This window comes from Mesorhizobium sp. M1348 (assembly GCF_040317925.1).
In the GTDB taxonomy this organism is placed as follows: Bacteria; Pseudomonadota; Alphaproteobacteria; order Rhizobiales; family Rhizobiaceae; genus Mesorhizobium.
Genome location: NZ_JAMYLH010000001.1, coordinates 1 through 57,045 on the forward strand (window position 1 = coordinate 1; position 57,045 = coordinate 57,045).

A 57,045-nucleotide genomic window follows, 5' to 3' on the forward strand; every position below is an offset into this window, starting at 1 on the left:
CCGTGTCGCTACACGGTACGACAAACTGGCAGCCAACTTCCTCGCCATGATCCAACTCGCCTCAATGCGACTGTGGCTTCGCGCTTATGAGTCTACGGCCTAGACGCGAAATAACATCGGCAATTCCAGCGCCCGTCACCAAAAAAGCCCTGGGCGGAAAACTCGGTCAGTAACCGTCGCAGTTTTCGGCGATCGCGGCTTGCGAACTGGCGGTGATCTGGTCGTTGGCGACCGCAAAGGTCTCCTGCATCAGCATGTCGTTGCTGGGAAAATCATAGCAGGCGATCACAGTGGTGACGCCGCCTTCCGATTTCTCGATCCGATGGCGGATTTCGGCCCCGGCGACGGCGCCTTGCCACTCGGCGATCGAGGCGATGAATTCCTGCTTGCTTTGCACGACGCCGAGGTCATCGAGCTTGATGCGGACGTTGTCGGCGAGCAGGTCCGACAATTCGCTGCGGTCGGCGACGAGCAGTGCCGAATACCAGCGGTCGATGATCGCGCTGTCGTCGGCACGGGCGAAATCTGCCGAGCAGAGCAGTGCCGCAGCCGCGAACGCGTCCCGAAGTCGCACCATGCCCAGCCTCCTACTCCGTGTCGGGCCGCTCGAAATCGCCGGTGTCCTTGTTCATCACCCAAAGCTCGCCGGTCGAGATGTCGAACCAGGCGCCGTGCAGCGACAGCCGCCCCTTGCCTTCGAGGATCGAGACGCAAGGGAAGGTGCGCAGATTGGCGATGGAATAGCGGATCGAGATGCGCTCCAGCGCCGTCTGGCGCTCGGTCGCGGTCATGAAGGTGCTCGACGATACGGTCTCGGCCGCCGGCGCGATCAGGCTCATCCATTTGCCGATGAAATCACCCGGCGACAACGGCGCGGCCGTGGTGTCGAGTGCTGCGCGGATGCCGCCGCAGCGGCCGTGACCCATCACCACGATGTTCTTGACCTTGAGGCTCTGCACGGCAAATTCGAGCGCCGCCGATGTCGAGTGGAACTGATCGTCGGGCGCATAGGGCGGCACCAGATTGCCGACATTGCGCAGCACGAACAACTCGCCTGGCCCGGCATCGAAGATCGCTTCAGGCGCGGCGCGGGAATCGCAACAGGCGACGATCATCGTTTCCGGTGCCTGGCCCTCCCGCGCCAGCGCGCGATAACGCCCGCTTTCGGTGAGATACCGACCGCTCATGAAACTGCGATAGCCGGTGAGAAGATGCTCGGGAAGGTGGGGCATGGGCAGCGGCGGGAGCCTTTCCGGGTTAAAGGCACGGTTCAATCCCGAAAGGCTCTAGCGCATCGGCCCGAAAATCGGAACCGATTTTCGGAAGGCGGGATGGCGTGGTTTCGACGTGCCAGCCCGTACTTTGCATACAGGTGAACGAACGGCGCCATTAATCGGCCTCAGAACCGCAGATTGGCGCCGGCGCGCAGCAGAAGCCAGTAGAACAGGGCGGTCGCGCCGACCGCGAGCAGCATCGCCAGGAAGAAGCCGCTGGGGCTCTCGGTGAATGGCAGCCCGCCAGTGTTCATGCCGAAAATGCCGACGATCAGCGTTCCCGGCAAAAGCAGCGCGCTCATCACCGCCAGCGCCTTGAGGCTGCGGTTCGATTCGTCGGCAAGCTCAGCCGCAAGCTCCTCCTGCAGCAGCCTTGCCCGGTCGTTGATCATGACGACCTCGCGGTCGAGCCGTTCAAGGCGCGCAGCAAGCCGGCGCAGAACTTCATGTGCGCCGGCGGAAAGGTTCCACGCGGAACGGTCTTCATCCTGGAAAAGCGCTGCCAGGGCCGAGATCGGCCGATGCAGGGATACGGCAAGGCGGCGCACATCCTTCAGCTGCCGTCTTTCGTCTGCAAGCCGCTCGGTCACGAGATGATCCTCGACTGCGTCCAGGCGCTTCGTCGCCGCGGCGAGCCGCAGGCTGGTGGTCTTGCAAAAAGCCATGACCAGCGTTTCGAACAGCTCGAATGCCGTGGCCGGCCGCAGCCCCGCGGCAAGGGCAGTGTGCACTTCCTCCACCGCCGCCAGCGGATGCCGGCGGCCGGTGACCAGCAGCCGCTCCGAGACCGCAAAATGCAATCTGCCGATGGTCGTCGACTGATGGGCGATCTCGCCATGCAGGTCGGCCGAAATGCCGTGAACGACGCCATTCTCATGCGCCAGCACCAGGCTGTCCTCATGTCCTTCGAGGATCGCATGAGCCGACGCCGGCAGCGCGCAGGCGTGGCTGACCCAGGAATGGGCGCGCCGGTCGACTAGGTCGACATGCAGCCAGACCCAGCCGTCCGCTGAGGCCAGCGCGGGTTCTATGTCTCGGGGCGCCAGCGGTTCGGGAGCTTTGCCGGGAGCGGCATGATAGGCCCAGACCAGCCCAGGAGTATGGTGCTGATCGTCCGCGGCGAGCAATGTCAGATGCGATGCGTCATTCATGGCCGGCCGAAACGATGCACGTTCAGATGATCCGGGCGGCGCCGCGACATTCTGGTCAAACCCTGCCCCCGCTCAGAATACCTGGCGGAAGATGACGAACAGCACGAAGGCAAGACAGATGGAGGCCGGAAGGGTCAGTATCCAGGCCATCAGCATGTTGCGCACCGTCGACCATTGCAGGCCCGAACCATTCGCCGCCATGGTGCCGGCAACGCCCGACGACAGCACATGGGTGGTTGAGACCGGCAGGCCGAGATAGTCGGCCGATGCGATCGTCGCCATCGCGACAAGCTCGGCGGACGCGCCCTGGCCGTAGGTCAGATGGCTTTTGCCGATCTTCTCGCCGACGGTGACGACGATGCGCTTCCAGCCGACCATGGTGCCGAGGCCGAGCGCCAGCGCGATGGCGACCTTGACCCAGAGCGGGATGAACTTCGTCGCGTTGTCGACGGCCTTATGATAGGTCGTCACCGCCTTCAGGTCGTCTGCCTGCATCGGCAGCAGCTTCCTCTTGTCGATCAGCTTCAGCGCTTCACCGGTAAGATAGATGTTGTTGCGGGCGTTGCTGACCAGCGTTGTCGGCAGCTTTTCCACGGACGGATAGGGCGACAACATGGCGCTGGTGTCGTGGATGAAGCTCTGCAGGGCAGGCGTGGTCTCGTCCTTCCAGGTCTTGGTGCGAACGGCGTCGCCGACCACGGTCGCCGCGTCGGTCACAGCGACGCCGGGCTTGACGTATTTGCCGAGTACCGTTTCGACCTGGGTCGCCGCGGATTTGTAAGCTTCGAGATAGTTCACGTCCGGTGTGCGGTTGAGCGCGAAGGCGGTCGGCACCACGCCGATCAGGATGAGCATGATGAGGCCCATGCCCTTTTGCCCGTCATTGGAGCCGTGGGCAAAGCTCACGCCGGTGCAGGTGAAGATAAGCAGCGCGCGAATCCACAGTGGCGGCGGAGCGCTCGACTTGGGCGCCTCGTAGAGCTCGCGGTTCCTGACCAGCAGCTTCATCACCAGAAGCAGCAGCGCGGCCAGGCCGAATCCGACCAGCGGCGAGATCAGAAGCGACAGGCCGACATTGGATGCCTGTGACCAGTCGACGCCGCTAGTGACGGAGCCGGCCGGGGCCATGAACTGGTTGGCGAGACCGACGCCGATGATCGAACCGATCAGCGTGTGCGAGCTCGAGGCAGGCAGGCCGAGATACCAGGTTCCGAGGTTCCACATGATCGCTGCGACCAGCAGCGCGAAAACCATGGCTAGCCCCGCGCTCGAGCCGACCTGAAGGATCAGCTCGACCGGCAGCAGCGATATGATGCCGAAGGCGACCGCTCCGCTGGCGGTAAGCACGCCGAGGAAGTTGAAGAAGCCGGACCACATCACCGCAAGCTCGGCCGGCATGGAATGCGTGTAGATCACGGTTGCCACCGCATTGGCGGTGTCGTGAAAACCGTTGACGAATTCGAAGCCGAGCGCGATCAGCAGCGCCAGGCCAAGCAGGATCCACGGCACCGCGACGGTGCTGGTCAGGTCCTGGCTGAGCGCGTAGCCGACATAGGCAAGGCCGCCCAGAACAATGACGGCAAAGGCCGGCAGAAACCATTTGCCGGTGCCGCTTGGCCGGTCGAGCGGATGCTCCGGCCTTGGAATTCCTGCCTCGCTTGAAACAATATCGACCATACCCACTCCTCCTGCGTTGCAGCAAAGAATGGGAGGACGCTATGTCGGCACAATGAAGCCTGTGTGACGGCAGGCACTTTGGGTCGACGCAAACGGGCGATCGAAGCGACCGAGGCAACTGAACCCGGCCGGCGCATTCCTGGACTATTCCGCGATCTCCAGCAGCGTCGATATCAGCAGCCGGCGCTCTTCGGCGGAGAGAATGTCCGAACCGAACAGGTTCATGCTGCGAAGCCCTTCGATGGCGAGATAGCAGACCAGCAGCGCCCTGAGGTTAGGAGTCTCCCCCTTCAGCCGCTGGAACAGCTGCCGCCTGAACGATTTTATCGGCGTCAGGAAATCGGGATCCTCGGCAATCGCCGAAAATATCCAGGACGCAGACGGTTTCGACTCCTCCGCATGCTCGGCCGAAAGCCTGATATAGGCCGCAAGCGGGCTCTCACCGCTGACACCGTTGGTGCGGGCGGCCTCAAGCGCCTGTTGGAACGCACTGAGGTAATCCTCCACCAGCGCCTGCATCAATTTCGCCTTGGTCGGGAAATTGTAGAGAAGACCACCTTTCGACACGCCGGCACGGCTGGCGACCGCATCCAGCGAAAGGCTGCCAGGACCCGTCTCGCGCGCCACGTCGGCGGCGGCGGCGAGAATCTTCTCGCGCGAATTTGCTCTGCGGGCCTTCATCAAGCGTTCCCCATTCATTAGCTTAGGCGGAATTGACAAGACCGTCCAGACGGTACAGTAAGATCGCCGTCATTTGAAATTGGGACCAGTCACAGGTATGTGTTCCGGTCGTCCGACCGTTATGCTGGGCCATGGCCGAGGGGACTGTTCGTGATCAAGCGCTTCATCATCGCCTTCATTCTGCTCGTGCTGGTGTGCGGCGGCATCGTCGGCTTCAACCTGTTCCGCGACAATGCAATCAAACAGTTCTTCGCCACCATGAAGCCGCCAGCCGCGACCGTGTCGACGGTCATTGTCAAACCTATGTCCTGGACGCCCGGCATCGAGGCGATCGGCACTGTCAGTGCCGTACGCGGTGTCGACCTCACGGTCGAAACTGCCGGCATCGTCAAGGACATCCTGTTCCATGCCAATCAGAAGGTCGCCGCCAACGCCGTGCTGCTGCAGCTCGACGATGCCGTCGAGCGAGCCGATCTCGTTGCGTCGAAGGCGCAAGCCACATCCGACCAGACGACGCTGATGCGCGCTCTTGAGTTGCAGAAGCGCGGGGTCGGCACCGACGCTACGCTCGACACGGCGCAGGCAGCAGCATCGGTCTCCGCCGCGCAGGTAAACAAGCTGCAAGCGGTGCTCGACCAAAAGCAGTTGACGGCCCCCTTCAAGGGTACCGTCGGTATTCCGAAAATCGACCTTGGGCAGTATCTCACACCCGGCACCGCTGTGGTGACCTTGCAGGACATGGATACGATGCGTGTCGATTTCACCGTGCCGGAGCAGCAGCTTCCGCAGCTGAAGATCGGACAGACGGTGCGGCTGGGCGTCGGCGGCGGCGACATGCCGTTCGCCGGTAGCATCCGCGGTATCGATCCGAAGATCGACCCGACGAGCCGGCTGGTGACGGTGAGGGCGGAGGTTGGCAATCCGGAAGGCAAGCTGACGCCGGGCCAGTTCGTCCAGGTGCGCATCGAACTGCCCGAGGAGAACAACGTGCTGGCGCTGCCGCAGACGGCACTGACTTCCAGCCTGTACGGCGACTTCGTCTTCGTGGTGCGCGCGGCGAAATCCGCCGAAGCCAACGGGGCGGCTCCCGAGGCGAAGCCGGAGGAAAAGCCGGCTGCAGATGCTGCCAAGCCCGCAGCCGAAGCACCCGCGGCAAAACCCGAAGAAAAGCCGGCCGCTACCCCAGCCAAACCGGCAGCGGAAGCCAAACCGGCAGCGGAAGAACAGAAGCCACAGCTCGTGCTCGCCCAGGTGTTCGTCAAGCCAGGCCGCCACAACGCCGGCCTGGTCGAGATCCTGGAAGGCATCCAGCCCGGCGACGAAGTCGTTACCGCCGGCCAGAACCGGCTCTCGAACGGCATGTCCGTTGCCGTCGACAACACGATCGATCCGAGCAAGCCAGGGAACCAGCAGGCAGCCCAGCAATGAGCTTTTCCGACCTCTTCATCCGCCGCCCGGTCCTTTCGACCGTGCTTGCCTGCATGATCCTGCTTCTGGGTTTTCAGGGCATTTTCAACCTTTCGATCCGGCAGTATCCAGAGGTTGAAGAAACGGCCATCACGATCACCACGGCCTATCCCGGCGCCAGCGCCGACCTAATCCAGGGGTTCATTTCCGCGCCGATCGCGCGTGCCGTCGCTTCGACCGAAAACATCGATTATGTCACGTCGTCGAGCCGGCCGTCCTCCAGCACCGTGACAGTGCAGATGAAGCTCGGCTCCGACCCCGACGTCGCGCTGAACGAAGTCTTGTCGAAGGTTCAGAGCGTTCGCGGCGATCTGCCGGACGAAACCAAAGACCCGGTGATCGTCAAGGGCACCGGCCAGCAGTTCGCGATGATGTACATCTCGATGCAGAACCCGAACATGACGCCGGAACAGCTCACCGAATATATCGAGCGTGTCGTGCGGCCGCGTATCTCGACGGTCGAAGGTGTCGCCGACGTGCAGATTTTCGGCGCCGCCGAATATTCGATGCGTGTCTGGATCGACCCGATCAAACTGGCGGCGCGCGGCGTGACGGCGGCGGAAGTGCTGACGGCCATCAACGAATCGAATTTCCTCTCTGCGCCCGGCGATACCGAAAACAAATATGTGGCTTCCTCGATCACGGTTCGCTCGACCCTGCAGACGCCGGAGGCTTTCGCTGCCCTTCCGCTCCGCTCGAAAGACGGCAATGTGGTGAGACTGCGCGACGTGGCCCGCGTCGAGCTCGCCGCGGTGAGCACCGACACCAGGGTCACCTTCAACGGCAAGCCCGGCATCTTTCTCGCCATCTTTCCGACGCCGGCCGCCAATCCGCTGACCACCGCGGCGGCGATCCACAAGATTGTGCCGACCATCCAGGAGACGCTGCCGCTCGGCATGACGATCGAGATCGTCTATGATTCGACCGAGCAGATCAGCGCGTCGATCGAGGAGGTGTTCAAGACCATCGGCGAGGCGGTCGCCATCGTCATCGTCGTCATCCTGCTCTTCCTCGGCTCGTTCCGCTCGGTGCTGATGCCGATCGTGACCATTCCGCTGTCGCTGATCGGCGTCTGTTTCCTGCTGTTTTCTTTGGGTTATTCGATCAACCTATTGTCGTTGCTGGCCATGGTGCTGGCGATCGGACTGGTTGTTGACGATGCTATCGTGGTGGTGGAAAACATCCACCGCCACATGGAGGAAGACGGCTTGTCGCCGATGCAGGCGGCCTTCAACGGCATGCGGGAGATCTCGTCCGCCGTCGTCGCCATGACGATAACCCTGGCCGCGGTGTTCGCGCCGCTGGCCTTCACCGGCGGTCTGACAGGCGCACTGTTTCGCGAATTCGCGGTGACGCTTGCCGGCTCGGTGGTGCTTTCGGGTGTCGTCGCCCTCACCATCACGCCGATGATGTCGGCACGTATCCTGAGGTCCGGCTCGCACAGCCGCTTCCAGCGCATTGTCGACAATACGTTCGGGCGCGTCGAACACGTCTATGAGCGGCTGGTCACCGGTTCGTTGAACTATCGCCCGGTGACGCTGATGATCGTCCTCGCGCTGGTCGCCACCACCGGTTTCATGTTCACCAAGACCTCGAGCGAACTGGCGCCGGAAGAAGACCAGGGCTTCTTGCTGTCTATTGTGAACGCGCCGCGCTATGCGACGTCGGACTACACCGAGACCTATGTGAACCAGATTCTCGGGCTGGTGAATGATATCCCCGAAACCAGGGCGCGGTTCTCCGCCGTCGCGTTCCAAGGCCCGACGAACAGCGCTTTCGTCGGCTTTGCGTTCAAGGACTGGGCCGAGCGCGCGCGCAGCTCGAAGGAACTTCAGGAAGACATCACTGCCCGCCTTGCCAAGGTGGCAGGCGTCGAGGCTTTCGTCTTCGCGCCGCCGACGCTGCCCGGCTCCGGCGGCGGCCTGCCAATCACAATGGTGGTGCGCTCGACCGGCGAGGCCTCCCAGGTGTACGAGGCGGCCGAGAACATCAAGAACAAGGCGCAGGCCTCCGGTCGCTTCCTCGCCGTGCAGAATTCGATGTCCTACGACGCGCCGGAAGTGACGGTGACGATCGACCGCGATCGCGCCGCCGCGCTCAACCTGCCGATCGCCGACATCGGCCGGACGCTGACCCTGTTGGTCGGTGGCGCCGAGGTGGCGCAATTCGACCGCGAATCCAACAGCTACGACATCATCCCGCAGGTACCGCAGCAATTCCGCGACAATCCCGAAAAGCTGGGGGAGTATTTCGTGCGCAGCGTGTCGGGCGAGATGGTGCCGCTCTCGGCGGTGGTGAAGATCTCGACCAACGCGTCGCCGGCCGCCATCGAGCAGTTCAACCAGTTGAACTCCGCCACGATTTCCGCTCTGCCATTGCCCACCGTCACCACCGGTGACGGGCTGAAGACCATCGAGGACATCGCCAGGGAAAGTCTGCCCGACACGTTCTTCATCGACTATACCGGCCAGTCGAGGCAGGAGAAGCAACAGGGCTACACGATCATCATCGCCTTCGCGGCGGCTGTGCTCGTCATCTACCTGGTGCTGGCGGCGCAGTTCGAAAGCTTCCGCGATCCGTTGATCATTATGATGGCGGTGCCGCTCTCGATCTTTGGCGCGATCGTGCCGCTTAATATCGGGCTCGGCACGCTCAACATCTACACCCAGGTCGGCTTGATCACGCTGATCGGCCTGATCACCAAGCACGGCATCCTTCTGGTCGAGTTCGCCAACCAGCAGCGTGAAATGCACGGCATGCGGCGGCGTGATGCGATCATCGCCTCGGCCAAGGTGCGGCTGCGGCCGATCCTGATGACGACGGCGGCGATGGCGCTCGGCGTGGTGCCGCTGATCATCTCCAGCGGCGCGGGTGCCGCGGCACGCTATTCGATGGGCCTGGTGATCTTCACCGGCATCCTGGTCGGAACCATGTTCACGCTGTTCGTGGTGCCGATGTTCTACACCTTTATCGCCAGCAAGGACCTGCCGCATCACGCCGAAAAGCCGGATCCGAAGCTGATGCCGGTAATGCCGAATTAGACTGCGCTAATAAAGAAAGGCCGGATTTCCGGCCTTTTCCTGGGAGCGACGAGAAGCATCGCTCATTTGACGATGACGATGCTGGTGTTGGCCGGGCCGAAGACCTCCACGAGCTGGTAGAAATCGGCGGCGTTGTCCGGATGCAGACGCACGCAGCCATGCGAGGCTGGCTGGCCGAGGCGCTTGATGGCGCTTGTCGCATGTACGGCGTAGCCGCCGCTGAAGAACACCGAATGCGGCATCGGGGCGTTGTCGTATTTCTTCGAATACCACATTTCATGCATGCGGGTCGGCTTGAACGAACCGGTCGGCGTGACGTGCGTCCTGTCGCCGGTCGAGACCTTCCAGGCGAATGTCGGCCGGCCGTCGACCAGGATTTCCATGGTCTGCTGCGATAGCGACACACGCGCGACGATCTTGTTGGCGGCGGCGTGGGCTGCACTGTTGCCGGCACTGACAAGCAAGGCAGCACCGGTGATGACGGCGGCGGCGATGTTGATGAGCTTGGCGGAAATGGCAGTGTACATGATGTCTCCCCTATTCTGCCGGTCGGGACCGGCTCAATTCGATGACCGGCTTATCGGGGCGTCATGTTTCAAGCCGATTTCGTTGGATGCTCGTTTCTGTTTCGATTCTGTTTCCCCTGGTTAACAGAAAAAGGTCCGTGCAAAGCGGCTTGCAGTTGCGCGACGTTGTCATGACGGTGGCGTGTTTGCCTAAGCAGATCGGCCAAACCGCGGCACGAATACGCGATTGCCTTTCGTTTGAGAGGAATTCACCTGACTCCGAAACCGAGCTGCAACAAAGCGCGGCCTTGGCGGCATGATCCGGATACAGCGAACAGGCAAAGTTGACCTAACGAAAACAGCCGGCAACGAACGATCGGAAGCCTACACTGTTTTCGCTACGGTCTGGATTGGTCTGGACAGTTTCCAGCCTGCGCGTCGACCGGCTCAAGCCCCTCTGGCGGGGGCGGCTTAGAGCCGTTGAGGATGCGCGGCGCCTCCGGCAACTTGCAGCCGAGAGGACCGAAGGCCCGCGCCGCAACGGGGGGCTCCGCTGGCGGCGCGGGCGCTTCGGGGGGTCCCCTGAAGTGCCCGCAAATTCCAATTTTGAGGAACGAACAGGATGAAAACGAAATTCGCCGCTTCCGTGCTTTCTGCCTTGCTCTACGTGCAGGGCCTGCTCGGCATTGCCGGCCTCGCCACCGTGCTGCTGAAGGAACGTGCCCATGCCGGCGAGGTCAGCTCGAACAATGACATGCCGTCCGGCCCGTCGCTTCTCGTGGTGCGCTGAAGAGCATCGGACCCCAAAGTGGAAACCGGTTTTGGGAAAACCCGATGCTCAAAACAAAAGGGTGGGTGCCCTGCATTCAATCGGCGAATTGCGTAGGCGGATCGAACCGGTAACCCGCACCTCGTATGGTGGTGATGGTTTCGGTATCGAGCTTGCGGCGCAACCGCACGATGCGCGAATCGATCGACCGGTCGAAGGCTTCGGCATTTTCGGCGGGTGCGGCGGCGATGATGTCGTCCCGCGTCAGCACCTTGCGCGGGCTGGCCAGGAACAGCCTGAGCAGCGCCACCTGCCCCGGGGACAGCTGTTCTTCCGTGCCCGAGCGGTGCATGACGATGGCCGATCTAAGATCGACGGTCGCGTTCTCCAGCACGATCAGTTCCCCGGCGCTCCTGCCGCGCCGAGCCAGAAGGCCGCCGACGCGAGCGGCAAGCTCCCTGACATTGAGCGGGCTTTCGACGACGTCGGCGGCGCCGAGTTCGAGCGCGAGAACCTTGTCGACCAGATCGGCCGGTCGGCAGATCAGGATGAAATCCGGTCCACCTTCGCCGCCATGTCGCCTGAGCAGGTCGCGCCCCTCCGCCTGGCTGACGCTGTCGCCGACAACCACGACGTCGATGCCCTTTTCCGAAAGCAGCGATTCGGCTTCCCACGGCTGTCGCGCCGCACGGACGTCATGACCGCGCCGCTCGAGATGATCGGCGAGATCGGTCGCAATTACTTCAGCGACGGAAACAAGCGCGATGACGGATCGTGCAGCCATGTTTTTCTACCCCGCAAACGGCAACCCAAGAAGAGTGCTGGACATCATGTTTATACCCAATCTACTTTCCGCTGAAAGCGGGAGCGAAAGCATCGTGCGGGCACGAATTGTCATTGTCGAGGACGAGCCAGACCTGAGGGATGCGGTCGCCGAATATCTCGGCGCCAGCGGCTATGATGTGGCCACGGCCGAAAGTGCGGCGGCGGCGCGGGACCTTTTGGAAACGCAGTCCTTCCATCTGGCCATTCTCGACATCGCCATGCCGGGCGAGGACGGCCTGTCGCTCGGCCGTTGGATGCGGTCGAAAATGCCGATCGGCATCATCTATGCGACGGCCGCCGGTACCGCGCTCGACCGCATCGTCGGATTGGAGCTCGGCGCTGACGATTACATCGTCAAGCCTTACGAATTGCGCGAAGTGCTAGCCAGGGTGCGCAGCGTGCTGCGTCGCGTTCCGGAGCCGACCGAGCCACAAAAGGCCAAGGCTGAAACATCCGGCGGCCGCCGGTCCGTGAGCTTCGGACCCTTTCACGCCGATCTTGACGGCAGGCTCGTCACCGGCGCCAACGGCGCGGTCATCGACATGGCCAAGAGCGAGTTCGACGTGCTGGAGGTGTTCCTGACGCGCGCCAACCGGCTGTTGACGCGGGCGGCGATCTCCGAGGCGATCGGTTTCGTCGAGGACCCGGAATCATCCCGCGCCGTCGACATCCGCATCATGCGGCTGAGAAAGAAGATCGAGGCGGATCCGGCCAATCCGAAATTCCTGCGCACGGTGCGCGGCGAAGGCTATATCTTCTCGCTGCCAGCCGGTGAAAACAACTAAGGCGCGGCGGCTTGAGCAAGCCACGGCCAGGAAATGACCATGACGGCTGAAACAGCACGCGCGGACACGCAGGGCGCCAGGCAGGGCGCGGCGATGGCGGCCGTGCATGTGGTTCGCCGGCTGCGCGAAGCCGGCGACTGGCAGCGCGAGATGGAGGGCATCCTCCAGACGCTTTGCGAAGCCATGGATTGTCACCGCGGCATCCTGTTTCGCCTGCGCGAACTGCCCGGCCAGGGCTTCGCCCAGTCGGTCGCCGCTTATTGGATCGCCTCCCGGTTTGGCGGCGAACTGGCGTCACCGACCGTCATCATGCAGTCGGTCGTCGATTCGGACCCATTGCTGGAACAGCTGGCGGAGGACGAGCGCCAAGGCAAGATATTCGCCGGGCACACACGCGATCTCGAAGGCTTTCTGCGGACCGATTTCGAAAAGCAGAACATCAAGTCGTTCCTGTCGGTGTCGGTCTTTTCGCACGGTAATTTGTGGGGCACGCTGGCGGTCAACGACTGCGTTAACGAACGCGAATGGACCGACCAGGAAGAGGCGGCGCTGCACATGGTGGCACTCGCCATCGGCGATGCCATCGAACGGTCGCCCTCCGACGCGCATGCCAGCGACGTCATTCGCCGCACCATGCTGCAGGCCTCGCTCGACGCCATCATCGTCATCGACGAGACCGGCTCGATCATCGAATTCAATCCGGCCGCCGAGAAGATGTTCGGCTATCGACGCAGCGATATCCTCGGCAAGGACCTGCTCGACACGGTCGTGCCGGAATATTACCGCAAGGGCTATGCGTCGGGCGCCGAGTACATGTCGGGCCGCGGCGCGCCGATGGTCGGCCAGCGGCTCGAAACGGTCACCCAGAATGCCGCCGGCGAGGTTTTTCCGATCGAGCTGACGGCAACCGAGATGCGCGTCGCCGATCGCCAGCTGATTTTCGGCTCCATCCGCGACCTGCGCGATAAGTTGCGGGCTGAGGAGGAAATCAACCGCCAGCGCGAAAAACTGCACCAGAACGAGAAGATGGCGGCGATGGGCTCGCTGCTTGCCGGCGTTTCGCACGAGCTCAACAATCCGCTGGCCGTGGTTGTCGCCCAGTCGACGCTGCTGCACGAATTCGCCGCCGATCCGCAGACCAAGGTGCGCGCCGAAAAGGTACGCGCCGCCGCCGAGCGCTGCGGCCGTATCGTCAAGAGCTTCCTGTCGATGGTCCGCCTGCACCCGGCCGCGCAGGCCGAAACCGACCTCAACCAGGTGATCCGCGCCGCACTCGAAGTGACCGCCTATGGCGCACGGTCGAGCGGCATCATCATCGACACCGATTTCGCCAGCGGCCCGCTGCTGGCGATGGCCGATGCCGACCACGTGACGCAGGTGGCCGCCAACTTCCTCATCAACAGCCAGCACGCCTTGGCCGGCATTGCCGGCGACCGGCGGATCAAGGTCCGGACGTTTCGCAGCGACCGCGGCAATCCCGGATTCTCGGTCGAGGACAACGGCCCAGGCGTGCCGGAAGCGATACGTTCACGCATATTCGAGTCCTATTTCACCACCAAGCCGGTCGGTGTCGGTACCGGCATGGGCCTGTCGATCTCGAAATCGATCATCGAGCGGCACAATGGCAATATCTGGTTCGAGGAGGTTTCGCCGAGAGGTGTGCGTTTTGTCGTGCAGCTGCCGGCTATCGCGGCCGTCGCCGCCGCCGCCGGCGAAGCTCCGTCACGGTCGAGCGGCTTGCGTCACGCCCTGATCATAGACGATGAGCCGGATGTCGCGGCGTCGCTGTCCGACATTCTGGAGTTGATGGGCATCAAGTCGCGGATCGTGCCGGCCTGGGTCTCGGCCGACGCGACGCTGAGCGGCCATGTGCCGCCGGACATCGTGTTTTCCGATTTGCGCATGCCCGGCACCAGCGGCATAGCCGCCTATCGCGAGCTACTCGCCGAACTGCCGGGTCTGGCGCGGCGCTTCGTGCTTGTCACCGGCGATCTGATCGGCGCGAAAGGCGAGATCGAAGCGCTGCCGGCGCAGCAGCGACCGCCAATCCTCGAAAAACCGTTCAGCACGCTGGATGTGCGCGGCGTGCTCTCGGCCATTGCCGAGCAGGTCGCTCTGGGCGGCTAGACTCCGCGATCTCTCCCCGGGAGAAAAAAGGCTCCCGGCCGACATTGCGGCGGGAGCCTGACTGGAGTGCTGGAGGGCGCTCGCAAAAAATCAAAAAACGTTCGGCGTATCAGCCAGCGGGGCGGCATTGGCGATCATGCGGACCGGTCGTGCCTTGCCCGACTGGGCAGCGATGACGCGCAGGCAATCCAGGCTCTCGGCGCCCCAGGCCTGCCCCTTGCAGGCAAAATCGATCTCCGGCATCGGCAGGCGCGCCGTCTTGGTGGTGGTTGTCGCGCCATCGATGAGGTTGGCCGGCGGGTTCAGTGAGGCGAAGGCCGGACCGACGGTTGGCGTCAGCGCCATGCCGGCAAATGCGGCAGCCGCCAGCAGCATGAACATCGCCATTGGATGATCACTGGCGCGCTGGCGCAGCGCCAGCTTCGGGCGCCGGTCGTTACGCTGGGGACCCTGCTGGCGAAGGTCGGTATCGGTGATCTGGATTTTCGTACGCATCGTCGTTTCCTTCGGTCTTCTTCTTTTCCCTGTTGAAACGAACTTAATCGCACCTTGTAACCGGCCAACGATGATGGATTAACGATTGTGTAACCGGCATGAAACCAAGCCCGGGGCCATTCCTGGGCAAACCGATCAGGCGTAGCTGGCAGCACCGGTGGCATTCTGTGCTCGCTTTCCGCTATCCACGGCACCAGATCCACGTCGCCTTTCCAGGCCCACAGAGCGTCGGGCGTTTAACACGCGTGAGGGGATTAACGTCTGGAATTCCCGGGATTTTCCCGGCTTCGATCGTTCGGACTCGGCTCTCAAATCCCGCTCGATTTCCCGTCAAGAATTCGCCCCATTTTCACAAGCCATTGCATTTCAACGGAAAATATGCTTTTATTGAACGATCATTCAATAAATAAAGAGCTTTTTATGAACCCGCATCTGCGTGACGTGGCAATCCCCAACGATTGGGATCGGCGGGGCCTGCCGGGCTGGAGCTATCATTCCGACGCCCTGCTCGAGCTCGAGAAAGAGCACGTCTTCCGCAACCATTGGCAGATCGCCGGCCATGTCTGCGACGTGCCGAACGCCGGTGACTATCTGACGATGGATGTGGTCGGCGAACGGGCGCTGATCGTGCGCGGCAAGGATGGCGTGGTGCGCGCCTTCAACAATATGTGCCGCCACCGCGGCAGTCGCGTCGTTGCCGACAGCCAGGGCACTTGCAAGAATGCGCTGGTCTGCCCTTTCCATGGCTGGGTCTACAATCTCGACGGCACGCTGCGCGGTGCTGCCCGCCCGCGTTCCTTCCCCGACCTCGACAAGACCGAATTCGGCCTGATGCCGCTCGAGCTCGAAATCTGGATGGGCTTCATCTTCATCCGCTTCCGCAAGGGTGGGCCGCAGCCATCTGTGGCCGAGCTGTTGAAGCCGATCGAAGCCGAGATTGCTCATTACGGCGTGGCCGAGATGGTGCCGTCCTGGGGCATGTGGACCCAAAAGACGCCGGTCAACTGGAAGTCGGTGCGCGATGTCGACAATGAAGGCTACCACGTCGCCATGGCGCATCCGGCGCTGCAGGATCTTTACGGTGCGACCTATTTCGACGAGCCGTTCGTCAACGGCGTGTCGCGCTCGTTCGCCACTTACAATCCGCATGCCGGACGGCGCTGGAGCGTCGCGCAATACATCAAGCTCGCACCCGAGGCGAAGCACTTGCCGGAGTACCTGCGCAAGGCCTGGATCTACTACGGCATCTTCCCGAACAACGCGCTGTCGATCATGCCGGAATCGGTGCAGTTCTATCAGGAATTCCCGCTGTCGACGGGTGAGACGCTGCTGCGCGGCGCCATCTACCGCTATCGCGACGAGCCCAGGGAGCAGGCGGCTGCCCGTTACCTATCCTACCGCATCGACCGCGACACGCTGGCTGAGGATGTACAGCTTTCGATATGGTCCAACGAATCCATGCTGTCCGAAGCCTTCGGAGGTTTTTACTTTTCCGATCTCGAATATGGGGTGCGCACCCACCACGACCATTTGCGCAAGCAAATTCCCGTGCTCGGATTGGAGACCGCGCCCGAGGAGAAGGATATGTGGTCGCTCAATGAGGCGCTCAGATCACGCTCCTGACGCATGCTGCCCAAAATGTTAGCCTTGGTCCTCAGGCCCAGATGGCGACGGGAATGCCGTAACGATCGGCGACCGGCGGATCCGGAAACGGCATTGCCTCGCCTCTGGCGATGCGTCCGGCAATCAGCATCATCGCCGCGGCGTCGAGGAAATCGTCGGCGCCCGCGCCGCGCGGCGGCCTCTGGTCGAGAAAATCCTGGCTATAACCATGCTGGGCAAGCAGCGCCTTGCGTTCGGCCATGCCGGCCGGATTGATGTTGCCCCTGATCTTCTTTGGCAGGCGCATCGCCCGGTTGCCGTTCAGTTTGCAGAAGGCAACTTCCGGATGCGATTCGAAGACGCGGCTGCGCAGTTCGGGGCGCGCGATCAGCAGCGAATCGATCTCGCGGATCTTGGCGAAGATGCCGAAGGCCTGGATCGAGACGCCGCGCGGCGGATCTGATGTCGTCTTGGCCACCTCACTTGCCTTGCGATGTGCGGCGTACCAGGCGTCGACCGTGGTGAAGGCCTCGATCTCCGCGTAGAGCGCGGCGCGGGAGGGGATGGCAAAGACACTGGACTGCCGGGCCCCAAGCAGCCGCCGCACCAGTGCCTCCGGGCCGCGGCCGCCTCTTTGGGAGAAATCGGGCAGGCCGATTGGCATATCGACCGCCACGATCGCATTGACGGGCAGTCGGTCGAGCAACGCCGCGAAGCTTGGGAAAACGGCTGTCGACGGTGCCGCACCGGGATCGCGGCGGACGGCTATCCAGCCGGCCTTGCAACCGTCGACGCCGACAAGCACCACACCCCTGGGCACAACACCCCTGGGCGCAACATCCCCAGGCACAACATGATCGGGCACAACATCCTTGGGCGCATCATCCTGGGGCGCACCGTCTTCGGCCTGCCTCACGCCCGGCGGTCCCGTTCCGGATGCAGGAGATGGCGAAGCTGCACCATCGCCATCGGGTGCGACAGGCTCTGGGCATCGGTCTCGAGCTGCAATTCGTCGCCGCCGCGCTTGGCGGTGCGCGCCAGGATCTCGTAGACCGCTGCCGTGGTCGATTGCAGCGCCTTGGCGGCCGGCTGGCCGGACAGGATCCGCGCCAGGTAGACGGCCGCCGTCAGGTCGCCGAGCCCATTCGGCGGCTTGTCGATGAGCCGGTGTTCGGCAAGCAGTGCCTCTCTGCCGGTGAGCAGTAAATTGCCCGTGCCGCCGGCCATCATCGCTGGTGCCGAAGTGACCAGCATTGCCGGTGGGCCGGCTTGCAGGGCTGCAGCCATTGCCGATTTCAAGTCGGGCAGCGGCGCTCCGGCCATCCATTCCAGCTCGTAGCGGTTGGGCGTGGCAATATCGGCGATCGGCATCAGCCGGTCGCGCATGGCGATTGCGGTCGGCTCAGGTACGTAGAGCCCGCCCGAATCGCCCATCACCGGGTCGCAGATATAGAGGGCGTCCGGCGTCTTCGCCTTGACCGCACCGACCAGCGAAGCGACGACTTCGGCCTGGCCAGCCTCGCCGAGATAGCCGGACAGCACGGCGCCGACCTCGCCCAGCCACGGCGCGCGCTCGAGGTCGGTCATCAGCGCCTTGAACTGGTCCAGCGGCGGCACGATGCGGGTGGCCCGGCCATGCCCCGGATGCCAGGGCAGAATGACGGTCGGCACCGCCCAAACCGGAAAGCCGAGCGTCTCCAGCGCAAAGACGGCGGCACGGTTGCCGACCGAGCCACGTGCGACATGGCTGGAGACGACGATGACCGCGCGCGGCGCGTCGGCTTTTTCGGCACTCATTGATTTTTCCTAACTGCCCCTGGTGACGAAAAGCACGAGCCAGATCAACAGGCCGATGGCAATAAGCAAGCCCGCTGCGCGACCGATGCGGGTGCCCCAATATTCGATCGGGTCCGACCGGTCGGCATCGGCCGCGGTGACGTGGTCGCGCGCGCCTTTAGTGGTTCGTGCAAGGAACGAGGTGCCGCCCGGGTCGGTCTCGCGTGCCACCCGTTCGATGATGCGGCGCGATTCCGCGTCGCTGTCGTGGCGTTTCGCCATGGTGATGTCCCGTTTTATGCCGAGCTTAACCCGTTCGCCTCGTCTGTCACAGGGCCCGACGGCGAATGGTAGAAAACCAGTAACACTTCTCGGCCGAAGTCATTTTCTTGCGCAAGGATTGTGCTAATGCTTCCCGTGCCAATGCTATCGAGGGGACCTTATCATGCTTGTCCAGCGCCTTTCTTCACCGCCAATCTTCCGTAATTTAGCTGCGTTCCTGGTCATGGCCGTCATGCTGCCGCTGCTTGCCGGCTGCGGCTACAACACCATCCCGACGGCTGAGGAAAACGCCAAGGCAGCATGGAGCGAGGTGTTGAATCAATACCAGCGCCGCGCCGATCTCATCCCCAATCTGGTCAACACGGTCAAGGGCTACGCCGCGCACGAGAAGGACACGCTCGATGCCGTCGTCGAAGCGCGCGCCAAGGCGACGCAGGTGACCGTGACGCCGGAAACGCTGAACAATCCGGAAGCCTTCAAGAAATTCCAGGACAGCCAGGCCGGCCTGACCAGCGCACTGTCGCGCCTGCTGGCGGTGGTGGAGAACTACCCCGATCTCAAGGCCAACCAGAACTTTCTGGCACTGCAAGCACAACTCGAAGGCACCGAGAACCGCATCACGGTCGCCCGCCGCGACTATATCCAGGCAGTGAGAGAGTACAATCTGACGCTGAGGACCTTCCCCTCGGTGATCTGGGCGACCTTGTGGTTCCGCGGCAACCAGCCGTTTGCGAATTTCACCATCGAGGAGGATAAGATGCAGCCGCCGAAGGTCGATTTCGGCACGCAGCAGGGCGGGTGAAGAACACCTGGTGAGCGCGGTCTCCGCTGGCCTTGCACTCCGTCGCGCCCCCTCTGTCCCGCCGGACATCTCCCCCGCAAGTGGGGAGATTGGCAGTCTTCTGCGTCCTGTCCACTCCTGCAACATTCAAAGCTAGCGAAAGCCAGCGCCGTAGTCGATCTCCCCGCAAGTGGGGGAGATGCCAAGTTTTGGCAAAGAGGGCAGGACAGAGAGGGGCGCGAAGGAACGCCAGCCTGGCATCACTGCGGATCATCTTTCTTTGCCTTAGCCTCTTTCTCCCGCTTACCGCTCTTGCCGCCGAACTGCCGGCGCTGACCGGACGAGTCGTCGACAACGCCGGCATCATCGATGCCGCGGCCAAGGCGGCGCTGACGCAGAAGCTTGCCGATTTCGAGACCAAGGGGTCCGACCAGATCGTCGTCGCGACCATTCCCAGCCTCGACGGCGAGGAGATCGAGCCTTACGCCAACCGGCTGTTTCGCGCCTGGAAACTCGGCCAGGCGAAGGAGAACAACGGCGTGCTTTTGCTGGTGGCGCCGAACGACCGCAAGATGCGCATCGAGGTCGGCTATGGGCTTGAAGGCACGCTGACCGACCTGCACACCAAGCTGATCATCGAAAACGACATGGTACCGGCCTTCCGCGCCGGCGATTTCTCCGGCGGCATCAGCAAGGCCGTCGACGACATGATCATGGTGCTGGAAGGCAATCCCGAAGAGCTGGAGGCGCGCGGCGAACGCAACCAGCAGCCGCCGTTCAACAGCGACGATCTGTTCTTCACGATCTTCATAGCCATCTGGGCAATCATCTTTTTCGGCGGCCTCGCAGCCTCCATCCTGCCGCCGATCTTCGGCCAGAAGATCGGTCCCGGCCGCTATCGCTGGCTGGGCATGACCTTCGAGCCAAGCCGGCGGTCGTCCGGCGGCTGGTCGGGAGGTTCCGGCGGGGGATGGTCGTCGGGTTCAAGCGGTGGCGGGTTTTCCGGCGGCGGCGGTTCGTCCGGCGGCGGCGGCTCCTCGGGGAGCTGGTGACGAGATGACAAGACACGCCATCAGCCCGGTGGAATCCGGCCGTTTCATAAAAATGATCGGCACCGCGCTTATGGCCATGGCGGTGCTGCTGGTCGGCTTCGCGGCCTTCGCCGCCGAACTGCCGGCGCTGACCGGACGGGTCGTCGACAATGCCGGCATCATCGATACCGCGACCAAGGCGGCGCTGACGCAGAAGCTTGCCGATTTCGAGACCAAGGGGTCCGACCAGATCGTCGTCGCGACCATCCCCAGCCTCGACGGCGAGGAGATCGAGCCTTACGCCAACCGGCTGTTTCGCGCCTGGAAACTCGGCCAGGCGAAGGAGAACAACGGCGTGCTTTTGCTGGTGGCGCCGAACGACCGCAAGATGCGCATCGAGGTCGGCTATGGGCTGGAAGGCACGCTGACCGATCTGCACACCAAGCTGATCATCGAAAACGACATGGTGCCGGCTTTTCCGTGCCGGCGATTTCTCAGGCGGCATCAGCAAGGCCGTCGACGACATGATCATGGTGCTGGAAGGCAATCCCGAAGAACTGGAGGCGCGCGGCAAGCGCAATCCGGCGAATGACAACCCTGTCGATCCCATCTTCGTGCTGTTCATCGTCCTGTGGGCGACGATGTTCTTCGGCGGCTTGGCAATGGCGTTCCTGCCGCCGATCTTCGGCACGAAACTGTCGCCGGGCGTGTACAAATGGCTGGGCATGACGTTCCGCTACGGCCGTGGGCCAGGTTCGTCACCCTCCGGTGGCGGGGGCTGGACGTCGGGGACCTCGTCCGGCAGTGGCTGGTCGTCTGGAAGTTCCGGCAGCGGTTGGTCGTCCGGAAGTTCCGGCGGCGGGTTTTCAGGCGGCGGCGGTTCGTCCGGCGGCGGCGGTTCTTCAGGAAGCTGGTGAGACATCAATCATGGCAACACGACCGATCAGCCCCGAGGATCATGAGCGCATCGCCGATGCGATCCGCGCTGCCGAATCAAAGACCGACGGCGAGATCTACTGCGTCGTGGCGCACGCCAGCGACGGCTATTTCTTCCCGGCCGCTTTCATGGCGATGCTCGGCATGCTCGTCGTCAGTCTCGGCGTCGGTTACGGGCTGGAAGCCTGGTGGCTGTCGATCCGCTTGCCGCATTTCGTCATCGCCGAGCTTCTGGCGCTTGCCAGTGTGCTCATCCTGTTGTGGGCACTGCCCGCATTGCGCATCCATTTGGTGCCGAGGCGTCTGCGCTACCAGGCCGCCCACGCCAATGCGATGAAGCAGTTCCTCGCTCGCAACGTCCACCGCACCACGGCGCGCACCGGCGTGCTGGTGTTCGTCTCGATTGCGGAGCGCTATGCCGAGGTGGTCGCCGACAGCGGGATCGATTCTCGTGTCGGCCAGCATGTCTGGGACGGTGTCGTCCGCGACCTTACGGCGCATGCCGGCGACGATCGGCTTGCCGAGGGGTTCGTCAAGGCGATCCAAGCGGTCGGTGCGGTACTGGCCGAGCATTTTCCGGTCTCGACCGGCGACAGCAACGAACTGGACGACCATCTGGTCGAGATTTGATCTCGCCAAAAGCGGTTTTGCAGCGTCTCAAGGACGCACCGTCCGGCTGTGTGAAAGCATCGCGGCGGCTGACCGGACTCTTGCAATCGGGCGCAGCGGGTTTATGGTTAACCAATCATGAATACGCTGAGCATCGACATCAGGAAAGCCGAACCGCGCGATGCAGCCGCCATCGCCGACGTGCATCTCGAGGCCTGGCGCGGCGCCTATTCGGGCATCATCCCGCACCGCACGCTGACATCGATGATCAACCGCCGCGGCGCCGACTGGTGGGCGAATGCCATTCGCCGCGCTGCCACCGTCCTGGTCGTCGAAATCGGCGGCAAAATTGCCGGCTATGCGACGATCGGCAAGAACCGCGCCCGCGAACTCAGGCAGCAGGGCGAGATCTACGAACTTTACCTGCGGCCGGAATATCAAGGCATCGGGCTCGGCAGCCGGCTGTTCTCGGCCGCACGGGCACGGCTGGCCGACCATGGCCTGAAAGGCATGGTGGTCTGGGCGCTGGAAGACAATCAGAACGCACTTGCCTTCTATGCCGGCGCCGGTGGCCGCGATGTTGCCGAGGGCGTCGAGATATTCGAGCAGAAAGCGCTGAAGAAGGTCGCTTTCGTCTGGGAATGACGGCCAGCGCATGATCCGGCCGGTTTTCGGTTCGGACGATCTCCCCGTACCATTCGCCGCATTGCACCATTCGCCGTCGCCCGCTATCGATCTCCAATCGAGAGAGGGATAAAGCGATGCGTATCGAAGCGATTGCCAGCGGAAAGAACCCGCCCGAGGACGTCAACGTCATCATCGAGGTGCCGATCGGCGGCGAGCCGATCAAGTACGAGATGGACAAGGAGGCCGGCACGCTGTTCGTCGACCGCTTCCTGCACACGTCGATGCGTTATCCCGGTAATTACGGTTTCGTGCCGCACACGCTGTCGGGCGACGGCGACCCGATCGACGTGCTGGTCTGCAACACACGCGCGCTGGTGCCGGGCTGTGTCATCAATGTGCGGCCGATCGGCGTGCTGGTGATGGAGGACAATGCCGGCCAGGACGAGAAGGTCATCGCGGTGCCTTCGCCCAAGCTGACCTTGCGCTATGAGGACGTTCACGAATACACGCAATTGCCCGACATTACCCGCCAGCAAGTGCAGCACTTCTTCGAGCACTACAAGGATCTCGAACCCGGCAAATGGGTCAAGATCGAGGGCTGGTACGACGCCGCCTATGCCAAGAAGATGATCGTCGAGGCAATCGAGCGGGCCAAGCGCAAGTAATTAACGGGCGCAAATAATCAGTTATCGACGCGGCCGAAATCGGGCGTGTTGCCGATCACCACACGCTTGTCCTTGCCACAGGCGAAGGTGCGGGCCTTCTCGTCGGCAAGCTTGCGCGCCTGATCGTTGGCGGCGGGATTGCCGGTGGCGAGCACAAGGGCGATCGTGCAGCCTTCGTGGGCGTCAGGCTGGGCAACCTTGGCGACGATCAGGACTTCCGTCGACTTGTTCTCGCCCTCGCTATCGCTGATCGAGCGACGATGGATGACCGCGAAAGGGACGACAGTTTTGCCGTTGGTTTCGATCCGCCACTCGACTTTGGGTCCAGCCGAATTGAGACCGGAAAAGCTTTCCCAGACCGTGGTCATATCGCCAGGTGGAAAGCCGTAGAACAGCGATTCCCGCGCATCGTCGTAGGAAACCATCACCGGGTAGCCGCCATAGCCCGAACAGGCGAGGTCGGCCCAGTCGCCGTCGCCTTCCTCCGCCTGGGCATAGGTCACGCAGTCCTTCTCCCAGACGAGATCGCTATAGACGCTGGATATGTCGCCAGCCCGGGCGGCATTGCAGAAGCCAGCGAAGGCAAATGGGATCAAAAGAGCGCGCATGGCGGACAACTCCGTTTGGGCTGCCGCAGCGTACCGTCAAATTTAGCGGCAGCCTAGACGAACTCAGGCTGCTCACAGTGATCTGGTAAACGGAACGCTATTTCTTCAAGCTTGCTTCGATCAGAAGGTCGGCGTTGCGGGCCACGGACTTCGCCGGTCCGCCGGCACCGAACAGCTGCCCGCTGATATAGGCACCCTCGATCAGAAGCAGCAGCCCGTCGCCCAGCGTGTCGGCGTCGCGGGCACCCATTGCCGCCGCCATGGCGCGCAGGCGTCGGCGCAATTCCTGCTTGTTGGCCTCGCTCACCACGCGGGCCGGGTGGCCATGTTCGGGATACTCGACGGCCGCATTGGTCATGCCGCAGCCGCGATAGTCGGGCCTTTGCGTGCGCTTGCCGACACGCGTCAGGAAGGCGACGATCTGGGCGCGCGGATCGCCGGGATGGGCATTCACCGCCACGTCGAAGCGTTCCCAGAATTCGAGGTCATAGTGCCGGAGGTAGGATGCGGCCAGCTCATCCTTGGACGGAAAGCTGCGGTAGAGGCTGGGTTTGGTGACGCCGGCACGCCGCACGATCTCATCGACGCCTATTGCCCTGATGCCTTGCCTATAGAACAGATCGCGCGCCACCTGGAGGATCCGTTCGGCGGCGCGAGGCGGCGGTGCGTCATTGGCTTTGATCGTTGGTTCAATGTTTTTCATGCCTGGTCTGCCGATTGCCTGGTTGACAATGTTACCGGTCGGTACGTATGTTTCGCGCTCCTGCAACGTACCGGTCAGTAACATGATAGCTCAATCCCGTCCGTTTGGCCAGCGCTACGCTTTCGTCGTGGTCGCCGTCATCTTCCTCTGCCTGCTCATCGCGGCGGGCCTGCGTTCGGCGCCGGCAGTCATGATGCTGCCGCTGGAGAACAGTTTCGGCTGGCGGCGCGACGTCGTCTCGCTGGCGGCGGCCACCGGCATCTTCCTCTATGGCCTGACCGGGCCCTTTGCCGCAGCGCTGATGGAGCGGATCGGGCTGCGCCGCACATTGCTTGCCGCGCTGCTTTTGATGTCCGGATCGACCGCGCTCAGCCTGCTGATGACCAAGCCATGGCATCTGCTCCTCACCTGGGGCGTGTTTTCCGGCATCAGTTCGGGCGCTGTCGCCACCGTGCTCGGCGCAACCATCGTCAACCGCTGGTTCAAGACCAATCGCGGCCTGGTGATGGGGCTGATGTCGGCGTCCAGCGCCACCGGTCTGCTGGTCTTCCTGCCGCTGCTCGCCTCGCTCGCCCAGTCGGGCGGCTGGAAGCCGGTCGCCATTGCCATTGCCGTGGCCACCGCCGCCTTGGTGCCGCTGGTTTACATGCTGGTGCCGGAGCGCCCGGCCTCGATCGGCATGATGCGTTACGGTGCCGAGGCCGACGACGTGCCGCCGGCGCCGCCGGCCGCGCAAGGCAATTTCCTCGCGCATACACTGAGCACGTTGCGCCGAGCTGCCGGTACGCGCGTGTTCTGGTACCTGTTCGCCACCTTCTTTGTTTGCGGCTTCACCACCAACGGGTTGGTCGGCACGCATCTGATCGCCTTTTGCGGCGACATGGGCATCGGCGAAGTGCAGGCCGCAGGCCTGCTCTCGATGATGGGCATCTTCGATCTTATCGGCACGACACTGTCGGGCTGGCTCACCGACCGTTTCGACCCCCGCAAGCTGCTCGGCGTCTATTACGGTATTCGCGGCCTGTCGCTGATCTATCTGCCTTATTCCGGCTTCTCGGCGACCAGCCTGATCATCTTCGCCGTGTTTTACGGACTGGACTGGATCGCCACCGTGCCGCCGACGCTCAGGCTTTCCAACGAGGCGTTCGGCGACCGCAGCGGGCCGATCGTCTTCGGCTGGATCGTCGCCGGCCATCAGGTCGGTGCGGCGACAGCGGCCTTTTTCGGCGGCACCATGCGCGAGCTGCAAGGCAATTACGAGCTTGCCTTCCTGATCGCCGGCATGACGGCAATAGCCGCCGCCTGCATCTCGCTGCTGATCAACACCGCCCGCCCGGCGTTTGATCCGGAACCGCAGGCGGCTTGAGCTGCGACGGCTGAGCGCTAATCTCCCCCCTTGAGGGGGAGATGGCCGCGAAGCGGCCAGAGGGGGTCGGTCCGACCGGGCTCGGCCCCTTATCGCAGGCGCAGGAGGTCGGCGCTCCATGCGAGACAACCCCCTCTGTCGCCTTCGGCGACATCTCCCCCTCAAGGAGGGAGATTCGCCAGCCTGTTGATCGTCAGAAAACCTTCATCGTTTCGAAATGTGCCTGAAACATTGAAGCTGGAGCTTGGCGGCGACGTTCAACGCCATCCAGGAGACAGCCATGAACAAGATTTCGATGACACGGCGCGCTTTCGTCACGTCGGCCAGCGCCGTTGGCCTGGTCGGCGCCTCGGGTCTCGCCCTTCCCTATTACTCGCGCGCCAATCAGCGCCCGGCCTTCACCCATGGCATTCAGTCCGGCGACGTCGACGCGACCAGCGGCATGGTCTGGACGCGCACGGACCGGCCGTCGCGCGTCATGTTCGAAGTGTCGTCGACGGAAAGCTTCGCCAATGCCGTCCGCCTGGCGCCGCTCGACACCTCGCCGGCCAGCGATTATACGGTGAAGCGGCTGCTTACCGATCTCGCCTCCGACCAGGACATCTTCTACCGCATGGTCGCGGCCGATCTTTCCGACATCAACGCCGTTTCCGAGCCGATCGTCGGCCGCTTCCGCACGGCACCTGCCTCGAAGCGCGACATTCGTTTCGCCTGGTCGGGCGACACCGCCGGCCAAGGCTGGGGCATCGATGACACCGGCATGAAGACCTATGCCACGATTGCGAAGCACACGCCCGACTTCTTCCTGCATTCGGGCGATACGATCTATGCCGATGGCGCGATGAAGGACGAGGTCGACCTGCCCAATGGCGGCAAGTGGAAAAACACAGTGCTGATCGACGAAAAGCGCAAGGTTGCCGAGACGCTGGACGAATACCGGGCGCAGTGGAAATACAACATGATGGACAAGAACGTTCTTGCGCTCAGCGCCATCTGCCCGACTTTCTATCAGTGGGACGATCATGAGGTGCTGAACAACTGGTCGGACTCGAAGGACCTGTCGGCCGACGACCGCTACACCGAAAAGTCAATCCATGTGCTTGCGGCACGTGCGGCGCGCGCCTTCCACGAGATGACGACGATCCGCTACGAACCGTCGGAGCCCGGCCGCGTCTACCGCAAGATCGCCTATGGTCCGCTGCTCGACGTGTTCTTCCTCGACATGCGTTCCTACCGCGGCCCCAACGGTTCGGACATGCAGGAGACGATGACGCCTGAATCGCGCATCCTCGGCGAGCAGCAGATCAAGTGGTTGAAGCGTGAATTGGCGAATTCCAACGCAACCTGGAAAATCATCGCCGCGGACATGCCGCTCGGCCTCGTGGTCTGGAATGACGGTACCAAGAAGGTCGGGGCCGAGGCAGTCAGCAATGGCGACAATGGCCCGGCCAAGGGGCGTGAGCTGGAAATTGCCGACCTTCTTCGCTATATAAAGAATGTGGGTATCAGTAACACTGTCTGGCTCACCGCAGACGTGCATTACACAGCCGCGCATTACTACAATCCGGACAAGGCGCAGTTCCAGGACTTCAATCCGTTCTGGGAATTCGTTTCGGGTCCGATCCATTCCGGTACGTTCGGACCGAATGGTTTCGACATGACCTTCGGCCCGGAGCTGAAGTTCATCAAGGCACCGACTGCCGAACAGGGCCAGAACCTGCCACCGTCGGCCGGCCTGCAGTTCTTCGGCCTTGTCGACATCGATGGCATCACCGAGCAGTTGACGGTGCGGCTGATGGATCGCGACGACAATGAACTCTACAAGGTCACGCTCGATCCGGTGCGGTCGGCGTGAGGCTACTGTGAGGTTACCCTGGGATCACCCAAAGGGTGGCATCAATCGGGATAGCAAACGACGGGAATGTTGGGCCAGACGGCGCTGTCGCATCCAGCGTTTTGCTGCCTTTGCTTGAAGGCGGCGCTGACTGGCCCGGTCACAACCGGGTCGACGCCATCGGGAGCATCGGCAAAAAGCTGCTCGGCCGAAGGCGTGTCGGATTGCAGGGCAGGCCGCGTCTCTTTGAGCGACGCGGCCGACTGCGCCGCGCCTGCCGCGAGGAGGACGGCGAGTGCGGTACATGCCAAAATCGGCCGGAGTCTGATGCCTGCGTCGATCATGAAATTCGAACTGCCCGGACCATGAAAGGTTCCGCCTTGGTTAATAATTCCACTTCACACCAAGACATTTAAGATTTGGTGACTTTATTTGGTGGCTCGCCTCCTCTTTCGCAATTGCGAAAAACCCTGTATGAGCCGCCCAACCGAAAGAGGCAGCGCCTTTTGGCCTGCTGCCTGCAACGCTCCCGAGACCAAAACATGAAAATCCGCAACATCGCGATCATCGCGCACGTCGACCATGGAAAAACCACCCTCGTCGATCAGCTTCTGAAACAGTCCGGCTCGTTCCGAGACAACCAGCGCGTCGCCGAGCGCGCCATGGATTCGAACGATCTCGAAAAGGAACGCGGCATCACCATTCTGGCCAAGGCGACCTCGGTCGACTGGAAGGATACCCGCATCAATATCGTCGACACGCCCGGCCACGCCGACTTCGGCGGCGAGGTCGAGCGCATCCTGTCGATGGTGGATTCGGCCATCGTGCTGGTCGACGCCGCCGAGGGGCCGATGCCGCAGACCAAATTCGTCGTCGGCAAGGCGCTCAAGGTCGGACTGAAGCCTATCGTCGTCATCAACAAGATCGACCGGCCGGATGCCCGCCACGTCGAAGTGGTCAACGAGGTGTTCGACCTGTTTGCGGCGCTTGACGCGACCGACGAGCAGCTCGACTTCCCGATCCTTTACGGTTCAGGCCGCGACGGCTGGGTCTCGGAAAACCCCGAAGGTCCGAAGGACCAGGCTCTGGCGCCGCTGTTCGACCTCGTCATCAAGCACGTACCGGCGCCGACCGTTCATCCCGGCCCGTTCCGCATGATCGGCACCATTCTGGAAGCCAATCCGTTCCTCGGCCGCATCATCACCGGCCGTATCGAATCCGGCACGCTGAAATCCAACCAGGCGGTCAAGGTGCTGCACCATGACGGCACCCAGGTCGAAACCGGCCGCATCTCGAAGATCCTCGCTTTCCGCGGGCTCGAGCGCCAGCCGATCGACGAAGCGCAGGCGGGCGACATCGTCGCCATCGCCGGCTTGTCGAAAGGCACTGTCGCCGACACGTTCTGCGACCTGTCGGTGACCGAGCCGCTGCACGCGCAGCCGATCGATCCGCCGACAGTGACGATGTCGTTCCTCGTCAACGATTCCCCGCTGGCCGGCACCGAAGGCGACAAGGTGACCAGCCGCGTCATCCGCGACCGCCTGCTGCGCGAGGCCGAAGGCAATGTCGCGCTGAAGATCGAGGAATCGCCGGACAAGGATTCGTTCTTCGTCTCCGGCCGCGGCGAATTGCAGTTGGCCGTGCTGATCGAGACGATGCGCCGCGAAGGTTTTGAGATCGCCGTGTCGCGGCCGCGCGTCGTCATGCAGAAGGGCGAGAACGGCGAATTGCTGGAGCCGGTAGAGGAAGTCGTCATCGACGTCGACGAGGAGCATGCCGGCGTCGTCGTGCAGAAGATGTCGGAGCGCAAGGCCGAGATGGTCGAACTGCGCCCGTCGGGCGGCAATCGCCAGCGCATCGTCTTCCACGCGCCGACGCGCGGCCTGATCGGCTACCAGTCGGAGCTGCTGACCGACACGCGCGGTACCGCTGTCATGAACCGGCTGTTCCATGCCTATGAACCCTACAAGGGCGAATTGCCGGGCCGCACCAACGGCGTGCTGATCTCCAACGAACAGGGTGAATCGGTGGCTTACGCCATGTGGAACCTGGAAGACCGCGGCCCGATGGTCATCGACCCCGGCGTCAAGGTTTATCAGGGCATGATCATCGGCATCCATTCCAGGGACAACGACCTCGAAGTCAACGTGCTGAAGGGCAAGAAGCTGACCAACATCCGCGCCGCCGGCAAGGACGAGGCGGTGAAGCTGACGCCGCCGATCCGCATGACGCTGGAACGCGCGCTGGCCTGGATCCAGGACGACGAGCTGGTCGAAGTGACGCCGAAGACCATCCGCCTGCGCAAGCTCTATCTCGACCCGAACGAGCGCAAGCGTTTTGAAAAATCAGCGAAAGTGGTCGGCGCGGCATAAGCCACTTTTCTCAGCCATTATGAGGGAGGGAGCACGTGCGTGCTTCCTCCCTTTTTATCTTACCCGCCGGCAGCCGCGATAATGCCGTCCCGGTCTGGTTCGCCAGACAGGTGGATGCGGATCGCCGTTCCCGCCCGAGCCGGCCTGCGCAAGGCTTTGGCCCCGTCCGGACCAACCACCAGCAATCGCTTCTCTTCCCAAGCCTGAAGCCGCGATCGCGAGACACCGAGTTCGCTGGCCAGCAACCGGTCGAGCCGCAAGGCTGTCGGCATTTCGAGCCAGAGCTGAAGTTCGAGAGCGCTGGTATTTTCCGGCCTGTCCCCGAGCACCTGCTTATGAACGATGGCTTCAGGAAACTCCTCAACGCGCCCAATCCTGCTTCGCAATGCGGCAACATCGAAAGCATGGCGCCGCGCCAGGACCGGATCGTTGCTTTCGAGCGCCTGCAATATTGCCGGTTCGATATCGCGGCGGCTGCAGCGCTCCAGAATGCCGAAATTCCAGGAATTGTCGCAGTCGATGCAGCGGTAGATCAACCAGGCGTCAATGCGTTTGCCATTGGCGTTGACGCGGAATTTGCCGCTGCAGCGATAGGCTTTCAGGCCGCCGCAGCGATTGCAGTTGAGGTGAGGTCGAGGTGCGGTTTTGGGCGCGATCGCCCAGCGGATACGCAGTATCGAAGGCATGCCGAAAAGCCCTTCCCGTCGGGAAGTTCGTCAGATCGGCGATATCGAGAACCCTTGCGGGCACGGCGTGGCGAGAGACTGCGGCAGTTGGAAATCAGGTGTCGCGGGTGGTTATGCGCGACAGCGGTTCAGCAGTGCCAAACCGGTCTCGAACCGCCGCCCTGAGGAACACATGATGTGAAAACAGGCACCGCGACTGCGACGCCCTGCTCTGTGTTGGGGGAGTTGACGAGACCGGCGGTTACGTAGGCAAAGTGAAGCTCGGAAAGGATTTCGGGACGACATCTCTAGCCGTGAGGTGCCTGGCCGACAAGCCTTGTTTCGGTGGACGCTACCGTCGCCGGAACAGTTGGGTTATGTTGAACGACCCAAACATTTCAAACGAGATCCGCGTCATGCATTTCACGTCGCTGCTGATTTTTGCCGGCGCCCTGCTTGTTGCCGCCGGCTCGCCCGGCCCATCGATCGCCGCTCTTGTGGCGCGGGTCATCGCAAAGGGCTTTCGCGACGTGTTTCCGTTCCTGCTTGCCATGTGGATCGGCGAAGCGATCTGGCTGTCACTGGCGGTGTTCGGCCTCGCCGTGGTGGCGCAGACGTTCCATTTTGCCTTTGTCGTCGTGAAGTGGGTCGGTGTCGGCTATCTCGGCTGGCTTGCCTGGAAGATGTGGACGGCACCGGTCGAGGCAAAGGAAGGTTCGCTGCCGCGCGAAGATTCTCCCGCTAAGCTGTTCTTTGCCGGCATGGCGGTGACGCTCGGCAACCCCAAGATCATGATGTTCTATCTGGCGCTGCTGCCGACCATCATCGACCTCGGTTCGGTCAGCATGGTCGGCTGGGTCGAGCTGACGGCGACCATGGCCGTGGTCCTGGTCGCCATCGATTTGACCTGGGTGCTCGCTGCATCGCAGGCGCGCAAGCTCTTGAGGAGCAAGCGGGCGATGAAGATCGCCAACCGCGTCAGCGCCGGTACCATGGCCGGCGCTGCAGCGGCGATCGCCGCGCGGTCCTGAGCCGGCGCGTCAACCCATTTCGATTATCGGCGCAATCTCGACGCTGAAACCCGGGTCCGTCAGGATAGGACAATCCTTGGCTTTGCCGACGGCATCGTCGATGTCTTTCGCTTCGATGATGGTGTAACCGGCGGTCGGATTGCTGCCGCCATTGTTCTCGACCTTGCCGCCGGGCAGCAGGGTCTTCGACATGCCGACTGGATTGCCACCGTCGACCACGGCTGAGCCAAGCTTGCCGTACCAGCCGTTCCAGGCATCCATCGCTGCCTTCCGTTCGGCCTCCTCGGTCGGCATCTTGCCCGAGCCGTGATAGACGTAGAGAAATTTCGCCATGTTCTCCTCCTTTGATCGGCGGCATCGAACCGGCACGCGGTCATGCCGCATGCCGATCATCGGACCAAACCGGCAAACAAGCAACGAGAATGCGAAGTAGCTAATATAATGTGCGGTTGGATTCCATCAGCGGCGCCCTATCGCGCCATCGCGTGGTATTCATCGTTCGGCCGCATATCGATCGCCGATGCCAGCCGGTTCGACATGTTGAAGAACGCCGCGGTCGAGGCGACGTCCCAGATGTCGCGGTCGGAAAAGCCGACTTGCCGCAGCGCCGCCCGGTCCGCTTCGACGATCTTTGCCGGCTGTCCGGTCAGCTTCACCGCGAATTCGAGCATGGCGCGTTGCCTGTCCGACAGCTTGGCGGCGCGAAAATTCATCACCATCATTTCGCCGAAGGCCGGGTCGCCGGAAAGCTGGCGCACCGCCGCGCCATGCGCGACCAGGCAATAGTAGCAATGGTTGACCGACGAGACGGCCACCGCGATCATCTCGCGCTCGAGTTTCGACAGGCCGGATTCACCCAGCATCAAATCATTGTACATGTCGGTGAAAGCGCGCAGCTTCTTCTCGTCGAAGGCATAGGCGAGCAGCACATTGGGAACGAGGCCGAGCTTCTCCCGGCATTTGGCGAAATAAGCCTTGGTCGCGTCGCTCAGCTCCGCCGGTGCCAGGTCAAGCGCGGTGATTTTGTCCGTCATGGCGGATTTCTCCTCGTTTTTCGCCAGGCTGCCGGTGAATTCCGACATTTCGTCGCAAGCCGTCAAACCTTTGTCGCCAAATACCCGTCTTCTGCTACGATAGTTGTAAAAACATGACGGGAGGGAATTAGCTCATGGCCGGCCTGAAATCCGCAAGCCAGTTGAAAAAGATGAGCGCGGCCAAGGGTAGCGAAAAGCCCGGCAGGCTTGCCGACTACTTGCTGGCCCGAGCTCCGGCCGAAGATGTCGCCGCTTACGACGTCATCGATCTCGAACGTGCTGCCGAACTCGCCGGCCGCGCCGTGGCCAGGCACAAGAAGGACGACTGCGTCGTTGCCATAGACGTCGATTCCGGAGTCGTCCGCCAGGGCCGGCCGATGACGGTGATCACCGTCGTCAACGACAACATGCCGTTCCTTTTCGATTCCGTCCTTGGCGAGATCACCGAGAGCGCCGGCGAGCCGCTGCTGGTTACCCACCCGGTCATAGTCGTCAGGCACGGCAAGAACGGCGTCGAGGAAATCCTCGGCGATGGCGGTTATGCCAAGGGCGACCACAGCCATGACCGACTGAGCGTCATCCATGTCCATATCGGCCGCCTTTCGGCCGAGCAGGCCGAAGGCCTGGCCGCACGCCTGACGAAGCTGCTCGGCCACGTGCGCGCCGCCGTCACCGACTGGAAGCCGATGCTCGCCCGTCTCGACCAGGCGATCTCGGAATTCCGCTACTCGCCAGTGCCGCTCGACAAGGCCCATGTCACCGAGGCGATCGCGTTCCTCGAATGGCTGCGCGACGACAATTTCACCTTTCTCGGCATGCGCGAATTCAACTACACCGGCGGTGAGACGAGCGGCATGCTCGAGCGCGCCGAAAAGCCCGGCCTCGGCATCCTTTCCGATCCCGACGTGCTGGTGCTCAGGCGCGGCACCGAAGCGGTGAGCACGACGCCGGAAATCCGCGCCTTCCTGCATGGGCCGGAACCGCTGATCGTCACCAAGGCCAACGCCAAGTCATCGGTGCACCGCCGCATCTACCTCGACTACATCGGCATCAAGACCTACACCGGCAAAGGCGTGCTTTCAGGCGAGCTGCGCATCGTCGGCCTGTTCACCTCGACTGCCTATACGCGCTCGGTGATGAAAATCCCTTATCTGCGCTCGAAGGCGGAAACCGTCATTGCCAAATCCGGCTTCAATCCAAGCGACCATTCCGGCAAAGCTTTGATCAACGTGCTGGAGAGCTATCCGCGCGACGAGCTGTTTCAGGTTCCGGTGCCGATCCTGCGCAAGCATGCCGAAGCCATCCTGGGCTTGATCGAGCGGCCGCGCGTCAGGGCATTGGTGCGTGTCGACCAGTTCGACCGCTTCGTCTCCGTGCTCGTCTTCGTGCCGCGCGACCGCTACGACAGCGTCGTGCGCGAGAAGATCGGCACCTATCTGAAGACCGTCTTCGAAGGCCGGCTGTCGGCCTATTATCCGGCCTTCCCGGAAGGCGGGCTGGCGCGCGTCCATTTCATCATCGGTCGCTCCGGCGGCAAGACGCCGAAGGTCGAGCAAGCGACGATCGAGGCGGCGATCCGCGACATCGTACGGACCTGGGACGATGCACTGCGCGAGACCGCGACCGAGACCGGCGCCGATGCGAGACTCACGGCCATCGCCTCGCGTTTTTCGGAAAGTTATCGCGACAGTTTTTCGCCGGGCGTGGCGCTGGCCGACGCCGGGCGCATCGCCAAGCTCGATGCGTCAAATCCGATCGCCATCGACTATTACCGTCATGCCGACCAGAAGCCGCATCAGGCGGCGCTGAAGATCTATCACCATGGCAGCCCGGTGGCGCTGTCGCGGCGCGTGCCGGTGCTGGAAAACATCGGTTTCCGCGTCATCAGCGAGCGCACTTTCGGGGTCGGCGACAACCAATCCGGCATGGTCTTCATCCACGACATGGAACTCGAGAACAGCTACGGCAGGCCGATCGACCTCGGCAATGGCGGCGCGCTGTTCGAGGATGCGTTCCTTTCCGTCTGGCGCGGCGATGTCGACAATGACGGCTATAACGGCCTTGCCCAGACCGCCGGCCTGTGGTCGGGCGAGATCAGCGTCCTGCGCGCCTATGGCCGCTATCTGCAGCAGGCCGGTATCCCGCAGAGCCAGGATTTCATCGCCGCCGCACTCAACCGTTATCCCGAGATCGCCCGCGGCCTGCATGCGCTGTTCGTCGCCCGCCTCGGCCCGACGGCTGAAACGGAAGGCGTCGTCCAGGCCAAACATCTGAAGGCCAAGATCACGGATGCGCTGGAAGACGTTCCCAACATCGATGATGATACCATCATCCGCCGTTATCTGAACCTGATCGAGGCCTCGCTGCGCACCAATCATTTCGTTGCCGATACGAAAGAGAAGGGCCAATCGCTGGCGATCAAACTCGATTCGCAATCGGTCGACGGGCTGCCGGCGCCGCGGCCATGGCGGGAGATCTTCGTCTACGGCTCCGAGGTCGAGGGTGTGCATCTGCGCTTCGGCCCGGTCGCGCGCGGCGGCCTGCGCTGGTCGGACCGTGCCCAGGACTATCGCACCGAGGTGCTCGGCCTGGTCAAGGCACAGCAGGTCAAGAATGCGGTGATCGTGCCGGTTGGCGCCAAGGGCGGCTTCTACCCGAAAAAGCTGCCGATGAGCGCCGGGCGCGACGCCATTTTCGAGGCCGGCACGGCCGCCTACAAGAATTACGTCTCCAGCCTGTTGTCGATCACCGACAATATCGGGCTGGACGGCGTCATCCCGCCGGGCGGCGTGGTGCGGCGCGACCAGGACGATCCGTATTTCGTCGTCGCCGCCGACAAGGGCACGGCGACCTTCTCGGACACCGCCAACGCCATCAGCGAAAAGCACGGCTTCTGGCTCGATGACGCTTTCGCCAGCGGCGGTTCGGCCGGATACGACCACAAGAAGATGGGCATCACCGCGAAGGGCGCCTGGGAAGCGGTCAAGCGCCATTTCCGCGAGATGAACCGCGACATCCAAACCACGCCGTTCACTGTCGTCGGCGTCGGCGACATGTCGGGCGACGTGTTCGGCAACGGCATGCTGCTGTCGGAGCAGACCCGGCTGATCGCTGCCTTCGATCATCGCGACATCTTCATCGATCCCGATCCCGACATGGCGGCTTCGATGGCCGAGCGCCGGCGTATGTTCGCTCTCGCCCGCTCAAGCTGGCAGGATTACGACAAGACGAAGCTGTCAGAAGGCGGCATCATCGTCTCGCGCAGCCAGAAGTCGATCACCTTGCCGGCCGCCGCGGCTGCAGCGATCGGCCTCGGCAAGACAACGGCCACGCCGGTCGAGATCATGAGTGCCATCCTCAAGGCGCCGGCGGACCTTTTGTGGTTCGGCGGCATAGGCACCTATGTCAGGGCATCGGGCGAGACCAACCAGGACGTCGGCGACCGTGCCAATGACGCGATCCGCATTACCGCGCTCGACCTGCGTGCCAAAGTCATCGGTGAGGGCGCCAATCTCGGCGTCACGCAGCGGGCGCGCATCGAATTCGGATTGAATGGCGGCCGCTGCAACTCAGATGCGATCGACAATTCGGGCGGCGTGAACTGCTCCGACGTTGAGGTCAACATCAAGATCGCGCTGGCTTCCGCCATGCGCAAGGGATCGTTGACCCGGACAGCGCGCAACAAATTGCTGGCCGAGATGACCGATGAGGTCAGCGCCCTGGTGCTGTCCAACAATTACCAGCAGACGCTGGCGCTGTCCCTTGCCCGCAAGCGCGGCCTTGCCGACATTGCCCATCAGAGCCGTTTCATGGCGGCGCTGGAGGCGCGCGGGCTGCTCGACCGTGCCGTCGAGACGCTGCCGTCATCGGCGGCCCTTGCCGAGCGCGAGACGCGCGGCGAGCCGCTGACCCGGGCTGAGCTCGGCGTGCTGCTTGCCTATGCCAAGATCGTGCTGTTTTCCGATATCGTCGCAAGCGACGTACCGGACGATCCGCATTTCGACCGCGACCTGATGGGTTACTTTCCCGACCGCATGGCAAAGAAATATGCTGCGGAAATCCACGGCCATCGCCTCCGCCGCGAGATCATCGCCCGTGTCGTCGCCAATGATCTGGTCAATCGCGGCGGCCCGTCCTTCGTCAACAGGCTGCAGGAAGCGACCGGGCGCAGTGCCGCCGATGTCGTGCGCACGTTCGCCGTGGTGCGGGATGGCTTTGCGCTGCCGGCGCTCTATCGCCAGATCGACGCGCTCGACAACCAGATCGACGGGCAGATCCAGCTCGACCTCTATCAGGCGGTCAGCCGGCTGATCTATGTGACCAGCGGCTGGTACCTGAAGAACGATGCCGACACCGCACCGCTTGGGCAGCGGATCACCGAGTTGCAGGATGCGCGCAAGGCGCTGGAGCCGAAGCTCGTTTCGCTGCTGCCGGCCTTCTCGCGCGAGCGGATCGAGGAGCGGCGGCACAGCCTGTCAAAGGGCGGCGCGCCGGAGAGCGTTGCCGAACAGCTGGCGTTGACCGATGTGGCGGAACTCATCCCCGACATTGCGCTGACAGCGCGGACGTCAAATGCCGGCATCGTCGCTGCCGCCAAGGCGTTTTTTGCAGTCAGCGATGTCTTCCGCATCCCGCGCGTCGAAGATGCGGCGCGCTCGATCACGCCCTCGGATTATTACGATCAACTGGCGCTTTCCCGCGCCACCGACACGATCGGCGCGGCCAGGCGCGGCATCGCCGTGGCGGCACTCACCAGTCATGCCGAGGCGGCGGATCCGGTGACGGCATGGCTGGACGCCGGCGGCGAACGGGTCGGACGCATCCGCGAGCGGCTGCAGGCTCTGACCGAGGGCGGCGACATCACCGTGTCGCGGCTGTCGGTGGCGTCCGGCCTGATGAGCGATCTGACGGGGCTGTGAGACGTCTTCCACATCGCGCGGGATTGCCGGGAAGAACTGCGCTATAGAGCGAACGGCGCCCTGCTTTGGGGGGGCGCCGGAGCATGATCCCAAAAAGTGACGATCGGCTTTTGGACAAGATCGTGCTCAACAGAAGACGGAGCATCATTCCGATTCGATCGGCATGGAGCAAGCTCCAGCGGAGGGGACATGGCTGAGATGGCAGTGCAGCGGGCATCGGGACGCGGCATCTGGGGATGGATGCTGTTCGACTGGGCGGCACAGCCGTTTTTCACGGTCGTCACCACCTTCATCTTCGGTCCTTATTTCGTCTCGCGCATGGCCAGCAATCCGGAGACCGGGCAAGCGGCCTGGGGCTACGGCATTGCCGCCGCCGGCCTCGTCATTGCCGTTTTGTCGCCGGTCCTCGGCTCGATCGCCGATCAGACCGGACCACGCAAACCGTGGATAGCCTTCTTCGCCGCGGTCAAGATCACCTGCCTCACTCTGCTGTGGTTCGCCGCGCCCGGCTCTAATCTTTTTCTGGTCGTGGCGTTGTTCTCGCTGGCGTCGGTCGCGGCGGAATTCTCGACCGTGTTCAATGATTCGATGATGCCGCGCCTGGTGCCGAAGAGCGACATCGGCAGGATCTCGAACATGGCCTGGGGGCTCGGCTATCTCGGCGGCATGATCGCGCTGATCTTCGTCGTTACCGTCATGGCCGGCTCGCCTGAAACCGGCAAGACCGTCGTTGGGCTCGACCCGATCTTCGGCCTCGATCCCAGGCTAGGCGAGGACGCGCGCGCCACCGGACCGTTGTCGGCGGCCTGGTATTTCCTGTTCATCCTGCCGATGTTCTTCTTCACGCCTGATGCGATCAAAGGCATTCCAATCGGGCCGGCGGTGCGCGAGGGACTATCGGAACTGAAGTCGACGCTGGCCGAAGTGCGCAAGCGTAGCGGCATTTTTCGCTTTCTCGTCGCCCGCATGATCTATCAGGACGGCGTCAACGCACTGCTGGCGCTGGGCGGAACGTTTGCGGCGGCAATGTTCCATTGGTCGATTACCGAGATCGGCCTGTTCGGCATCATCCTCAACGTCGTTGCCATCGTCGGCTGCCTGGTTGCCGCACGCCTCGACACAGCACTGGGGTCCAAGACCATAGTGATGATTTCGCTTGTCATGCTGAGCATTGCCACCATCGGCATCGTCTCGACCGGCCCGGGCTATACGCTGTTCGGTGCCTGGGTGATGCCCGGACTGGACGGCGGGGGATTGTTCGGCACGGCGGCTGAAAAAGCCTACATTTTCTACGGCCTGCTGATCGGGCTTGCCTTCGGGCCGGTGCAGGCATCGTCGCGCTCCTACATGGCGCGCAGCGTCACCGCTGCCGAATCGGGCCGCTATTTCGGCATCTATGCGCTGGCCGGCCGGGCAACGAGTTTTGCCGCACCCTTCATGGTGGCCACGATCACCCTGGCCAGCGGCTCAGCGCGGCTCGGCATGGCGGCGATTGTGCTGTTCCTCGGCGCCGGCATGGCGATCCTGATCGGCACGCCCTATCCGGCGGATCGGCCCGCGGAGTGAGCTTACCCCCGTGGGAGGGTAGATCCGCGAAGCGGAGCGGGGTGGGGGCGGCGCTGCCCCACCCCGTCTCACGAACTTTGCTTCGCAAAGATCCTACCCTCCCCACGAGGGGGAAGGGAGGGAGTTCAATGCCGGAAGTGCCTCACTCCGGTGAAGACCATGGCAATGCCGTGGGCGTCGGCAGCGGCGATGACATCGTCGTCGCGCATCGAGCCGCCAGGCTGGATCACGGCAGTGGCGCCGGCTTCGATTGCCGACAAAAGCCCATCCGCGAACGGGAAAAAGGCATCCGAGGCGACGACCGAGCCCTTGGTCAAAGGCTCCGTCAGACCGGCAGCCTCGGCCGCGTCGAGCGCCTTGCGCGCGGCGATGCGCGAGGAATCGACCCGGCTCATCTGGCCGGCGCCGATGCCGACTGTGGCGCCATCCCTGGCATAGACGATGGCATTCGACTTGACGTGCTTTGCCACGCGAAAAGCGAATTTCAGATCGGCCAATTCGGCCGGCGTCGGAGCGCGCCTGGTCACCACTTTCAGGTCGAGGTCATCCACCACCGCATTGTCGCGGCCCTGGACCAGCAAGCCGCCGGCAACCGATTTTAAGCCAAGGCCCGCCGCGCGCGGGTCGGGCAGGCCGCCGGTGACCAGCAGGCGTAGATTCTTCTTGGCGGCAATGATGCGGATTGCTTCTTCGGACGCCTCCGGTGCGATGATCACCTCGGTAAAGGTCTTGACGATCTCTTCGGCGGTTGCGGCATCGAGGATGCGGTTCATGGCGACGATGCCGCCGTAGGCCGAGACCGGGTCGCAGGCCAGCGCCTTGGCATAGGCCGCGTGCAGCGAAGCGTCCTCAGCGACGCCGCACGGGTTGGCGTGCTTGATAATGGCAATTGCTGCGGAGCGTGACGGATCGAACTCGCCGACCAGCTCGAAGGCAGCGTCGGTGTCGTTGATGTTGTTGTAGGAAAGCTGCTTGCCCTGAAGCTGGCGCGCCGTGGCGACGCCCGGCCGCCTGTCACCATTGACATAGAAGCCGGCGCCCTGATGCGGGTTTTCGCCATAGCGCATCACCGATTGCAGCTTGCCGCCGAAGGCGCGCCATGTCGGATGCTCGATCTCAAGCGCCTCGGCGAACCATCCCGAGATCGCCGCATCGTAGGTGGCGGTGCGGGCAAAGGCCTTGGCTGCCAGCTTCTTGCGGAAATCCAGCGATAACGAGCCGAAATTCATCTCCAGCGCGTTGAGCACCGAGGCATAGTCATCGGGGTCGGTGACGATGCCGACATAGGCGTGGTTCTTGGCCGACGCACGGATCATCGCCGGGCCGCCGATGTCGATGTTCTCGACTATCGCCGCGTAGTCGGCGCCGGAGCGACGCACCTCTTCGAACGGATAGAGATTGGAGACGACGAGATCGATCGGCTCGATGCCGTGGTCGCGCATCGCCGCGGCGTGCTCGGGATCGTCGCGAACACCGAGCAGTGCGCCGTGCACCGACGGGTGCAGCGTCTTGACGCGGCCGTCCATGATCTCGGGAAAGCCGGTGAGCTCGGACACGTCGCGCACCGCCATGCCTGCCTCGGCAAGCGCCCTTGCGGTGCCGCCGGTCGAGACCAGCTCGACGCCGGCCGAAACCAGCGCCCTGGCGAAATCGATCAGGCCGGTCTTGTCGAAGACGGAGAGCAGCGCGCGACGGATGGGTACAAGGTCGGGCGCGGGAATATTCTTGGCGGCGACGGCCATGGGCTGGCGGCCTTTCCAGTTCTGGTTGGAGAGCGTCCGCGGGCCGTAGCATATGAGGCCCGGAAATCAAGCCGCAAGGCTTGATCAGTGTCTGCCGTTGCCACCGGCTTCAGCTTTTTCCGGACGGCCGGCGATGATGGTGCGCGTCAATTGCCAGTGGACCTCGGAAATTTCCGAGGCCTTGAACGCAAGCACGATCTGGCGGCTGCGGCGCGGGCCGCCGAGTCCGGCGAAATAGATCGATTCCTCGACCTCGGGCGCCACTTCGGTAGAGGTAAACACCCAGGTGTCGGCGTGGTCGGCGGCCAGCACCAGACGGTCATGCTCATCCTGGAGCAGGTTTATGTCGGGATGGACATGGAAACGCACCGTAACGAAATCACGGCCATTGTTGCGGATAGAAGCGCCGCCCGGCCGCAGGAAGCGATCCCTGCCAGCAAGCACATTGCCCTCGGTCGATAATTTCAGCTCACGCTCATGCAGGAAGCCGAAGCGCGCCACATAGCCGTCATGGCGAGCGATGAAGCCTTGGCTGCCCCTCTGGTCGGTGCGCTTGCAAGGTACATGCTGCGGTCCGCCGATCAAAGGCGTGCCGAGCAGGTCGTTGACGCGCAGGGAGTGGTTGAAGCGCGCCGACGACGTGTCGTTGATGGTGGCGGTCGAGTGGGCGGCGGTGGCGCGCGCAAGCGGCCGGAACTCGGCGGCGCCATAAGTGTCTATTCCGGCATTGACGATGTAGTGCTGGCGGCCCGACGACAATTCGAAGGCGAGGCATCCGGCGTGAGCGGCATTGGATACGTCGACGGGGGGTGGCGGGCCGGTATCGGCGATCACCGTGACACCGCCCATCGACAGGCGCTCATAACCCGAATGCGGCGCGTGCAGCAACGGTGCGCCGGCGGTGTCGTCGTGATGCAGGATGCTGGCGATACGGTCGTGAATGGTGGCGCCCATGCCGTTGAAGCGGGCAAGGCTGCCATCCTGATGGCGAAAGAAGCGCAGTGCCGGCAGCATCCGGTCGATGGCGCCGATCAGGGCGGCCGGCGGCGTCTCGGCCTGATTGGCGTATGTCTGGCGCAACGGCAGAAGGTCGGCGAGGATTTCAAGCACGGTCATCGGATTGCGCGAGATATGGCCTCCGTCAGGCAGGATCTGGCGGTCGAGCTCCTCGGCGAGATTGCGGGTGGCACCGCGCAGCGCCGAGGCCGGCGCCGGCAGCGACAAAGCGGCAAAGGCCAGCGCAATGCGCGCGCGCAGCCTGTCCTTGCCGTCCGGCATCTCGCGCGCCATGGCGCGCAGATAGCGGATCTGGACGGCGAGCGATTTCAGGAAGGCGCGGTAGAACGGAAATTCGGCGCCCTGCAACACGATCGAGGAATGCTGCAGCCAGGCAATGACACGCTTGGCCGTCGTGCCGGGCTCCCAGGCGACGCCGGAAATATGGCTGCCATGGATTGCAATCCAGTCGGAAACCAGCGCCCGCGCGTTGGCGGCGGCGAGTTCGGTGCCGGCGGCGCGCATATGGCGCAGCCAGCGAAAGCCATGCAGCGTCTTTTGCCAGCCGGGGTTGGGCACGTCGATCTGGAAGGGCGATTTGCCACCGGTCTCGACCAGATGCCCCGAAAGCGGATAGCGGCCGTAATAGATCTCGAGCGCGATCTGAGGATCGGCGAGGCGCAGGTCCGGCGGGGCAATCAGGACGCGCTCGGGCGTGCGGCCTGAGTAACGCCAGCGATAGAGTGGCCCGGCACGCAAGCGCCGGCGCGTCTTGCGCCAGAACTCCCTCGCGACAAGCGTCCACAGACGCGTCGTGTTACCGGCAGCGATTGCCAAAACCCCTCCTGATCGTCCTCACCCAAGCACAAGTTTATATGATTCAAGAACTTGTGCGAAGGCGAATTCCGCGGCAGCGTGGCCGTTCAGCCTGTTTTCCATGCCTCCTCGCCCCAAGAAGTCGGATGGCGCTTCAAGATCGGCCCTTAGCCGGCTCTGCGCATGCGGGCGGCGAAGAAGCCGTCCAGCCCGGAGCGGCCCGGCGACTCTAGCTCCAGATCGGCAGGCGTGGTGCGCAACGTGCCTTGCGGCGTCAGGAACGGGTCGATGCCGGCGATCTCACCCGGCCGAAGCGGGTCGTCGACAATCTCCGCATTGCCGGCGAGAAAGTCGCGATAGAGCTCTTCGCCTTCCAGCGGATCGAGCGAGCAGTTGGAAAAGACGATGCGTCCACCATGCTTGACCAAGGTGACGGCGCGGGCAAGCAGCCGGCGTTGCAGGTCGGCCAGTTTTTCGACGTCGGCCGCCGTCTTCGTCCAGGGGACGTCGGGATGCCGCCGCACCGTGCCGGTCGAAGAGCAAGGTGCGTCGAGGAGGACGGCGTCGAAGAGGTCCTTCGGCTCGTATTTGAGCAGATCGGCCTGGACGATCTCGGCGGCCAGACCGAGCCGTTCGAGGTTCTGCGTCAGCCGTGCCAGCCGCGTTTTGGACATGTCGAGCGCGGTGACGTGGGCGCCGGCGAGGATCAACTGGGCGGTCTTGCCGCCGGGGGCGGCACAGAGGTCGGCGATTCGCAAACCATTGACGTCGCCGAACAGCCGGGCCGGCAGGCTGGCCGCCGCGTCCTGAACCCACCAGGCGCCTTCCGCGAAACCGGGCAGTTCGGTAACGGAAGCGCTGAGCTTTTCCACCCGCACCGTGCCGGTCGGCAAGACAAAGCCGCCGAGCCGTTCGGCCCACAGCGCCGGGTCCGACTTGACCGAGAAATCGACCGGTGCCTCATGGCGATGGGCGAGCAGTATCTGCCTGGCCTTGTCGAGGCCGTAGACCGTTTTCAAACGGTCGGAAAACCATTTTGGCGCCTCGTCGGTAGCGGCAAGTGCGGCCGCGAGCTCTTCCTGCTTGGCCCGCGCCAGCGTGCGCAGCACGCCGTTGACGAGGCCGGAAAAGCGCGCCGTGCGCGGATCGGACTTGGCGTGCGTCACGGCGAGGTCGACTGCGGCGCTGTCGGGAACATCGAGGAACAGGATCTGCGCCGCCGCCACATGCAAGATGTGCGAAAGCGCCGTGGCGTTGGGCGGCAGCGGCTTTTCCAGGCGGCGGGCCAAAAGGCCTGATATGGTCATGCGGTAGCGCAGGGCGGTGACCAGAATCGCACGCACCAGGGCGCGGTCGCGCAAGTCGAGCGCCTTGTATTGCGGATGGCCGTTCTCATGGTCGGTCAGCCCGTCGAGTGGCGTTTTCGCGTCAATGACGGCGGCAAGCAGGCGCGCGGCTGCCTTGCGCGCGGCGAGGCCGGCAACAGCCTCGCCGCCCGAATTGTGTTCACGATCGCCTGAAATTCCGTGCCCGCGCTTCGCTGAACTCACGACCACGGGCCTTTGGGTCCGGTCGGATTGCGTCCCCAGGGATTGGGTCTCGGCTTGGCCGGCTCAGGCGGCCTCTCGGGCCGCGCGGCCCTGTCCCACGGACCAGACGGCTGCTGCCCGGTCCCTTCCGGCGCCGGCATTGGCGTCGCGGCCGCTTCGGGTGCGCCGGCCATTTCGCTCGCCATCCTCTGCAACGCGGCGATGCGGTTTTCTATGCTCGGGTGAGTGGAAAACAAACTGTCCATGCGCTCGCCGGAAAGAGGATTGATGATGAAGAGATGGGCGGTTGCCGGATTGCGCTCGGCATCCGGGTTGCGGATGCGTTCGGCGCCCCGCGCGATCTTGTCAAGTGCCGAGGCGAGCCACAGCGGGTGTCCACAGATTTCGGCACCGCGCCGATCGGCCTCGTATTCGCGGGTGCGGCTCACCGCCATCTGCACGATCATGGCGGCCAGGGGCGCGACGATCATCGCCACCAGCACGCCGACGATGCCAAAGGAATTGTTGTTGTCGCGGTTGCCGCCAAAAAAGAAGGCGAAATTGCCGAGCATCGAAATTGCGCCGGCAAAGGTGGCGACGATCGTCATGGTCAGCGTATCGCGGTGCTGCACATGGGCAAGCTCGTGCGCCATCACCGCCGCGACTTCTTCATGCGAGAGCTGCTCGAGCAGGCCGGTGCTGGCGGCGACAGCGGCATTTTGCGGATTTCGGCCGGTGGCGAAGGCGTTGGGCTGAGGATTGTCGATGAGATAGGTTCTCGGCATCGGCAGGCCGGCACGTTGCGCGAGACCCTTCACGATGGCGTAATATTCAGGCGCGTTGCGTTCGTCGACCTCGATCGCACGGTGCATCGACAGCACCATCTTGTCGGCGTTCCAATAGCTGAACAAATTGGTGCCGGCGGCGATCAGCAAGGCAATCATCATGCCGCCGGATCCGCCGACCAGATAGCCGACACCCATGAACAGGGCCGTCATTGCGGCCAAAAGCATGGCGGTGCGAAGGGTGTTCATCGTCTGCTCCGTTCTGGCCCAACAAAGGGGTCGATCCTTGTGGGCCCATCGCTATATGATGGGAAACAGCGGTTCCCGTTTCAATCGGGGGCCTGTTTCAATCTAGCGGAAGATCGCATGATCGACGAAACCAGCACAACGAATGCTAACGGCGAGCCGCAAAAGCCGCTGACGCCAGCAGCACGGCGTGCCTTGGCCGAGGCCGAGGCCCGGCGGGAGAAATATCGCGAGAAGGAAGCCGCACAACCGAGAGAGATCGGCGGGCGCGGCGGCAAGGAGCCCGGCCGCTACGGCGACTGGGAGGTCAAGGGCCTGACCAGCGACTTTTAGCCCAGGCAGGGTGCTAGTTAAACAGGCAGCGCGGCCCGCTCCACTTCGATGGCAATCCAGCCGCTGGAATCGACGGCGATGCCAATCGCTTCATAGCCGGCGATGGTGGCATGTGGCGTCTCCAACGGATGCCGGTGCGTGGCGCTGATCACCACGATTGCGGCGCCCGCGGCTTCGGCCGCCGCAATGCCGGCCGGCGCGTCCTCGAAGACGAGGCAGTCGCCCACATCGACGCCGAGCCGTTCGGCCGCCAGCTGGAAGCAGTCGGGCGCCGGCTTGCCGCGGGATACGTCCTCCGCCGCAACGATCACGGCGGGAGCCGGAATACCGGCGGCCTGCAGGCGCAGCAGGGCGAGCTCGCGCGGTGCCGAGGTGGCGATCGCCCAGCTTCCGGGCGGCAGCGACGCCAGGAAGGCCGCGGCGCCCGCAATCGGGCGAATGCCCTCGACATCGGCCGCCTCGGCCTGCAGAAGCGAATCGGCTTCGCGGGCAGGATCGACGCCTCGGAGCGCCAGCCGGCCGATGGTCTCGATCGCCCGCACGCCGTGGATGGTCGGCAGGAATGCAGCGACGTCAAGACCTTGCCGATGCGCCCAAGCTGCCCAGACCCTTTCCGCCGCGGCAATCGAATTGAGAATCGTGCCGTCCATATCGAACAGGAAGGCCGCGAATTTTCTGCCTGCAAACATCGGTTTTTCCGGGGTCATCTTGGAGGGATTATTTCGAAAGACGCGTGTCGATCGACCGTAACGTTGCCGCGTCCGTATGGGAAGCCGCGAGGGCGTCGTTTTCGACGTTCGCAAGGAACCGCCGCACACTCTCCTGCGTTGACCAGCACTATCTTCCATGACGATCGTAGGGGGACGGCGATGCTGATCAGGCTCGGCTATGAAATTGCCATTGAATGCGCTGCAGCCACGCCGGTCGTTTCGCTGCTCGAGATCCACAGGGATCGCCAGGCCGACATCAAGCGGCAGACGCGCGTGCTGACGTCGCCGTCGGTTCCAACCAGGGTCTACCACGATCTTTTCGGCAATAGCTGCCGCCGCTTCACGGCGCCGGCCGGAAGCTTTCGCATCCTCTATGACGCGGTGGTCGAGGACAGCGGCGAGCCGGACGAAGTCAACACGCTGGCCAGGGAAGTCCCGGTCGCCGAATTGCCGGACGAGGTGCTCGGCTATCTGCTCGGCAGCCGTTACTGCGAGACCGATCATCTCGGTGATCTGGCGTGGCAACTTTTCGGCCAGCGTCCGCCGGGCTGGGCGCGGGTGCAGGCGATCGTCGACTATGTCCACAACCGGCTGTCGTTCGGCTACGGCTATGCGCGCTCGACCCGCACGGCGGCGCAGGCGCATGAGGAACGCGTCGGCGTCTGCCGCGATTTTGCCCATCTGGCGATCACGCTCTGCCGCTGCATGAACATCCCGGCCCGTTACGTGAACGGCTACCTCGGCGATATCGGCGTGCCCGCCGATCCGGCGCCAATGGATTTCTCGGCGTGGGTGGAAGTGTTCCTCGAGGGCAGATGGTACACTTTCGATCCTCGCCACAATGTGCCGAGGATCGGCCGCGTCGTCATCGCCCGCGGCCGCGACGCCACCGACGTGCCGCTGCTGCACAGTTTCGGCCCGCATCGGCTCAGCCTGTTCAAGGTCTGGACGCACGAGCAGGAAGGCAATCTGTTCAAGCCGCCTTATCGTGGCGTCGACAAGACCGTCAGCGCACGGATGCTGGCCTAGTCTTTCGGGACACATTCACAGTCCGTGTTTCCATTTCCCGCCACCGCGGTCGTGCTGAACCGGTTCGATACATCTCGTCTGTACCGGATTGGGACGCAGTCCAGTCGTCCTGAATTGCGAGCCTGATCTTGGTAAGCGCTTTGTCAACAAAGCCGCGCCGACGCAGCTTTCGTTTACCCGCTGTTTACCTTGCCGCCGCTCGAAACCGTTTGGAAACAATGCGTGGGCGGGAGCCGGTCGCTTTCCCGCGCCCGGCGGCGCGATCCGGCCGGATTCCTGCAATGCACGTTCGGACAGCTGCAGGCTGTAGCGAATGGAGGCGGAAGGAATGCGGCGTTTCGGGGGTCTTGTTCAGGCGATCGGCGGCTTTGCCGGGGATCGCAGCGGAAATTTCGCGGTGCTGTTTGGGATAATCGGCTCGGTGTTGGCACTGAGTGTCGGCTTTGCCGTCAACTTATCCCAACTCTACAATGTGAAATCGAGCCTGCAGGGCGTGGTCGATGCGGCGGTCACCTCGACGGCCCGCGACTTGACAACCGGCGTCATCAGCGAGACCGACGCCAGCAAATCGGTGCAGGCCTTTCTCGACGCCAACAGCATGGCGGGTATCCTGCAGGACAACCAGATCGTTCTCGATAATCTGGTTGTCGACAGGACAGCCAAGACTGTCCAGGCGGACGCCCATGTCAACGTCAACTACTATTTCCCGCTTTTCAGCACGGGTGGCATGCAGCGCGTCCCCGCATCTACGACGGCGCTCTATTCGGACAAGCAGATCGAAGTCGCGATGATGCTGGACGTGACCGGGTCGATGGCCGGCCAGAAAATCATCGATCTGCGGACGGCTGCGGCGAATGCCGTCGACAGCTTCCTGGGCGGCCAGGACCCTGCCAACCCGCGAGTGCGCGTCTCCATCGTGCCCTACGCGAATTCGGTGAATGCCGGCGCGCTTGCCGCCAGCAGCGTCTATGTCGAAACCTCCACCAGCCAGCGCAAGCAGGCGCCCGGCAATGGCGCCGTACAGTATGTCTCCGGCTTTGTGCGTCCGGACAATTGTGCCACCGAGCGCAAAGGGACCTATCAGTATTCGGATGCAGGCCCCGACGTCAGCATGGTCAATCGCGACTACCTGCTGTCATCCTTCGCCTGGCAGACCGGCACGGCTGCCTGCCCTGCCGCCGCGTTGAAACCGCTGACGGCGGACGCCACGGCGCTCAAGAACGTCATCAAGACCTTTGTCGCGTCGGGTGGCACCGCCGGCCATGTCGGCGTGCAGTGGAGCTGGTACATGCTTTCGGAAAACTGGGGCAGTGTGATGAAAGCCTCGGAACGGCCGGCCAAGATGGATCCAAAGAAGGTTGCCAAGATCGCGATCCTGATGACCGATGGCGAATTCAACCTGTCCTATTTCGACGCCAGCACCGTCGGTGACGTCTACAATAGCGCGGGCAAGGAGCCGCCCCGCACGGCGGCCAAGACACTCTGCGCTGCGATGCGCAACAAGGGCATCGAGATATTCACCATCGGGTTTGACCTAAACGAAACGAATGCCAAGGCGACGCTCCAGGATTGCGCGAGCCCGGACACCGCCAAGATCAAGCACTTTTATCAGGCGGCCAATGGAACCGAACTCAACCAGGCTTTCCAGGATATAGCCCGCAACGTCGAGATGTTGACCGTAACCAAATAAGGGACAACAGCCCAAAAAGAAAAGGCCGCCGCTTCTCGCGAAGCCGGCGGCCTTCCGTGTTTCCGTCCATGGCGCGGCTCCTGGCTGCGACACTGGTCGCCAGCCGCGCATCTCGCGCCTTAACGGGAAGACTGCTTCCCGAAAGTGCGATCCGCTGAGGCCACGTTCTGGAAAACGAAATCACTCGACATCGGATCACCTCCTTTCGATTTGTTGAACACTTCCTCATGATGGGGTGTCATCCGGCAAATGGCAAGGCGCGGCACCCGAAAATCCTGAACAAGCGTGCTTGCGCGCCCAAGCGGCTTGCGGCCCGCCGATCGGGCAGGCAAGATCGAGCCGCTATTGTTCCGGGCCACTATTTTGCCGGGTAAGGGAGGACGGGGATGGAAGCAGCCGAGAGAGCGGCCCGGATTGTTCGGACGGTCATCGAAACGCTGAAGCCGAGTTTCGCGGTGAGGCTGTGGACAGGCGAGCGGATCGGCCCGGCTACCGGCCCGGTGCTCACCATCAACGACCAGGACATCGTCTGGCAGATCGTACGTCGGCCCTCTTTATCGACGCTGATCGAGATGTGGATTGCCAAGGCGGTCGACGTCGAAAACGGATCGCTGTTCGATTTCTACGCCTTGCCCACGCATGGCAAGCTCAGGACCAAGCTCAAGACATTGCCGAAGCTGGCGATCCTGCGCGACCTGCCGGCGGTGCTGTTTTCGCGAAAACAGATGACCGCGCGAACCGATCTTTCCGGCCGCAATCCTTACGTCAGCGGTTCGAGCAAAGAGGCGATCCAGCATCACTACGACATTTCCAACGCATTCTACCGGCTCTTCCTCGACGAGCGCATGGTCTATAGCTGCGGCTACTTCAAGGATTTCGCCAACGATATCGATCAGGCCCAGAGAGACAAGCTCGACCATATCTGCCGCAAGCTTCGGCTGAAGCCCGGCGAAAAACTGCTCGACATAGGCTGCGGCTGGGGAGCAATGCTCATTCATGCGGTGAAGAATTATGGCGTCGTCGGCCACGGCGTCTCGCTGTCGGAGGCACAGACCGAGCTCGCCCGCGAACGCATCCGCGCCGAGGGGCTGGAGGACCGCATCACCATCGAGATCAAGTCCTATGCCGAGCTGTCCGGCTCCTTCGACAAGATCTCGTCGATCGGCATGTTCGAGCATCTGGGGCTTGCCAACCATGCGGCCTATTTCTCGAGGATCCATCGCCTGCTCAAACCCGGCGGCATCTATCTGCACCACGCCATCACTCGGCGCGACAAGGGCAACATGAAGAAGACGCTGCGCAAGGGGCCGGAATTCAAGGCGCTGATCAAATACATTTTTCCGGGCGGCGAACTCGATACGATCGGCATGACGCTCGGCAATCTCGAGGCGCACGGCTTCCTCGTCTACGACGTCGAAAATTTGCGCGAGCACTATGCGCGCACCTGCAGGCTGTGGGCAGAGCGTCTCCACGCACGCTTTGACGAAGCCATCGCCGAGGTCGGCGAAGCCAAGGCGCGGCTCTGGCTGCTTTATCTCACCGGCTGCTCGATTACCTTCGAACGCGCCTCGGCGCAGATTTTCCAGACCGTCGCCACAAGGCGCGCGCGTGGGCCGAGCGGGCTGCCGCCGACGCGGGCAGATTTATATCGATAACTACAGAAGGCGTATCGTGGCGCCGATCTCGACGCGAGCCGATCGATCGACGGTGCAGTAGACACCGAGATTATGGGCGTTGTGGCGGACCAGGCTGCGCAGGATTGCCGGGTCGTGGTCGAACCCGTCCTGGCCAATGATGGTGAAGCCGCAGCGGCGGCACGGCTCGGAGATGGTCAGGAGCAGGTCGCCGATTGCCAGCTTGCGCCCGATCCATTCCGTCTCGGGGAACGACCCCTCGACCTCCGGCATATCGACGACGATGTTGGGGCGGAAGCGGCGCGGGTCGGCGGCGCCTTCCGGATGCAACGCCTTCAGGCGCGCCAGCGAAGTGGTGGTCAGGAGGTGGATGGGCGCCTTGCGGTAACTCTCGCCGGTCAGAAGGCCGGCGTAGTCCGGCGCATCTTTCTGGCGAAACGGCCGGATCGAGGCCGCGAAGCCGAGAAAGGCGGAAACGGCTCGGTCACATTCGGCTCCGGGCGCTGGCAGCCAATCGCCCTGCGGTGTAGCAATCTCGAGTTGGCGGGCTCGCGACAACCGGGTCCGAATGAGCGGCACTTTGTGCCATTTCGCCTCGCGGTCAGGCCGCGCGATCTCACCGTCAGAGGCGTCGACAAGGCCGAACAGGCGATCGCCGTCGATGGTTTCAGGGCCGACGGAGATCACGTCCTGGCGTTCGCCGGCGAGCGAACTCGCCGGATAGCGCCAGAGCTCGCTGACAGTGCCGATCTCCGTCGAGGCAGGCATCTCAGGCCCTCTTGTTCTGCCGGTTGGCGATCAGGTCGTCGACGACCGCCGGATCGGCCAGCGTCGAGGTGTCGCCGAGCGTGGCAAAATCGTCCTCGGCGATCTTGCGCAGGATGCGCCGCATGATCTTGCCGGAACGGGTCTTCGGCAGGCCGGGCGCGAACTGGATCTTGTCAGGCGAAGCGATGGCGCCGATCTCCTTGCGGACATGGGCGACGAGCTCCTGGCGCAGTTCCTCGCTTGGCGTCTCGCCGGCCATCAGCGTGACATAGCAGTAAATGCCCTGGCCCTTGATATCGTGCGGGTAGCCGACGACGGCGGCCTCCGAGACCTTCTCATGCGAAACCAGCGCCGATTCGACCTCGGCGGTGCCCATGCGGTGGCCGGAGACGTTGATGACGTCGTCGACGCGGCCGGTGATCCAGTAGTAGCCGTCAGCATCGCGGCGGCAGCCGTCACCGGTGAAGTACCTGCCCTTGTAGGTCGAGAAATAGGTCTGCACGAAGCGGTCGTGATCGCCATAGACGGTGCGCATCTGGCCCGGCCACGAGTCGGCAATACAAAGATTGCCGCTGGCTTCGCCTTCCAGCACCTTGCCGTCGGCATCGACCAGCTGCGGGTTGACGCCAAAGAAGGGCCGCGTCGCCGAACCCGCCTTGAGGTGGGTGGCGCCCGGAACCGGCGTGATCATGATGCCGCCGGTCTCGGTCTGCCACCAGGTGTCGACGATCGGCACCTTGCCGTTGCCGACGACGTTGAAATACCACTCCCAGGCTTCCGGATTGATCGGCTCGCCGACGGTGCCGAGCACGCGCAGCGACTTGCGCGACGTTTTGGTGACATGGGCATCGCCGGCGCCCATCAGCGCGCGCAGCGCGGTCGGTGCGGTGTAGAAGATGTTGACCTTGTGCTTGTCGATCACGTCCCAGAAACGCGACTGCGACGGGTAGTTCGGCACGCCTTCGAACATCAGCGTGGTGGCGCCGTTGGCGAGCGGCCCGTAGACGATGTAGCTGTGGCCGGTGACCCAGCCGACATCGGCGGTGCACCAGTAGATATCGCCGTCATGATAGTCGAAGACATATTGGTGGGTCATCGAGACATAAACGAGATAGCCGGCCGTGGTGTGCAGCACGCCCTTCGGCTTGCCGGTCGAGCCGGATGTGTAGAGGATGAAGAGCGGGTCCTCGGCGTTCATCTTCTCGGGCTTGCATTCGGCCTTAACCGTGGCGACCTCGTCATGGTACCAGACGTCGCGCCCGACGGCCCAGCCGGTCTTGCCGCCGGTGCGGCGTACTACCAAGACCTTTTCGACTTTCGTTCCGGCCTTGGCGGCGATCTCGATCGCCTTGTCGGTGTTGTCCTTCAACGGGATCGACTTGCCTCCGCGCAGGCCTTCGTCGGCGGTGATGACGAAGGTCGACTTGCAGTCGTCGATGCGTCCGGCCAGCGCATCCGGCGAAAAGCCGCCGAAGACGACCGAATGAATGGCGCCGATGCGCGTGCAGGCGAGCATCGCATAAGCGGCCTCCGGGATCATCGGCATGTAGATGGTGACGCGGTCGCCCTTCTTGACGCCGTGCTTCTTCATCACATTGGCGAGGCGGCAGACATGCGCGTAAAGCTGGTTATAGGTGATCTTCCTGTCGTCGTAGGGATTGTCGCCTTCCCAGATGATAGCGGTCTGGTCGCCGCGCTTCTTCAGATGCCTGTCGATGCAGTTCCAGGAAACGTTGGTCTGGCCATCCTCGAACCATTTGATTGAGACCTTGCCGTCGAAGGACGTGTTCTTGACCTTGCTGTACGGCTTGAACCAGTCGATGCGCTTGCCGTGCTTGCCCCAGAACTTGTCCGGGTTCTTGACGCTGTCGGCGTACCATTTCAGGTAGGTGTCGCTGTCAATCAGCGCGTTCTTCTTCCACGCCGGCTGGACGCGATGGACATGAACATCGGACATTTCTTCGCCTTCCTCCCCAAAACCAAACCGCCGGCTTGACTGCCGGCAGGATCGCAGCGATGCGGCCGCGAATTCGCGCGCATTATTAACAGTTCGGCCGCGACGGCAACATTAGACGTTGGATTCGCGCGGCGGGATGCCGCAGGCGCTTTACCAGGCGGTGTCAGCACTCTCGTTAGGCGGCTGCTAAGCGCATGTTTTTGCGGGAGAAATCTGGTTCGATCATAGAAATATCAATAGACGATTAAGCAAATCGGGTGCACAATTTCAGGCTGGGAGGAAGGAGAATCAACCAAGGGACCGCAATGCGCGACCATTCCGAAATGGACCTGATGCTCAAGGGCTATGGCTTGACCACGGCCAAGATTCTTTATCACTTTCCCGATCATCCGCATCTGCTGCAGAGCTTCATCTGGCAGGATTACGACATCGCCCCGAAATTTCCGGTGCTGATCCGCTTCATCGAGTTCTGGAAGGCCAAGCTCGAAGGCCCGCTGCATTCGGTCAGCTACACGCACCACAAGCTGATCGCGCCGAACGAATGGCGCAAGGTCGACGGCGAGTTCGTGCTGCATTAGCCGGGCGGGCGGCAGCCTGGGAGCCGCCGCCCAGCTTTTGGAGCGTCAGATTGCGGGCGGGTTCAGCCGGGCAAACCCCTCCTGCCGGCGATAGGGAAAATACGGGTAGGGTGCGGTGACCTCACTTGCCGTGTCGAGCTTCTCCATCTGCTCGGCTGTCAATGACCATCCGACGGCGCCGAGATTCTGGCGCAACTGCTCCTCGTTGCGCGCGCCGATGATGACGGAGGCGACGGTCGGCCGCTGCAGCAGCCAGTTGATGGCGATCTGCGGTACGGTCTTGCCGGTTTCCTCGGCGATAACGTCAAGCGCGTCGACCACCCGATAGAGATGCTCGTCCTCGACGGGCGGTCCGAAGCTTACCGTGTCGTGCAGCCGACTTTTCTCAGGCAGCTTCTGGCCACGGCGGATCTTGCCGGTCAAGCGGCCCCAGCCGAGCGGGCTCCACACCAACGCACCGACGCCCTGATCGAGGCCGAGCGGCATCAACTCCCATTCATAATCGCGTCCGACCAGCGAGTAATAGACCTGATGGGCGACGTATCGGGGATAGCCATGTCTATCCGCCAGGCCGAGCGACTTCATCACTTGCCAGCCGGAAAAATTGGAGACGCCGACATAACGCAGCTTGCCGGCGCGCACGAGACTGTCCAGCGTCGACAGCACCTCCTCGATCGGTGTTGCGGCGTCGAAAGCGTGCAGTTGCAGCAGGTCGATGTAGTCGGTGTCAAGACGCCTCAGCGCGTCTTCGACTGCCTTGATTAGGCGTGAACGTGACGAGCCGGCATCGTTGGGACCGTCGCCCATCGGCAGCGAGGTCTTGGTCGAGATCAGCACGGCGTCGCGGCGGCCCTTGATGGCAGCGCCGAGCACTTGTTCGGAAGCGCCATTCGAATAGACATCGGCGGTGTCGAACAAGTTGACGCCGGCCTCAAGGCAGATGTCGACCAGCCGTCGCGCTTCCGTCGCATCGCTGTTGCCCCAGGCGCCGAACAGCGGGCCTGAACCGCCGAAGGTTCCAGCGCCGAACGAGAGCGCCGGGACCTTCAGGCCCGATGCGCCAAGATTTCGATAATCCATGGGTTTGCTCCTTGTGGAAGGATGGCTGTTTCAAAGATTGGTTGAGCTTTGCCGTTCTATGACCGAGCGATTTCCGGTGTGGCGAGGACGGGATCTCGGTCGAGGCGCAGCGCAAACGCCGCCACGGCGAGCGCTGAAAGCGGTAACAGGGCCGCGACCCAGGTGACGGCACCGAGGCCGGGACCATGGGCGATGACCAAGCCGCCGAGCCAGGCGCCGGCCGCATTGCCGAGGTTGAAGGCGGCGATGTTGAAGGATGAAGCTAGGCTCTGGCCGGCGCCTTGTGCCTTTTCCAGTACCCACATCTGCAGCGGCGCCACGGTGGCGAAGGCGGCGGCGCCGAGCAGGCCGACATAGATAACGGCCATGACCTGGCTGTGCAGGGCGAAGGTCATGGTGCCGAGCACCAGTGCCAGGACGACGAGACTGCCGAGAACGGAAGGTACCAGCCAGCGGTCGGCGAACTTGCCGCCGGCGAGGTTGCCGGCGATGAGGCCGCCGCCGAAGACCAGCAGGATAGGCGACACCGCTGCTTCCTCAAAACCGGTGATCTCGGTCAGCAACGGGGCGATGTAGGTGAAGACGGCGAAGACGCCGGCATAGCCAAGCACGGTGGTGGCAAAGCCAAGCAGGACAGGCGTGCGGCCGAGCACGGCGAGATCGGCGCGCAAATTGCTCTTCTCAGGCTCTGTTCGGCTGCGCGGCACCAGCAGGAGAATGATGGCGAAGGCGGCGATGCCGACCAGGGTCACCGCCCAGAAGGTCGCGCGCCAGCCGAAGGCCTGCCCGAGCCATGTGCCGAAGGGCACGCCGAGGATATTGGCGATGGTCAGGCCGGTGAACATCAGGGCGATTGCCGAGGCTTTCTTGTTGGGCGCCACCAGTCCGGTCGCCACGACCGAGCCGACGCCGAAGAAGGTGCCGTGGGCGAAGGCGGTCAGCACGCGCGCACCCATCAGCGTCCAGTAGTCTGGGGCAAGTGCACAAGCGAGGTTGCCCAGCGTGAAGATCGCCATCAGCGCCAGAAGCACGGTTTTGCGCGGCCAGCGGCCGGTTACGATCGTCAGCAGCGGCGCGCCGATGACAACGCCGAGCGCATAGCCGGAAATCAACTGGCCGGCAGCTGAGATCGAGACGCCGAGGTCGGTGCTGACGTCGAGCAGCAGGCCCATGATGACGAATTCGGTGACGCCGATGCCAAAGGCACCGGCGGCAAGAGCGTAAAGAGCGAGGGGCATGGCGGTTCCCACTTCGATGACGACCGGTTTTGACGACGGGCGCCGTGTCCTCCCACGCCCCAATCCGGAAGATCGTGCCGCGATGTGCTGTGAACCAGCCTTGCATCGGGCACATCGTCTGTGAAATAGATTCACCAATGGCCAGGCCCGAAATCAATCGCTCCGGCGAGATCGAAGTGTTCGTCCGCGTCGTCGAGGCGGGCAGCTTTTCGGCCGCTGCCCGCGCGTTACGGATGACGCCGTCGGCGGTGAGCAAGCTGATCGCGCGGCTGGAGGCGCGGCTTGGCGCGCGGCTGGTCAGCCGTTCGACGCGCAAGCTGCAACTGACGCCGGAGGGGGCGGCGTTCTTCGACAGCGGAGTGCGTATCCTGGCCGACATGGCAGCGGCCGAGCGCGAGGCAGCGGCGGGTGCCGCGCCGCGTGGCCGGCTGCGGATTAACAGCTACGTGCCTTTCGGACAGCATCGGCTGATCCCGCTTTTGCCGCGTTTTCTGGAGCGCTACCCCGAAATCTCGGTCGATCTGGTGTTGACCGACGATGTCATCGACCTGATGGAGGAGCGCGCTGACGTCGCCATCCGCGCCGGGCCGCTCGGCGAATCACGGCTGGTGGCGCGCAAGCTCGGGCAGAGCCGGGTGGTCGTCGTTGCGGCGCCATCGTATCTCGAAGCGCGTGGCACGCCCAAGACGCCCGCCGATCTCGATCGTCA

Annotated in this window: 49 protein-coding genes and 2 pseudogenes (1 of these 51 only partly in view); 25 read left to right on the forward strand and 26 right to left on the reverse strand. The window is 63.1% G+C overall.

All coding sequences use genetic code 11. The features are described 5' to 3' along the window. A pseudogene (locus tag NKH13_RS00005) lies at nt 1–103 on the forward strand (IS5/IS1182 family transposase); the annotation flags it as partial. Nucleotides 104–166: 63 nt separating this feature from the next. On the opposite strand, the gene NKH13_RS00010 reads toward NKH13_RS00005, so the two are convergent. The 5 genes from NKH13_RS00010 to NKH13_RS00030 form a co-directional block, all read right to left on the reverse strand. Beyond that, complete coding sequence (locus NKH13_RS00010; RefSeq protein ID WP_352670458.1) at nt 167–577, reverse strand: nuclear transport factor 2 family protein; 411 nt, start codon at nt 575–577, stop codon at nt 167–169. Nucleotides 578–587: 10 nt separating this feature from the next. Next, a complete protein-coding gene (locus NKH13_RS00015; protein ID WP_352718371.1) occupies nt 588–1,232 on the reverse strand; it encodes a carbonic anhydrase in 645 nt (214 codons plus the stop codon). Between the two features lie 167 nt (nt 1,233–1,399). Beyond that, complete coding sequence (locus tag NKH13_RS00020) at nt 1,400–2,425, reverse strand: transporter (RefSeq protein ID WP_352718369.1); 1,026 nt, start codon at nt 2,423–2,425, stop codon at nt 1,400–1,402. 72 nt (nt 2,426–2,497) lie between these two features. Beyond that, nucleotides 2,498–4,102 (reverse strand): inorganic phosphate transporter, encoded by a 1,605-nt coding sequence (locus NKH13_RS00025; RefSeq protein ID WP_352909679.1) that lies wholly within the window; start codon nt 4,100–4,102, stop codon nt 2,498–2,500. Nucleotides 4,103–4,246: 144 nt separating this feature from the next. After that, entirely contained in the window at nt 4,247–4,783 is a 537-nt protein-coding gene (locus tag NKH13_RS00030; RefSeq protein WP_292663723.1) for a TetR/AcrR family transcriptional regulator, read from the reverse strand. A 150-nt stretch (nt 4,784–4,933) separates the two neighbouring features. Here NKH13_RS00030 and NKH13_RS00035 point away from each other — a divergent pair, with 150 nt between their 5' ends. Both NKH13_RS00035 and NKH13_RS00040 read left to right on the forward strand, forming a co-directional pair. Then, nucleotides 4,934–6,211 carry an efflux RND transporter periplasmic adaptor subunit gene (locus NKH13_RS00035; RefSeq protein WP_502908374.1) on the forward strand — a complete coding sequence of 426 codons (1,278 nt, stop codon included), beginning with the start codon at nt 4,934–4,936 and terminating at the stop codon, nt 6,209–6,211. Further along, entirely contained in the window at nt 6,208–9,291 is a 3,084-nt protein-coding gene (locus NKH13_RS00040) for an efflux RND transporter permease subunit (RefSeq protein ID WP_352909682.1), read from the forward strand. Before NKH13_RS00035 ends, NKH13_RS00040 begins: the two co-directional genes overlap by 4 nt. 62 nt (nt 9,292–9,353) lie before the next feature. On the opposite strand, the gene NKH13_RS00045 is transcribed toward NKH13_RS00040, so the two are convergent. Further along, the gene (locus NKH13_RS00045) at nt 9,354–9,818 is read right to left on the reverse strand and encodes a L,D-transpeptidase (RefSeq protein ID WP_023721319.1); all 465 of its coding nucleotides are present in this window, start codon (nt 9,816–9,818) and stop codon (nt 9,354–9,356) included. Between the two features lie 601 nt (nt 9,819–10,419). Here NKH13_RS00045 and NKH13_RS00050 point away from each other — a divergent pair. Continuing rightward, nucleotides 10,420–10,587, forward strand: a complete 168-nt coding sequence (locus NKH13_RS00050; protein WP_352909684.1) for a hypothetical protein — start codon at nt 10,420–10,422, stop codon at nt 10,585–10,587. A gap of 76 nt (nt 10,588–10,663) precedes the next feature. Here NKH13_RS00050 and NKH13_RS00055 read toward each other — a convergent pair whose 3' ends face one another. After that, entirely contained in the window at nt 10,664–11,350 is a 687-nt protein-coding gene (locus NKH13_RS00055) for a response regulator transcription factor (RefSeq protein WP_292663715.1), read from the reverse strand. Nucleotides 11,351–11,396: 46 nt separating this feature from the next. On the opposite strand from NKH13_RS00055, the gene NKH13_RS00060 reads away from it, so the two are divergent. Together NKH13_RS00060 and NKH13_RS00065 are read left to right on the forward strand one after the other, a co-directional pair. Continuing rightward, nucleotides 11,397–12,176, forward strand: a complete 780-nt coding sequence (locus NKH13_RS00060) for a response regulator (RefSeq protein WP_352492215.1) — start codon at nt 11,397–11,399, stop codon at nt 12,174–12,176. 39 nt (nt 12,177–12,215) lie between these two features. Continuing rightward, the gene (locus NKH13_RS00065) at nt 12,216–14,303 is read left to right on the forward strand and encodes a PAS domain S-box protein (RefSeq protein WP_352909687.1); all 2,088 of its coding nucleotides are present in this window, start codon (nt 12,216–12,218) and stop codon (nt 14,301–14,303) included. Between the two features lie 90 nt (nt 14,304–14,393). On the opposite strand, the gene NKH13_RS00070 is transcribed toward NKH13_RS00065, so the two are convergent. Next, on the reverse strand, nt 14,394–14,798 hold the full coding sequence (locus tag NKH13_RS00070) for a hypothetical protein (protein WP_023678146.1): 405 nt from the start codon (nt 14,796–14,798) through the stop codon (nt 14,394–14,396). Between the two features lie 420 nt (nt 14,799–15,218). On the opposite strand from NKH13_RS00070, the gene NKH13_RS00075 reads away from it, so the two are divergent. Then, a complete protein-coding gene (locus NKH13_RS00075; RefSeq protein ID WP_352909689.1) occupies nt 15,219–16,421 on the forward strand; it encodes an aromatic ring-hydroxylating oxygenase subunit alpha in 1,203 nt (400 codons plus the stop codon). Nucleotides 16,422–16,452: 31 nt separating this feature from the next. Here the strand turns inward: NKH13_RS00075 and NKH13_RS00080 are convergent, their stop codons facing one another. The 3 genes from NKH13_RS00080 to NKH13_RS00090 all read right to left on the reverse strand — a co-directional run bounded on the left by NKH13_RS00080 (nt 16,453) and on the right by NKH13_RS00090 (nt 18,458). Next, nucleotides 16,453–17,208, reverse strand: coding sequence for a DUF429 domain-containing protein (locus tag NKH13_RS00080; protein ID WP_352718526.1), 756 nt, complete (start codon nt 17,206–17,208; stop codon nt 16,453–16,455). Between the two features lie 104 nt (nt 17,209–17,312). After that, nucleotides 17,313–18,197: a pyridoxal kinase PdxY gene (gene pdxY / locus NKH13_RS00085; RefSeq protein ID WP_352718357.1), complete on the reverse strand. Its 885-nt coding sequence runs from the start codon at nt 18,195–18,197 to the stop codon at nt 17,313–17,315. A gap of 9 nt (nt 18,198–18,206) precedes the next feature. Next, nucleotides 18,207–18,458 carry a hypothetical protein gene (locus NKH13_RS00090; protein ID WP_023678142.1) on the reverse strand — a complete coding sequence of 84 codons (252 nt, stop codon included), beginning with the start codon at nt 18,456–18,458 and terminating at the stop codon, nt 18,207–18,209. A 163-nt stretch (nt 18,459–18,621) separates the two neighbouring features. On the opposite strand from NKH13_RS00090, the gene NKH13_RS00095 reads away from it, so the two are divergent. The 6 genes and pseudogenes from NKH13_RS00095 to ppa all read left to right on the forward strand — a co-directional run bounded on the left by NKH13_RS00095 (nt 18,622) and on the right by ppa (nt 23,107). After that, nucleotides 18,622–19,260, forward strand: coding sequence for a LemA family protein (locus NKH13_RS00095; protein WP_352718354.1), 639 nt, complete (start codon nt 18,622–18,624; stop codon nt 19,258–19,260). Nucleotides 19,261–19,493: 233 nt separating this feature from the next. Next, nucleotides 19,494–20,291, forward strand: a complete 798-nt coding sequence (locus NKH13_RS00100) for a TPM domain-containing protein (protein ID WP_502909184.1) — start codon at nt 19,494–19,496, stop codon at nt 20,289–20,291. Nucleotides 20,292–20,343: 52 nt separating this feature from the next. Next, nucleotides 20,344–21,187: pseudogene (locus NKH13_RS00105) on the forward strand (TPM domain-containing protein). Between the two features lie 10 nt (nt 21,188–21,197). Further along, complete coding sequence (locus tag NKH13_RS00110) at nt 21,198–21,836, forward strand: TPM domain-containing protein (protein ID WP_352458086.1); 639 nt, start codon at nt 21,198–21,200, stop codon at nt 21,834–21,836. Between the two features lie 117 nt (nt 21,837–21,953). Continuing rightward, the gene (locus NKH13_RS00115) at nt 21,954–22,460 is read left to right on the forward strand and encodes a GNAT family N-acetyltransferase (protein WP_023678138.1); all 507 of its coding nucleotides are present in this window, start codon (nt 21,954–21,956) and stop codon (nt 22,458–22,460) included. Nucleotides 22,461–22,576: 116 nt separating this feature from the next. Beyond that, complete coding sequence (gene ppa, locus NKH13_RS00120) at nt 22,577–23,107, forward strand: inorganic diphosphatase (protein WP_023721304.1); 531 nt, start codon at nt 22,577–22,579, stop codon at nt 23,105–23,107. A 17-nt stretch (nt 23,108–23,124) separates the two neighbouring features. Here ppa and NKH13_RS00125 read toward each other — a convergent pair whose 3' ends face one another. Together NKH13_RS00125 and NKH13_RS00130 are read right to left on the reverse strand one after the other, a co-directional pair. Continuing rightward, nucleotides 23,125–23,715, reverse strand: a complete 591-nt coding sequence (locus NKH13_RS00125) for a hypothetical protein (protein WP_352718348.1) — start codon at nt 23,713–23,715, stop codon at nt 23,125–23,127. Between the two features lie 97 nt (nt 23,716–23,812). After that, nucleotides 23,813–24,418 carry a TetR/AcrR family transcriptional regulator gene (locus NKH13_RS00130; protein WP_352718344.1) on the reverse strand — a complete coding sequence of 202 codons (606 nt, stop codon included), beginning with the start codon at nt 24,416–24,418 and terminating at the stop codon, nt 23,813–23,815. Between the two features lie 82 nt (nt 24,419–24,500). Here NKH13_RS00130 and NKH13_RS00135 point away from each other — a divergent pair, with 82 nt between their 5' ends. Next, nucleotides 24,501–25,784, forward strand: a complete 1,284-nt coding sequence (locus NKH13_RS00135) for an MFS transporter (protein ID WP_352718341.1) — start codon at nt 24,501–24,503, stop codon at nt 25,782–25,784. A 280-nt stretch (nt 25,785–26,064) separates the two neighbouring features. Then, complete coding sequence (locus tag NKH13_RS00140) at nt 26,065–27,639, forward strand: alkaline phosphatase D family protein (protein WP_352909695.1); 1,575 nt, start codon at nt 26,065–26,067, stop codon at nt 27,637–27,639. Between the two features lie 41 nt (nt 27,640–27,680). On the opposite strand, the gene NKH13_RS00145 is transcribed toward NKH13_RS00140, so the two are convergent. Then, complete coding sequence (locus NKH13_RS00145; RefSeq protein ID WP_352909698.1) at nt 27,681–27,962, reverse strand: hypothetical protein; 282 nt, start codon at nt 27,960–27,962, stop codon at nt 27,681–27,683. 198 nt (nt 27,963–28,160) lie between these two features. Between NKH13_RS00145 and typA the strand changes: the two genes are divergently transcribed. Next, a complete protein-coding gene (gene typA, locus NKH13_RS00150; RefSeq protein WP_352465599.1) occupies nt 28,161–29,990 on the forward strand; it encodes a translational GTPase TypA in 1,830 nt (609 codons plus the stop codon). A gap of 59 nt (nt 29,991–30,049) precedes the next feature. Here the strand turns inward: typA and NKH13_RS00155 are convergent, their stop codons facing one another. Further along, nucleotides 30,050–30,676 (reverse strand): DUF1062 domain-containing protein, encoded by a 627-nt coding sequence (locus NKH13_RS00155; protein ID WP_352909700.1) that lies wholly within the window; start codon nt 30,674–30,676, stop codon nt 30,050–30,052. Between the two features lie 395 nt (nt 30,677–31,071). Between NKH13_RS00155 and NKH13_RS00160 the strand changes: the two genes are divergently transcribed. Then, nucleotides 31,072–31,686, forward strand: coding sequence for a LysE family translocator (locus NKH13_RS00160; protein WP_352909703.1), 615 nt, complete (start codon nt 31,072–31,074; stop codon nt 31,684–31,686). Between the two features lie 9 nt (nt 31,687–31,695). On the opposite strand, the gene NKH13_RS00165 is transcribed toward NKH13_RS00160, so the two are convergent. Both NKH13_RS00165 and NKH13_RS00170 read right to left on the reverse strand, forming a co-directional pair. Beyond that, complete coding sequence (locus NKH13_RS00165; RefSeq protein WP_023678126.1) at nt 31,696–32,019, reverse strand: YciI family protein; 324 nt, start codon at nt 32,017–32,019, stop codon at nt 31,696–31,698. 137 nt (nt 32,020–32,156) lie between these two features. Next, the gene (locus NKH13_RS00170; RefSeq protein WP_352909706.1) at nt 32,157–32,720 is read right to left on the reverse strand and encodes a peroxidase-related enzyme; all 564 of its coding nucleotides are present in this window, start codon (nt 32,718–32,720) and stop codon (nt 32,157–32,159) included. A 134-nt stretch (nt 32,721–32,854) separates the two neighbouring features. Here NKH13_RS00170 and NKH13_RS00175 point away from each other — a divergent pair, with 134 nt between their 5' ends. Next, complete coding sequence (locus NKH13_RS00175; RefSeq protein WP_352909709.1) at nt 32,855–37,639, forward strand: NAD-glutamate dehydrogenase; 4,785 nt, start codon at nt 32,855–32,857, stop codon at nt 37,637–37,639. Between the two features lie 189 nt (nt 37,640–37,828). Then, nucleotides 37,829–39,205, forward strand: a complete 1,377-nt coding sequence (locus NKH13_RS00180; RefSeq protein ID WP_352465602.1) for an MFS transporter — start codon at nt 37,829–37,831, stop codon at nt 39,203–39,205. A 125-nt stretch (nt 39,206–39,330) separates the two neighbouring features. On the opposite strand, the gene purH is transcribed toward NKH13_RS00180, so the two are convergent. From purH to htpX, 4 genes are all read right to left on the reverse strand, one after another. Further along, nucleotides 39,331–40,947 carry a bifunctional phosphoribosylaminoimidazolecarboxamide formyltransferase/IMP cyclohydrolase gene (purH, locus tag NKH13_RS00185; RefSeq protein WP_352909712.1) on the reverse strand — a complete coding sequence of 539 codons (1,617 nt, stop codon included), beginning with the start codon at nt 40,945–40,947 and terminating at the stop codon, nt 39,331–39,333. Nucleotides 40,948–41,031: 84 nt separating this feature from the next. Next, a complete protein-coding gene (locus NKH13_RS00190; protein WP_352909715.1) occupies nt 41,032–42,780 on the reverse strand; it encodes a heparinase II/III family protein in 1,749 nt (582 codons plus the stop codon). 146 nt (nt 42,781–42,926) lie between these two features. Beyond that, the gene (locus tag NKH13_RS00195; protein ID WP_502908372.1) at nt 42,927–44,309 is read right to left on the reverse strand and encodes an RsmB/NOP family class I SAM-dependent RNA methyltransferase; all 1,383 of its coding nucleotides are present in this window, start codon (nt 44,307–44,309) and stop codon (nt 42,927–42,929) included. Then, a complete protein-coding gene (gene htpX, locus NKH13_RS00200; protein WP_352909721.1) occupies nt 44,306–45,322 on the reverse strand; it encodes a zinc metalloprotease HtpX in 1,017 nt (338 codons plus the stop codon). Before htpX ends, NKH13_RS00195 begins: the two co-directional genes overlap by 4 nt. Before the next feature lie 117 nt (nt 45,323–45,439). Between htpX and NKH13_RS00205 the strand changes: the two genes are divergently transcribed. After that, nucleotides 45,440–45,652 (forward strand): DUF1674 domain-containing protein, encoded by a 213-nt coding sequence (locus tag NKH13_RS00205; RefSeq protein ID WP_352909723.1) that lies wholly within the window; start codon nt 45,440–45,442, stop codon nt 45,650–45,652. Nucleotides 45,653–45,669: 17 nt separating this feature from the next. On the opposite strand, the gene NKH13_RS00210 is transcribed toward NKH13_RS00205, so the two are convergent. After that, entirely contained in the window at nt 45,670–46,341 is a 672-nt protein-coding gene (locus tag NKH13_RS00210) for an HAD-IA family hydrolase (protein ID WP_352909726.1), read from the reverse strand. 180 nt (nt 46,342–46,521) lie between these two features. Here NKH13_RS00210 and NKH13_RS00215 point away from each other — a divergent pair, with 180 nt between their 5' ends. The 3 genes from NKH13_RS00215 to NKH13_RS00225 all read left to right on the forward strand — a co-directional run bounded on the left by NKH13_RS00215 (nt 46,522) and on the right by NKH13_RS00225 (nt 50,736). Next, nucleotides 46,522–47,391, forward strand: a complete 870-nt coding sequence (locus tag NKH13_RS00215; protein WP_352909729.1) for a transglutaminase-like domain-containing protein — start codon at nt 46,522–46,524, stop codon at nt 47,389–47,391. A 328-nt stretch (nt 47,392–47,719) separates the two neighbouring features. Next, a complete protein-coding gene (locus tag NKH13_RS00220; RefSeq protein ID WP_352909731.1) occupies nt 47,720–49,081 on the forward strand; it encodes a pilus assembly protein TadG-related protein in 1,362 nt (453 codons plus the stop codon). A 386-nt stretch (nt 49,082–49,467) separates the two neighbouring features. Beyond that, nucleotides 49,468–50,736 carry a class I SAM-dependent methyltransferase gene (locus NKH13_RS00225; RefSeq protein ID WP_352909733.1) on the forward strand — a complete coding sequence of 423 codons (1,269 nt, stop codon included), beginning with the start codon at nt 49,468–49,470 and terminating at the stop codon, nt 50,734–50,736. Here the strand turns inward: NKH13_RS00225 and NKH13_RS00230 are convergent, their stop codons facing one another. Both NKH13_RS00230 and acs read right to left on the reverse strand, forming a co-directional pair. Next, on the reverse strand, nt 50,737–51,483 hold the full coding sequence (locus NKH13_RS00230; RefSeq protein WP_352909735.1) for an MOSC domain-containing protein: 747 nt from the start codon (nt 51,481–51,483) through the stop codon (nt 50,737–50,739). A 1-nt stretch (nt 51,484) separates the two neighbouring features. Continuing rightward, nucleotides 51,485–53,440, reverse strand: coding sequence for an acetate--CoA ligase (gene acs, locus NKH13_RS00235; protein ID WP_352909737.1), 1,956 nt, complete (start codon nt 53,438–53,440; stop codon nt 51,485–51,487). Between the two features lie 305 nt (nt 53,441–53,745). Between acs and NKH13_RS00240 the strand changes: the two genes are divergently transcribed. Next, complete coding sequence (locus NKH13_RS00240; RefSeq protein ID WP_352909739.1) at nt 53,746–54,018, forward strand: usg protein; 273 nt, start codon at nt 53,746–53,748, stop codon at nt 54,016–54,018. A 45-nt stretch (nt 54,019–54,063) separates the two neighbouring features. On the opposite strand, the gene NKH13_RS00245 is transcribed toward NKH13_RS00240, so the two are convergent. Together NKH13_RS00245 and NKH13_RS00250 are read right to left on the reverse strand one after the other, a co-directional pair. Beyond that, nucleotides 54,064–55,098 carry an aldo/keto reductase gene (locus NKH13_RS00245; protein ID WP_352909741.1) on the reverse strand — a complete coding sequence of 345 codons (1,035 nt, stop codon included), beginning with the start codon at nt 55,096–55,098 and terminating at the stop codon, nt 54,064–54,066. 56 nt (nt 55,099–55,154) lie between these two features. Beyond that, nucleotides 55,155–56,336, reverse strand: coding sequence for an MFS transporter (locus tag NKH13_RS00250; protein ID WP_352909743.1), 1,182 nt, complete (start codon nt 56,334–56,336; stop codon nt 55,155–55,157). A gap of 137 nt (nt 56,337–56,473) precedes the next feature. Between NKH13_RS00250 and NKH13_RS00255 the strand changes: the two genes are divergently transcribed. Further along, on the forward strand, nt 56,474–57,045 hold the 5' portion of the coding sequence (locus NKH13_RS00255; RefSeq protein ID WP_352909745.1) for a LysR family transcriptional regulator. 337 nt of this gene lie beyond the right edge of the window; the window shows 572 of its 909 coding nt (coding positions 1–572); it begins with the start codon at nt 56,474–56,476; its stop codon lies beyond the right edge, outside the window.

What these genes read in the sequence shown, in the direction of transcription:
- purH (WP_352909712.1), bottom strand. Translation starts at nt 40,947, where the DNA reads ATGGCCGTCGCCGCCAAGAATATTCCCGCGCCCGACCTTGTACCCATC.
- NKH13_RS00020 (WP_352718369.1), bottom strand. Translation starts at nt 2,425, where the DNA reads ATGAATGACGCATCGCATCTGACATTGCTCGCCGCGGACGATCAGCAC.
- NKH13_RS00125 (WP_352718348.1), bottom strand. Translation starts at nt 23,715, where the DNA reads ATGCGCGCTCTTTTGATCCCATTTGCCTTCGCTGGCTTCTGCAATGCC.
- NKH13_RS00160 (WP_352909703.1), top strand. Translation starts at nt 31,072, where the DNA reads ATGCATTTCACGTCGCTGCTGATTTTTGCCGGCGCCCTGCTTGTTGCC.
- ppa (WP_023721304.1), top strand. Translation starts at nt 22,577, where the DNA reads ATGCGTATCGAAGCGATTGCCAGCGGAAAGAACCCGCCCGAGGACGTC.
- NKH13_RS00215 (WP_352909729.1), top strand. Translation starts at nt 46,522, where the DNA reads ATGCTGATCAGGCTCGGCTATGAAATTGCCATTGAATGCGCTGCAGCC.
- NKH13_RS00060 (WP_352492215.1), top strand. Translation starts at nt 11,397, where the DNA reads ATGTTTATACCCAATCTACTTTCCGCTGAAAGCGGGAGCGAAAGCATC.
- typA (WP_352465599.1), top strand. Translation starts at nt 28,161, where the DNA reads ATGAAAATCCGCAACATCGCGATCATCGCGCACGTCGACCATGGAAAA.
- NKH13_RS00245 (WP_352909741.1), bottom strand. Translation starts at nt 55,098, where the DNA reads ATGGATTATCGAAATCTTGGCGCATCGGGCCTGAAGGTCCCGGCGCTC.
- NKH13_RS00065 (WP_352909687.1), top strand. Translation starts at nt 12,216, where the DNA reads ATGACGGCTGAAACAGCACGCGCGGACACGCAGGGCGCCAGGCAGGGC.
- NKH13_RS00170 (WP_352909706.1), bottom strand. Translation starts at nt 32,720, where the DNA reads ATGACGGACAAAATCACCGCGCTTGACCTGGCACCGGCGGAGCTGAGC.
- NKH13_RS00015 (WP_352718371.1), bottom strand. Translation starts at nt 1,232, where the DNA reads ATGCCCCACCTTCCCGAGCATCTTCTCACCGGCTATCGCAGTTTCATG.
- htpX (WP_352909721.1), bottom strand. Translation starts at nt 45,322, where the DNA reads ATGAACACCCTTCGCACCGCCATGCTTTTGGCCGCAATGACGGCCCTG.
- NKH13_RS00145 (WP_352909698.1), bottom strand. Translation starts at nt 27,962, where the DNA reads ATGATCGACGCAGGCATCAGACTCCGGCCGATTTTGGCATGTACCGCA.
- NKH13_RS00230 (WP_352909735.1), bottom strand. Translation starts at nt 51,483, where the DNA reads ATGCCTGCCTCGACGGAGATCGGCACTGTCAGCGAGCTCTGGCGCTAT.
- NKH13_RS00130 (WP_352718344.1), bottom strand. Translation starts at nt 24,418, where the DNA reads ATGAAAAACATTGAACCAACGATCAAAGCCAATGACGCACCGCCGCCT.
- NKH13_RS00010 (WP_352670458.1), bottom strand. Translation starts at nt 577, where the DNA reads ATGGTGCGACTTCGGGACGCGTTCGCGGCTGCGGCACTGCTCTGCTCG.
- NKH13_RS00225 (WP_352909733.1), top strand. Translation starts at nt 49,468, where the DNA reads ATGGAAGCAGCCGAGAGAGCGGCCCGGATTGTTCGGACGGTCATCGAA.
- NKH13_RS00030 (WP_292663723.1), bottom strand. Translation starts at nt 4,783, where the DNA reads ATGAAGGCCCGCAGAGCAAATTCGCGCGAGAAGATTCTCGCCGCCGCC.
- NKH13_RS00140 (WP_352909695.1), top strand. Translation starts at nt 26,065, where the DNA reads ATGAACAAGATTTCGATGACACGGCGCGCTTTCGTCACGTCGGCCAGC.
- NKH13_RS00220 (WP_352909731.1), top strand. Translation starts at nt 47,720, where the DNA reads ATGCGGCGTTTCGGGGGTCTTGTTCAGGCGATCGGCGGCTTTGCCGGG.
- NKH13_RS00075 (WP_352909689.1), top strand. Translation starts at nt 15,219, where the DNA reads ATGAACCCGCATCTGCGTGACGTGGCAATCCCCAACGATTGGGATCGG.
- NKH13_RS00040 (WP_352909682.1), top strand. Translation starts at nt 6,208, where the DNA reads ATGAGCTTTTCCGACCTCTTCATCCGCCGCCCGGTCCTTTCGACCGTG.
- NKH13_RS00175 (WP_352909709.1), top strand. Translation starts at nt 32,855, where the DNA reads ATGGCCGGCCTGAAATCCGCAAGCCAGTTGAAAAAGATGAGCGCGGCC.
- NKH13_RS00050 (WP_352909684.1), top strand. Translation starts at nt 10,420, where the DNA reads ATGAAAACGAAATTCGCCGCTTCCGTGCTTTCTGCCTTGCTCTACGTG.
- NKH13_RS00090 (WP_023678142.1), bottom strand. Translation starts at nt 18,458, where the DNA reads ATGGCGAAACGCCACGACAGCGACGCGGAATCGCGCCGCATCATCGAA.
- NKH13_RS00250 (WP_352909743.1), bottom strand. Translation starts at nt 56,336, where the DNA reads ATGCCCCTCGCTCTTTACGCTCTTGCCGCCGGTGCCTTTGGCATCGGC.
- NKH13_RS00055 (WP_292663715.1), bottom strand. Translation starts at nt 11,350, where the DNA reads ATGGCTGCACGATCCGTCATCGCGCTTGTTTCCGTCGCTGAAGTAATT.
- acs (WP_352909737.1), bottom strand. Translation starts at nt 53,440, where the DNA reads ATGTCCGATGTTCATGTCCATCGCGTCCAGCCGGCGTGGAAGAAGAAC.
- NKH13_RS00070 (WP_023678146.1), bottom strand. Translation starts at nt 14,798, where the DNA reads ATGCGTACGAAAATCCAGATCACCGATACCGACCTTCGCCAGCAGGGT.
- NKH13_RS00045 (WP_023721319.1), bottom strand. Translation starts at nt 9,818, where the DNA reads ATGTACACTGCCATTTCCGCCAAGCTCATCAACATCGCCGCCGCCGTC.
- pdxY (WP_352718357.1), bottom strand. Translation starts at nt 18,197, where the DNA reads ATGAGTGCCGAAAAAGCCGACGCGCCGCGCGCGGTCATCGTCGTCTCC.
- NKH13_RS00155 (WP_352909700.1), bottom strand. Translation starts at nt 30,676, where the DNA reads ATGCCTTCGATACTGCGTATCCGCTGGGCGATCGCGCCCAAAACCGCA.
- NKH13_RS00110 (WP_352458086.1), top strand. Translation starts at nt 21,198, where the DNA reads ATGGCAACACGACCGATCAGCCCCGAGGATCATGAGCGCATCGCCGAT.
- NKH13_RS00240 (WP_352909739.1), top strand. Translation starts at nt 53,746, where the DNA reads ATGCGCGACCATTCCGAAATGGACCTGATGCTCAAGGGCTATGGCTTG.
- NKH13_RS00165 (WP_023678126.1), bottom strand. Translation starts at nt 32,019, where the DNA reads ATGGCGAAATTTCTCTACGTCTATCACGGCTCGGGCAAGATGCCGACC.
- NKH13_RS00135 (WP_352718341.1), top strand. Translation starts at nt 24,501, where the DNA reads ATGATAGCTCAATCCCGTCCGTTTGGCCAGCGCTACGCTTTCGTCGTG.
- NKH13_RS00025 (WP_352909679.1), bottom strand. Translation starts at nt 4,102, where the DNA reads ATGGTCGATATTGTTTCAAGCGAGGCAGGAATTCCAAGGCCGGAGCAT.
- NKH13_RS00180 (WP_352465602.1), top strand. Translation starts at nt 37,829, where the DNA reads ATGGCTGAGATGGCAGTGCAGCGGGCATCGGGACGCGGCATCTGGGGA.
- NKH13_RS00210 (WP_352909726.1), bottom strand. Translation starts at nt 46,341, where the DNA reads ATGTTTGCAGGCAGAAAATTCGCGGCCTTCCTGTTCGATATGGACGGC.
- NKH13_RS00115 (WP_023678138.1), top strand. Translation starts at nt 21,954, where the DNA reads ATGAATACGCTGAGCATCGACATCAGGAAAGCCGAACCGCGCGATGCA.
- NKH13_RS00095 (WP_352718354.1), top strand. Translation starts at nt 18,622, where the DNA reads ATGCTTGTCCAGCGCCTTTCTTCACCGCCAATCTTCCGTAATTTAGCT.
- NKH13_RS00205 (WP_352909723.1), top strand. Translation starts at nt 45,440, where the DNA reads ATGATCGACGAAACCAGCACAACGAATGCTAACGGCGAGCCGCAAAAG.